At 47.2% G+C, this 57,671-nt stretch carries 61 protein-coding genes (1 of these 61 running past the window's edge); 14 read left to right on the top strand and 47 right to left on the bottom strand.

Features of this window, described 5'->3' with window-relative positions:
* Positions 1–119: 119 nt before the first annotated feature.
* Both ABIC15_RS00005 and ABIC15_RS00010 read right to left on the bottom strand, forming a co-directional pair.
* Complete coding sequence (locus ABIC15_RS00005; RefSeq protein ID WP_483298749.1) at positions 120–902, bottom strand: class I SAM-dependent methyltransferase; 783 nt, start codon at positions 900–902, stop codon at positions 120–122.
* A gap of 57 nt (positions 903–959) precedes the next feature.
* Positions 960–1,274 (bottom strand): hypothetical protein, encoded by a 315-nt coding sequence (locus ABIC15_RS00010; RefSeq protein WP_012370605.1) that lies wholly within the window; start codon positions 1,272–1,274, stop codon positions 960–962.
* A gap of 204 nt (positions 1,275–1,478) precedes the next feature.
* Here ABIC15_RS00010 and ABIC15_RS00015 point away from each other — a divergent pair, with 204 nt between their 5' ends.
* The 3 genes from ABIC15_RS00015 to ABIC15_RS00025 all read left to right on the top strand — a co-directional run bounded on the left by ABIC15_RS00015 (position 1,479) and on the right by ABIC15_RS00025 (position 3,189).
* Positions 1,479–1,958: a GNAT family N-acetyltransferase gene (locus ABIC15_RS00015; RefSeq protein ID WP_318928428.1), complete on the top strand. Its 480-nt coding sequence runs from the start codon at positions 1,479–1,481 to the stop codon at positions 1,956–1,958.
* A 94-nt stretch (positions 1,959–2,052) separates the two neighbouring features.
* Positions 2,053–2,751: a queuosine precursor transporter gene (locus tag ABIC15_RS00020; protein ID WP_290828612.1), complete on the top strand. Its 699-nt coding sequence runs from the start codon at positions 2,053–2,055 to the stop codon at positions 2,749–2,751.
* 81 nt (positions 2,752–2,832) lie between these two features.
* The gene (locus tag ABIC15_RS00025) at positions 2,833–3,189 is read left to right on the top strand and encodes a PilZ domain-containing protein (RefSeq protein WP_318928426.1); all 357 of its coding nucleotides are present in this window, start codon (positions 2,833–2,835) and stop codon (positions 3,187–3,189) included.
* 129 nt (positions 3,190–3,318) lie between these two features.
* Here the strand turns inward: ABIC15_RS00025 and ABIC15_RS00030 are convergent, their stop codons facing one another.
* Positions 3,319–4,992 (bottom strand): glycoside hydrolase family 13 protein, encoded by a 1,674-nt coding sequence (locus ABIC15_RS00030; RefSeq protein ID WP_354019482.1) that lies wholly within the window; start codon positions 4,990–4,992, stop codon positions 3,319–3,321.
* A 210-nt stretch (positions 4,993–5,202) separates the two neighbouring features.
* On the opposite strand from ABIC15_RS00030, the gene ABIC15_RS00035 reads away from it, so the two are divergent.
* Genes ABIC15_RS00035 through ABIC15_RS00045 form a run of 3 tightly spaced genes read left to right on the top strand, consistent with a single transcriptional unit; the run spans position 5,203 to position 7,155 of the window.
* Entirely contained in the window at positions 5,203–5,820 is a 618-nt protein-coding gene (locus ABIC15_RS00035; protein WP_354019483.1) for a hypothetical protein, read from the top strand.
* Positions 5,821–5,878: 58 nt separating this feature from the next.
* A complete protein-coding gene (locus tag ABIC15_RS00040) occupies positions 5,879–6,673 on the top strand; it encodes a thymidylate synthase (protein ID WP_290828620.1) in 795 nt (264 codons plus the stop codon).
* On the top strand, positions 6,670–7,155 hold the full coding sequence (locus ABIC15_RS00045) for a dihydrofolate reductase (RefSeq protein ID WP_290828622.1): 486 nt from the start codon (positions 6,670–6,672) through the stop codon (positions 7,153–7,155). Before ABIC15_RS00040 ends, ABIC15_RS00045 begins: the two co-directional genes overlap by 4 nt.
* Positions 7,156–7,231: 76 nt before the next feature.
* Here ABIC15_RS00045 and ABIC15_RS00050 read toward each other — a convergent pair whose 3' ends face one another.
* Positions 7,232–8,752, bottom strand: coding sequence for a GGDEF domain-containing protein (locus ABIC15_RS00050; protein ID WP_354019484.1), 1,521 nt, complete (start codon positions 8,750–8,752; stop codon positions 7,232–7,234).
* Between the two features lie 78 nt (positions 8,753–8,830).
* Positions 8,831–10,225, bottom strand: a complete 1,395-nt coding sequence (gene fumC / locus ABIC15_RS00055) for a class II fumarate hydratase (protein ID WP_290828626.1) — start codon at positions 10,223–10,225, stop codon at positions 8,831–8,833.
* Between the two features lie 116 nt (positions 10,226–10,341).
* On the opposite strand from fumC, the gene ABIC15_RS00060 reads away from it, so the two are divergent.
* A complete protein-coding gene (locus tag ABIC15_RS00060) occupies positions 10,342–11,649 on the top strand; it encodes a hemolysin family protein (RefSeq protein WP_318928417.1) in 1,308 nt (435 codons plus the stop codon).
* 37 nt (positions 11,650–11,686) lie between these two features.
* Here the strand turns inward: ABIC15_RS00060 and ABIC15_RS00065 are convergent, their stop codons facing one another.
* The 3 genes from ABIC15_RS00065 to ABIC15_RS00075 are packed head-to-tail and all read right to left on the bottom strand — an operon-like array spanning position 11,687 to position 14,239.
* Entirely contained in the window at positions 11,687–12,085 is a 399-nt protein-coding gene (locus ABIC15_RS00065) for a ribonuclease HI family protein (protein WP_354019485.1), read from the bottom strand.
* Positions 12,078–13,037 (bottom strand): CobW family GTP-binding protein, encoded by a 960-nt coding sequence (locus ABIC15_RS00070; protein WP_318928413.1) that lies wholly within the window; start codon positions 13,035–13,037, stop codon positions 12,078–12,080. Before ABIC15_RS00070 ends, ABIC15_RS00065 begins: the two co-directional genes overlap by 8 nt.
* An 11-nt stretch (positions 13,038–13,048) precedes the next feature.
* Positions 13,049–14,239: an HD domain-containing protein gene (locus ABIC15_RS00075; RefSeq protein WP_354019486.1), complete on the bottom strand. Its 1,191-nt coding sequence runs from the start codon at positions 14,237–14,239 to the stop codon at positions 13,049–13,051.
* A 147-nt stretch (positions 14,240–14,386) separates the two neighbouring features.
* Here ABIC15_RS00075 and ABIC15_RS00080 point away from each other — a divergent pair, with 147 nt between their 5' ends.
* Complete coding sequence (locus tag ABIC15_RS00080) at positions 14,387–14,869, top strand: hypothetical protein (RefSeq protein ID WP_318928409.1); 483 nt, start codon at positions 14,387–14,389, stop codon at positions 14,867–14,869.
* Between the two features lie 259 nt (positions 14,870–15,128).
* Here the strand turns inward: ABIC15_RS00080 and ABIC15_RS00085 are convergent, their stop codons facing one another.
* The 10 genes from ABIC15_RS00085 to yvfG form a co-directional block, all read right to left on the bottom strand.
* Positions 15,129–15,710 carry a deoxycytidylate deaminase gene (locus ABIC15_RS00085; RefSeq protein WP_413230423.1) on the bottom strand — a complete coding sequence of 194 codons (582 nt, stop codon included), beginning with the start codon at positions 15,708–15,710 and terminating at the stop codon, positions 15,129–15,131.
* Between the two features lie 64 nt (positions 15,711–15,774).
* Positions 15,775–16,995, bottom strand: coding sequence for a toxic anion resistance protein (locus ABIC15_RS00090; protein ID WP_290828640.1), 1,221 nt, complete (start codon positions 16,993–16,995; stop codon positions 15,775–15,777).
* Complete coding sequence (locus tag ABIC15_RS00095; protein ID WP_012370622.1) at positions 16,982–17,728, bottom strand: 5-bromo-4-chloroindolyl phosphate hydrolysis family protein; 747 nt, start codon at positions 17,726–17,728, stop codon at positions 16,982–16,984. The genes ABIC15_RS00090 and ABIC15_RS00095 overlap by 14 nt, the downstream gene beginning before the upstream one ends.
* Positions 17,729–18,006: 278 nt before the next feature.
* Positions 18,007–19,353: a sodium-dependent transporter gene (locus ABIC15_RS00100; protein WP_214764453.1), complete on the bottom strand. Its 1,347-nt coding sequence runs from the start codon at positions 19,351–19,353 to the stop codon at positions 18,007–18,009.
* Between the two features lie 201 nt (positions 19,354–19,554).
* Positions 19,555–20,439: a diacylglycerol/lipid kinase family protein gene (locus tag ABIC15_RS00105; RefSeq protein ID WP_012370624.1), complete on the bottom strand. Its 885-nt coding sequence runs from the start codon at positions 20,437–20,439 to the stop codon at positions 19,555–19,557.
* Positions 20,436–21,953: an ABC transporter permease/substrate-binding protein gene (locus tag ABIC15_RS00110; RefSeq protein ID WP_354019487.1), complete on the bottom strand. Its 1,518-nt coding sequence runs from the start codon at positions 21,951–21,953 to the stop codon at positions 20,436–20,438. Before ABIC15_RS00110 ends, ABIC15_RS00105 begins: the two co-directional genes overlap by 4 nt.
* Entirely contained in the window at positions 21,950–22,681 is a 732-nt protein-coding gene (locus ABIC15_RS00115; protein ID WP_012370626.1) for an ABC transporter ATP-binding protein, read from the bottom strand. Before ABIC15_RS00115 ends, ABIC15_RS00110 begins: the two co-directional genes overlap by 4 nt.
* 144 nt (positions 22,682–22,825) lie before the next feature.
* Positions 22,826–23,032: a hypothetical protein gene (locus ABIC15_RS00120; RefSeq protein WP_012370627.1), complete on the bottom strand. Its 207-nt coding sequence runs from the start codon at positions 23,030–23,032 to the stop codon at positions 22,826–22,828.
* A 60-nt stretch (positions 23,033–23,092) separates the two neighbouring features.
* On the bottom strand, positions 23,093–23,704 hold the full coding sequence (locus ABIC15_RS00125) for an NUDIX hydrolase (RefSeq protein WP_354019488.1): 612 nt from the start codon (positions 23,702–23,704) through the stop codon (positions 23,093–23,095).
* Complete coding sequence (gene yvfG / locus ABIC15_RS00130) at positions 23,701–23,922, bottom strand: protein YvfG (RefSeq protein WP_012370629.1); 222 nt, start codon at positions 23,920–23,922, stop codon at positions 23,701–23,703. Before yvfG ends, ABIC15_RS00125 begins: the two co-directional genes overlap by 4 nt.
* Before the next feature lie 89 nt (positions 23,923–24,011).
* Here yvfG and ABIC15_RS00135 point away from each other — a divergent pair, with 89 nt between their 5' ends.
* Positions 24,012–25,586, top strand: coding sequence for an FAD-dependent monooxygenase (locus tag ABIC15_RS00135; protein ID WP_354019489.1), 1,575 nt, complete (start codon positions 24,012–24,014; stop codon positions 25,584–25,586).
* A gap of 33 nt (positions 25,587–25,619) precedes the next feature.
* Entirely contained in the window at positions 25,620–25,928 is a 309-nt protein-coding gene (locus ABIC15_RS00140; RefSeq protein WP_354019490.1) for a hypothetical protein, read from the top strand.
* A 75-nt stretch (positions 25,929–26,003) separates the two neighbouring features.
* Here the strand turns inward: ABIC15_RS00140 and gpsB are convergent, their stop codons facing one another.
* From gpsB to recU, 6 genes are all read right to left on the bottom strand, one after another.
* Positions 26,004–26,327, bottom strand: coding sequence for a cell division regulator GpsB (gene gpsB / locus ABIC15_RS00145; protein ID WP_012370632.1), 324 nt, complete (start codon positions 26,325–26,327; stop codon positions 26,004–26,006).
* A gap of 5 nt (positions 26,328–26,332) precedes the next feature.
* Positions 26,333–26,893 carry an SLOG family protein gene (locus ABIC15_RS00150; RefSeq protein WP_290828657.1) on the bottom strand — a complete coding sequence of 187 codons (561 nt, stop codon included), beginning with the start codon at positions 26,891–26,893 and terminating at the stop codon, positions 26,333–26,335.
* On the bottom strand, positions 26,890–28,071 hold the full coding sequence (locus ABIC15_RS00155) for a ribonuclease H-like domain-containing protein (RefSeq protein WP_214764426.1): 1,182 nt from the start codon (positions 28,069–28,071) through the stop codon (positions 26,890–26,892). The genes ABIC15_RS00150 and ABIC15_RS00155 overlap by 4 nt, the downstream gene beginning before the upstream one ends.
* Complete coding sequence (locus tag ABIC15_RS00160) at positions 28,068–30,332, bottom strand: DEAD/DEAH box helicase (RefSeq protein WP_214764419.1); 2,265 nt, start codon at positions 30,330–30,332, stop codon at positions 28,068–28,070. Before ABIC15_RS00160 ends, ABIC15_RS00155 begins: the two co-directional genes overlap by 4 nt.
* Before the next feature lie 107 nt (positions 30,333–30,439).
* Positions 30,440–33,133: a transglycosylase domain-containing protein gene (locus ABIC15_RS00165; RefSeq protein WP_214764408.1), complete on the bottom strand. Its 2,694-nt coding sequence runs from the start codon at positions 33,131–33,133 to the stop codon at positions 30,440–30,442.
* Positions 33,134–33,166: 33 nt separating this feature from the next.
* On the bottom strand, positions 33,167–33,781 hold the full coding sequence (recU, locus tag ABIC15_RS00170) for a Holliday junction resolvase RecU (RefSeq protein WP_041261972.1): 615 nt from the start codon (positions 33,779–33,781) through the stop codon (positions 33,167–33,169).
* 74 nt (positions 33,782–33,855) lie between these two features.
* Here recU and ABIC15_RS00175 point away from each other — a divergent pair, with 74 nt between their 5' ends.
* The 3 genes from ABIC15_RS00175 (at position 33,856) to ABIC15_RS00185 (ending at position 35,850) form a co-directional block, all read left to right on the top strand.
* Positions 33,856–34,149 (top strand): DUF1798 family protein, encoded by a 294-nt coding sequence (locus ABIC15_RS00175; RefSeq protein ID WP_214764403.1) that lies wholly within the window; start codon positions 33,856–33,858, stop codon positions 34,147–34,149.
* 169 nt (positions 34,150–34,318) lie between these two features.
* Entirely contained in the window at positions 34,319–34,564 is a 246-nt protein-coding gene (locus ABIC15_RS00180; RefSeq protein WP_214764401.1) for a hypothetical protein, read from the top strand.
* A gap of 395 nt (positions 34,565–34,959) precedes the next feature.
* Entirely contained in the window at positions 34,960–35,850 is an 891-nt protein-coding gene (locus ABIC15_RS00185) for a DUF3800 domain-containing protein (protein ID WP_261966304.1), read from the top strand.
* Between the two features lie 45 nt (positions 35,851–35,895).
* Here the strand turns inward: ABIC15_RS00185 and nth are convergent, their stop codons facing one another.
* The 13 genes from nth to bshA form a co-directional block, all read right to left on the bottom strand.
* On the bottom strand, positions 35,896–36,564 hold the full coding sequence (nth, locus tag ABIC15_RS00190) for an endonuclease III (protein ID WP_354019491.1): 669 nt from the start codon (positions 36,562–36,564) through the stop codon (positions 35,896–35,898).
* A gap of 3 nt (positions 36,565–36,567) precedes the next feature.
* Positions 36,568–37,146, bottom strand: coding sequence for a DnaD domain-containing protein (locus tag ABIC15_RS00195; RefSeq protein WP_012370642.1), 579 nt, complete (start codon positions 37,144–37,146; stop codon positions 36,568–36,570).
* 71 nt (positions 37,147–37,217) lie between these two features.
* Entirely contained in the window at positions 37,218–38,507 is a 1,290-nt protein-coding gene (gene asnS / locus ABIC15_RS00200; RefSeq protein ID WP_285801119.1) for an asparagine--tRNA ligase, read from the bottom strand.
* Positions 38,508–38,536: 29 nt separating this feature from the next.
* Positions 38,537–39,718: a pyridoxal phosphate-dependent aminotransferase gene (locus ABIC15_RS00205; RefSeq protein ID WP_012370644.1), complete on the bottom strand. Its 1,182-nt coding sequence runs from the start codon at positions 39,716–39,718 to the stop codon at positions 38,537–38,539.
* Between the two features lie 15 nt (positions 39,719–39,733).
* Positions 39,734–40,201 (bottom strand): hypothetical protein, encoded by a 468-nt coding sequence (locus tag ABIC15_RS00210; RefSeq protein WP_214764380.1) that lies wholly within the window; start codon positions 40,199–40,201, stop codon positions 39,734–39,736.
* Positions 40,198–40,368 (bottom strand): YpmA family protein, encoded by a 171-nt coding sequence (locus ABIC15_RS00215; RefSeq protein ID WP_012370646.1) that lies wholly within the window; start codon positions 40,366–40,368, stop codon positions 40,198–40,200. The genes ABIC15_RS00210 and ABIC15_RS00215 overlap by 4 nt, the downstream gene beginning before the upstream one ends.
* A gap of 61 nt (positions 40,369–40,429) precedes the next feature.
* Positions 40,430–43,243 (bottom strand): ATP-dependent DNA helicase DinG, encoded by a 2,814-nt coding sequence (gene dinG / locus ABIC15_RS00220; RefSeq protein WP_354019492.1) that lies wholly within the window; start codon positions 43,241–43,243, stop codon positions 40,430–40,432.
* Positions 43,244–43,343: 100 nt separating this feature from the next.
* Positions 43,344–43,727 carry an aspartate 1-decarboxylase gene (gene panD, locus ABIC15_RS00225; RefSeq protein ID WP_012370648.1) on the bottom strand — a complete coding sequence of 128 codons (384 nt, stop codon included), beginning with the start codon at positions 43,725–43,727 and terminating at the stop codon, positions 43,344–43,346.
* A 2-nt stretch (positions 43,728–43,729) separates the two neighbouring features.
* Complete coding sequence (gene panC / locus ABIC15_RS00230; RefSeq protein ID WP_214764372.1) at positions 43,730–44,560, bottom strand: pantoate--beta-alanine ligase; 831 nt, start codon at positions 44,558–44,560, stop codon at positions 43,730–43,732.
* Entirely contained in the window at positions 44,557–45,396 is an 840-nt protein-coding gene (gene panB, locus ABIC15_RS00235) for a 3-methyl-2-oxobutanoate hydroxymethyltransferase (protein WP_012370650.1), read from the bottom strand. Before panB ends, panC begins: the two co-directional genes overlap by 4 nt.
* Before the next feature lie 238 nt (positions 45,397–45,634).
* Positions 45,635–46,606, bottom strand: coding sequence for a biotin--[acetyl-CoA-carboxylase] ligase (locus ABIC15_RS00240; protein ID WP_214848920.1), 972 nt, complete (start codon positions 46,604–46,606; stop codon positions 45,635–45,637).
* Complete coding sequence (locus tag ABIC15_RS00245; RefSeq protein WP_041261641.1) at positions 46,567–47,712, bottom strand: CCA tRNA nucleotidyltransferase; 1,146 nt, start codon at positions 47,710–47,712, stop codon at positions 46,567–46,569. Before ABIC15_RS00245 ends, ABIC15_RS00240 begins: the two co-directional genes overlap by 40 nt.
* A complete protein-coding gene (gene bshA / locus ABIC15_RS00250; protein ID WP_012370653.1) occupies positions 47,699–48,841 on the bottom strand; it encodes an N-acetyl-alpha-D-glucosaminyl L-malate synthase BshA in 1,143 nt (380 codons plus the stop codon). The genes ABIC15_RS00245 and bshA overlap by 14 nt, the downstream gene beginning before the upstream one ends.
* Before the next feature lie 185 nt (positions 48,842–49,026).
* Here bshA and ABIC15_RS00255 point away from each other — a divergent pair, with 185 nt between their 5' ends.
* Positions 49,027–49,914 carry a YitT family protein gene (locus ABIC15_RS00255; protein ID WP_354019493.1) on the top strand — a complete coding sequence of 296 codons (888 nt, stop codon included), beginning with the start codon at positions 49,027–49,029 and terminating at the stop codon, positions 49,912–49,914.
* A 67-nt stretch (positions 49,915–49,981) separates the two neighbouring features.
* Here ABIC15_RS00255 and ABIC15_RS00260 read toward each other — a convergent pair whose 3' ends face one another.
* The 10 genes from ABIC15_RS00260 to aroB form a co-directional block, all read right to left on the bottom strand.
* Positions 49,982–50,662 (bottom strand): zinc metallopeptidase, encoded by a 681-nt coding sequence (locus tag ABIC15_RS00260; protein WP_012370655.1) that lies wholly within the window; start codon positions 50,660–50,662, stop codon positions 49,982–49,984.
* A 46-nt stretch (positions 50,663–50,708) separates the two neighbouring features.
* On the bottom strand, positions 50,709–51,308 hold the full coding sequence (locus tag ABIC15_RS00265) for a DUF1405 domain-containing protein (protein WP_012370656.1): 600 nt from the start codon (positions 51,306–51,308) through the stop codon (positions 50,709–50,711).
* A 56-nt stretch (positions 51,309–51,364) separates the two neighbouring features.
* On the bottom strand, positions 51,365–52,156 hold the full coding sequence (locus ABIC15_RS00270) for a menaquinol-cytochrome c reductase cytochrome b/c subunit (protein ID WP_012370657.1): 792 nt from the start codon (positions 52,154–52,156) through the stop codon (positions 51,365–51,367).
* Positions 52,157–52,196: 40 nt separating this feature from the next.
* Complete coding sequence (gene qcrB / locus ABIC15_RS00275; protein ID WP_012370658.1) at positions 52,197–52,868, bottom strand: menaquinol-cytochrome c reductase cytochrome b subunit; 672 nt, start codon at positions 52,866–52,868, stop codon at positions 52,197–52,199.
* Positions 52,869–52,871: 3 nt separating this feature from the next.
* Positions 52,872–53,378 (bottom strand): ubiquinol-cytochrome c reductase iron-sulfur subunit, encoded by a 507-nt coding sequence (locus ABIC15_RS00280; protein WP_012370659.1) that lies wholly within the window; start codon positions 53,376–53,378, stop codon positions 52,872–52,874.
* 104 nt (positions 53,379–53,482) lie between these two features.
* Positions 53,483–53,923 (bottom strand): DUF2487 family protein, encoded by a 441-nt coding sequence (locus tag ABIC15_RS00285; protein ID WP_012370660.1) that lies wholly within the window; start codon positions 53,921–53,923, stop codon positions 53,483–53,485.
* Positions 53,924–54,119: 196 nt separating this feature from the next.
* The gene (locus ABIC15_RS00290) at positions 54,120–54,647 is read right to left on the bottom strand and encodes a ReoY family proteolytic degradation factor (protein ID WP_012370661.1); all 528 of its coding nucleotides are present in this window, start codon (positions 54,645–54,647) and stop codon (positions 54,120–54,122) included.
* Positions 54,648–54,675: 28 nt separating this feature from the next.
* Positions 54,676–55,938 carry a tetratricopeptide repeat protein gene (locus ABIC15_RS00295; RefSeq protein WP_012370662.1) on the bottom strand — a complete coding sequence of 421 codons (1,263 nt, stop codon included), beginning with the start codon at positions 55,936–55,938 and terminating at the stop codon, positions 54,676–54,678.
* Between the two features lie 43 nt (positions 55,939–55,981).
* Positions 55,982–57,235 carry a 3-phosphoshikimate 1-carboxyvinyltransferase gene (gene aroA / locus ABIC15_RS00300; RefSeq protein ID WP_354019494.1) on the bottom strand — a complete coding sequence of 418 codons (1,254 nt, stop codon included), beginning with the start codon at positions 57,233–57,235 and terminating at the stop codon, positions 55,982–55,984.
* A protein-coding gene (gene aroB, locus ABIC15_RS00305; RefSeq protein WP_354019495.1) for a 3-dehydroquinate synthase crosses the window boundary here: on the bottom strand, positions 57,226–57,671 show its 3' portion. 613 nt of this gene lie beyond the right edge of the window; the window shows 446 of its 1,059 coding nt (coding positions 614–1,059); its start codon lies off the right edge, out of view; its stop codon occupies positions 57,226–57,228. Before aroB ends, aroA begins: the two co-directional genes overlap by 10 nt.

Consider the following 57,671-nt stretch of genomic DNA (forward strand, 5'->3'; position numbering starts at 1 on the left):
CAGCGACCTGGACTTTAAACGCCTTCGTATATTTGACCATAAAAAACACCCCATAAAAGTTGGATTTTTATGTCCAACTTTTATGGGGCAGTTCACTGACTCAGAGGGGTTTCTTGCCGTCATAATTCAAGAACACCATAGTGCAGCTTGGATGACTTTCGTTTCGTACGCTCAAATCCGTACCGTTCAAAGAGATCACTCTCAAAATGAGCTTTTAAGACGATTCTTTGTCGCGCGACACGCTTCGCTTCAGCTAACACATGTTCTGTCAACGGTTCATAGTTTGCCAATTGCCGTAATCCGTCTAGATGTGTGGATTCCGAAATCGTTTTTTCAAACATCGGATCAAAATAAATCACATCCACCGAATTACTCGTGCATTGTTTGAGGTATGTGAAGTGTTCCGTCAGTTGAACGTTAATCCGACGCATCGCCTCAACGATTGGCGAATATCCTTCAATCCACTGCCGCAACCCTTCCCGGACGATCAGTGCCGTGACCGGATTACTCTCTATACCGGTGACCTGACCTGACCGGCCGACCGCATGACTCATGATGATTGCATCCGCTCCTAAACCTAACGTACAATCAAGGACTGTCATCCCCTCTTGCAATCGGGCAATCGCAATCAAGGGGTCATGACCGTCGCGGTCGAATTGTTTGATCCGAAAAACCGCACTGGACGGATGAAAGAAAAAGGAACTGTCCGTTCCTGACGGATAGTACTCCAACCGGTTTTTATCCACGACAAGAACGGGTAGCTGATGTTGCTTGTGAAGTGCCGGCAGACTCATTTTTTTTCGTTCTACGACAGCAAAGTCGATGTTTTGTTCTGTTTCAAAAAGTTGTTGTCTTCTGATCTTCACATCCTCTGTCGGTCTTAAGCATGTCGTCAAGATCACTTTTTGTTTATCCAATCCGTTTCACTCCTAGAAAAAAATAAGCTAGCCTGCGCCAGCTTATTTCTTTTTCTTCAATAACCCTTCGATGTCTTCGATGAGTGCTTTTTTAGAAATCAAATCTTCTTGTTTTTCTTGTTCGACTTTAGCATCGACAGTCGTCCGTTGTAATAACGCCTGCAACGTCTCGTCAATACTTGATTTCAAATGATCGCGATCTTCTTTATTTAAGGCAAGATCGTGACGGACTTCGTCCCCTTGTTCGTCAAGTTGGCGTAACCGCTCCGTCAATTGTTTCGCTTCCCGATTCAAATCAGAATATAAGCGTTCGATTTGTTCTAAGCGTAATTTGATTCCATCGCGTTCTGTGAACACATTTTCCAACCCCTTCCAGCATACAGATGTCTACATCATTACTTTACCATATTCATCATGAAATGAAACAATCACAATCCGTTTACAACTTGCTTTTTCGCTCTTCCGGGTGCGAGATTCCTTCCGGCTATCTTTTGCAATTTGTTTCCTCAAGTCGCTATAATAAATGAGCAGAGTGAAATGCGATCAGAGGAGGACACCGTCATGGATTTAAAACGTCGAACACTACGTCATGTAGATCAGACTGAATTCGAACATTTTTTAAAGTACGGCGAACAGGCTTACGGATTATCTCGTCAGGAAATTCAAGGGTACGACCATGAGCTAGGAACCGAACGTGCCTTCGATTCTGTCGAACACAGTTATGCCGAAGATTTCTACTATGATATTCTCGTCGACGAACAGTTGATCGGTCGCGTACTCTTATTAAAGATGGGGCATTATTTCCAACTTGATTTGATGGTATTTGATCCGTACAGTAGACAAGGTTTTGGAACAAAGGCGGTAAAACAGGCACTCGAGCAGTCAAACGTATTGGCTCTTTACGAAGTGCGTGCCCGTATCCTGCCGACCTCTCCCCATCAAGAGATCGCTTCTAAGATTTTAGAGACGAACGGATTCGTCAAACAGAATGATTACTTCAGCAAGGGTCGTCGTAAACGTTACTCCCTGCAACGCCCTTGAAATTCGACCGACGCAATCAGGCGTCGGTTTTTTTGACATCAAACTAAAAACAGCGTAAAATCTTGGTTTGTATGATTCAGAAAGGAGTTCTCACATGAACGAATGGTTATGGTTTCCTTCCATCTTAATTACGATGGGATTATTATTACTCAGTTATCGTCTATTTGGCAAAACCGGTCTGATGATGTGGATTGCCATCGCAACGATCATTGCCAATATCCAAGTCACACAACAAGTCGAACTTTATTCTTATATTTTCACATTAGGTAACGTCGTGTACGGAAGCTGTTACTTGGCGACCGACATCTTAAATGAAAAGTACGGGAAGAAAGTCGCGCGTCAAGGTGTCTATATGGGCTTTTTCTCATTGATTACGACAACGTTATTGATGCAATACAGTTTACTGTATACGCCGCTCAATGACACACTCGCAAAAGACATGTCAAACTCATTGAACCTTCTATTCGGGTTGCTTCCTTGGATTGCGCTCGGCAGCCTGTCCGCCTACCTTGTCTCACAATTGTTTGATGTCTTTATCTATTCAAAAATCCGTCAGAAGACGGGTGAAAAGAAACTTTGGTTACGTACCACTGGTTCGACTGTCCTCAGTCAATTGATTGATACATTAACGTTTTGTGCAATCGCCTTTCACAGCTTACCCTTTGATATCTGGTGGCAGATTTTCATCACCACTTATCTCGCTAAATTCGTCATTGCCTGGGTCGCGACTCCTTTCATGTATATTGCCAAACGGATTCATCCGACGGCTCCTTCGAAAGATTTGGCCGCATAATGCAATCACCTTCCTGATTTTCAACATTTCGCTAGAAGATTGTTCTCTTTTAACGGATAATGGAAGTCAGGAGGTGTTCATTTGAAAATCAAACGCAATGAATCGTTCCGGTATCAGTTTGATCAACCGGTTTCCGGTGAATTCTATCTTGTCAAAGAGGGACGGCGGACACCGGTCGGATCGATGAAAATTCATAATCTCTCCCCGAGTGGCATGGCGATTGCAACACCGCTGAAACTGCCGATTGATCGTTCGATGTCAATCGTCGTTGAATTTTCTCTTATATCCGGTCTCGAACCTTTGAAGCTGAACGGACGGATTTTACATGAAAAATGGATTGATGACCAGCGTTTGTACGGCATCCGGCTCGAAACGATGAAAGAGGAACAACAACAGATTATCGATACGATCAAACAATTCGTCAAAACGACGTCTTGAATGACTCGTGTTTTACTTAGAACAAGAAGGATACGTTCTCTTTTTTTAGAAGGAGCGGACTTCAACGATTAAAAATAAGGGTGACGGATATCATGTCCGCCACCCTTATTTTTAATCGTTTTTCTGATTTTATCGTGTCGTCCGGTAGACGATTGCTTCATACGGTCGAAGGACCAACTCTTCTTTTGATCCTGCCGGTGATTCATTGTAATTTCCAATGACCGGATCAGAAGTATCGTGAGACAGTGGAACAGTTACTTCTTCCTGACTGAATGAGCAGTAAATGTACCATGTTTCATTTTCATATGTTCTTGTGTACGCATAGATGTCCGTTTCCTCTTCTAAAATCAAGGCATATTCACCATATACGATTACATCGTGCTGATGACGTAACGCAATCAACTGTTTGTAGTAATAGAAGATGGAACCCGGATCCGCCAAGGCCAGTTCGACATTGATGGTCGGATAGTTCGGATTAACTTTTAACCAGGGTGTACCCGTCGTAAATCCGCCATGCTCCGTCGCATCCCATTGAATGGGTGTCCGGGCATTGTCCCGTCCTTTAACATGGACAGCACGCAATAACTCTGCTGGTGAAGCCCCTTGCTCGGTCCGTTCTTTCCACATATTACGGATTTCGATATCCTCATAGTCCTCAATCGATTCAAAGGCAACGTTCGTCATGCCGATTTCTTCCCCTTGATAAATGTAGGGAGTTCCTTTTAACAAGTGGAGTAAGGTCGCTAACATTTTAGCGGATTCGACGCGATACGTCGTATCATTTCCGAATCGGCTGACAACGCGTGGCTGGTCGTGATTATTCCAGTACAGCGAGTTCCACCCTTTTTCGTGTAAGGCGACTTGCCATTTCGTGAAGTTTTCTTTCAGTTTCTGAAGGTCAAAGGGTTTTACATCCCATTTTCCGCCCGGACCGGAATCCAAGTCCATATGTTCGAACGTAAAGACCATGTTGACTTCTTTGCGTTCCGGATCTGTATAAAGAATGGCGTCGTCAGTCGTCGCCCCCGGCATTTCACCAACCGTCAAGACATCGTAATTACCGAAAGAAGCGTCATTCATTTCTTTTAAAAACTCATGAATTCTTGGTCCGTTAATATAATGTTGTCCGCCGTCCCCGTATAGAGCACCGGGAGGAACCGTCGCATCCGGAAGACCGGGTGTCTTCGAAATTAAGTTGATGACGTCCATTCGGAAGCCGTCAATCCCGCGATCCAACCAGCGCGTAATCATCTGATAGACTTCTTGACGCAACTTTTCGTTTTCCCAGTTCAGATCAGGTTGCTTTTTAGAAAACAGGTGCAAGTAATATTCGTTTGTCGCCTCATCCAGTTCCCAAGCCGGTCCGGAAAAAATCGAGCCCCAGTTGTTCGGGAGCGTCCCGTCTTCATTGGCGCTTCTCCAAATGTAATAGTCCCGGTATGGATTGTCCTTACTCTTTCGTGACTCTGCAAACCAGGCGTGCTCGTCCGACGAATGGTTGATGACCAAATCCATTACGATTTTGATTCCCCGCTCATGCGCCTGATCGAGCAGAAGATCAAAGTCCGCCATCGTTCCGAATTCGCTCATGATGGCTTCATAATCCCTAATATCATATCCGTTATCATCATTTGGTGAGTCATAGACCGGACTCAGCCAAATAACATCAATTCCAAGTTTTTTTAAGTAATCCAGTTTTTCAATGATACCGACGAGATCCCCGATTCCGTCTCCGTTTGAATCATTGAAACTCCGCGGATAAATTTGATAGACCACACTGTCATGCCACCATTTACGTTCCATGTGATTGATCGACTCCTCTTGTGAACAATTTGCGCAATCGATTGCGCATTTAATAAAAGCGCTTCCATTTATTTCATCGTTAGCGTATCACGAATCTTGTAATCAGGACAAGAAGATTCCCTTGTACGCAATCAGGTATACTGGACCTATCGTTTCACGTTTGAATTTTTCCGTTTGAGGAAAATGATTTAAGAGAGGAGGCGTACCAACATGTATCGTCGTTATTTATTATTTCTTGTCTGGGCTGTCGCCATCATCTTTATACTGTTGTTCGGGAATAACAGAGTTTTCCCGTCCGGTTTTCTCCTGTCCTTTTTACGATTCGATCAAAGCCAATTTGATACGTCTGCGCTCAGTTTATTTTCATTACTCGGGATCTATCCTGCAGCCTTTTTCATGCTCTTCTTGGATGAAAAACGCTTCTTGAAACCTTCACCGATGTTGGCCAGTTTCGGCGCATTCGCATTAGGCTCTTTTATTCTGATGCCGTATCTCGCCCTGGCAATTCCCCGTCAAACGTTTTTACCGTTTCGGCGCCGGAAGTTCATCCCTTATGTTGTCGCCTTGTTAGCCGTTCTGTCGGCAATCATCATCTGGTTGGCTTTGGCACGTTCTGACTGGAGCATTTTTGGAGTTTATTTCATGACAAATCAATTCGTTCGGACGATGACCGTCGATGTGGTGATGTTTTATATTTTACAGTTGTTTATGTTACACCGTATTCGGGCACGCGAGAATACTCGGCTCGGTTGGCGAGACCTCGTGCCATTGTTCGGACTGTTCAGTTATTTGTTCCGCCGTCATCTTCCGACTTCCTCCAACGGTTGATTCGACCGAACGGATTCGGCTACAATAGGAAGATAGCTTTCATAGGGGGACATTATTCATGAAACAGTATCATCAACTTTGTCAGGAAATTTTAACGAACGGCGTAAAAAAAGAAGATCGGACGGGAACCGGAACCATCAGTATTTTTGGTCATCAAATGCGGTTCCCGTTACAGGATGGTTTTCCGATGGTAACGACAAAAAAGTTACATATGAAATCGATCATTCATGAATTGATCTGGTTTATCTCCGGTGAAACGAATATCTCTTATTTACAAGAGAACGGTGTCCGTATTTGGAACGAGTGGGCGGATGAAGACGGTAATCTCGGACCGGTTTACGGTGCTCAGTGGCGTTCTTTCCCGAAACCGGATGGAACGACCGTCGATCAATTAGCAGATGTGATTGAACAGATCAAAGTCAATCCGGACTCCCGTCGTTTGATTGTCAGTGCCTGGAATCCCGGACAACTGGAGGAGATGGCCTTACCGCCTTGCCATCTGTTGTTCCAGTTTTACGTAGCAGACGGAAAACTGTCTTGTCAACTCTATCAGCGGTCGGCGGACGTCTTCCTCGGAGTCCCGTTCAATATTGCTTCCTATGCTTTGTTGACGCACATGATTGCTCATGTCTGTAAACTTGAAGTCGGCGATTTTGTTCATACTTTAGGAGATGCCCATATTTATTCGAACCATCTGGATCAAGTGAATCTCCAGTTGAGTCGAAATCCGAAACCTTTGCCGACGATTCGATTTGCCCGTGAAGTCGAGCGCATTGAAGACTTTACGTTTGACGATATCATTATCGAAGGCTACGACCCTGATCCGCACATTAAAGGAGTCGTCGCCGTATGATTTCGCATATCGTTGCCTATACAAAAAACCGGGTCATTGGACGGGATAACGAAATGCCTTGGCACTTGCCGGCTGATTTAGCTCATTTCAAGAAAACGACTTACGGTAAACCGGTTATCATGGGTCGAAAAACCTTTCTGTCAATCGGACGGCCATTACCGGGACGCGAAAATATCGTCATCACACGTGATCCGGACTTTCATGCGGAAGGCATTACCATTTGGCATGACTTAGACAGACTGGCGAATTACGCGGAGTCGGACGAGGAGGTCTTTTTGATTGGCGGCGGCGAATTGTTCCAGCAGACTCTCCCTCTTATCGAGCGGATTTATGCGACGGAAATCGATGCCCACATCGAAGGGGATGTTTACTATCCCGTTCTTCCTGATCATTTCGTTTGCTCCTCCGAAACGTATCACCCTGTGGATACGCAACATGCAGAGGCTTTTACGATTAAGCAATTTGATCGTGTTCTTGAATAAACATCATTCGATTGACGTTTCAAGCAAAAGCATCCCGACTTCCAAGAAGTCAGGATGCTTTTTTAATTCGGTCTTTTTAAGGCAGACGAATCACCCATTGGCGAATTTGCTCTTCCAACTGATGGGAATCAAGCGGAGATAAACAATAATCCGTAACGCCGCGTTCCAGCGCCTGTCCCAGCAGTTGATTTTCTTCATCGGCAATCGCAATCACGTCAATGAGGGCCTCCCGTGCCTGCTTCCACTGCTTAACTAGCTTAAAATCTGACGTTGCCAGTCGTTCGAGCGGCATTACGTAAAGCTCAATCGCGCCAGTTGTTTTTTGATCGTCAGCTACGAGATTAAAATCGTATTTCGGATGAAACGGTAACTCCATCCGTGAAAGAGATGGCAGTAACGTCTTTTCGACCTTAATGACGACCTCTAGCTTCTCCTTGGCAGTTGCCATCGCGTACAGGATGACCTGGTTCCGTCCGTTTCGCTTGGCTTGATAGAGGGCTTCGTCTGCTTCAGACGTCATCTCTTCTAGATCCATCAGAGCATCATCAATAATCGTTAATCCGATTGAAACCGTTACTTTCAACCCGTTTGGAAAGGTATGACGTTCAATTCGTGCCCGAACCCTTTCCATCATCTCTGCGGCATGTTTCGAATTGTCTGCACTAAACAGCACCATAAATTCTTCACCCCCGAAGCGAATCAATTCGTCGTCTTGTCGGAGAGCTTGTTTCGTCAAAGCTGCCAGTTCAGTCAACACAAGATCACCTGTTGGATGTCCATGCAAATCATTGATTCGTTTGAAGTGGTCTAAATCGAAAATGGCCAGAGCAAACAGCTGATGATCACGTTCCAACCGCGATGTCCGTCTCCGGTAAGCATTTTGAAGATATTTTCGGTTGAAGGCACCTGTTAACTCATCAACTAACATCGATGAAGACACGGCACGTAATTTCCGCAGCAACCGCTGAAGGCGAATCTTACGTTCGTCGATCCCTACCGTCTCATCCCAGTAATCATCTGCTCCAAGTGCATAACACATCTGACGGACAGTCGGGTCATTCGGACCAATCAAAATCAGCGGAATGAACGCGGTTTCCAATTTTTTAATCAACTTCTTCAGCAATGCATCTTCTGTCATGCGAATGATTTCGTAATCAATCAGCATCGCATCGACATGCAAATCGTATCCGACTTCCAGTGTATCTTCGATTGAACCGAAAAAACGTGTCATGTATTTTTCGTGCTCCAGTGCTTTTTTCCATTGAATGTTATCCAAAAACCGTTTCGTGACCGAAAGAATCATTTCCTTGCGCACGACTTTCTTCCGTCCCCGTTCTGACAAATGATCGATGACCGGTGCGAGCAGCTTCACGATTTGTTCATGCGTGACTTCTTCCGCTGCCCCGTTCAATTCACTTCCCCAGCCTGCTGTCTGCCGCTCAAAGAAATTTGCTTGATCATATTCGCTGAATCGGTTCAGCCATTGTGCGAAAACAAGCAACTCCGATTTCGGAACCGTATCCATCCGGAGTAAACGTTCGACCATCAGAATCGTCTGATTGATTTGTTTTTCAATTTGTTGTTTGGTTGTTTCCACGTGTCTTCCCTCTCTTTCTATACAGCCGAAATCATCCGTTCGACTGAAAAGAAAACGAGGGAAGACCCTCGTTTTCGATTATGCTTTTAAGTTCGGATGAACCATGTCCGCCGGAACGATCCATTGATCGTATTGTTCTTCTGTCAATAAACCGGTGGCAAGTGCCGCCTCTTTTAAAGTTGTACCCTCTTTGTGCGCAGCTTTAGCAATCCGAGCTGCATTTTCATACCCGATATGCGGATTGAGTGCCGTGACAAGCATTAAGGAACGTTCGACGTTCTCGGCGATGACAGTCCGCTCCGGCTCGATTCCGATGGCACAGTGATCATTAAACGACTGCAGGGCATCCGTCAATAACCGAACCGACTGGATGTAGTTATACATAATCACCGGTTTAAAGACATTCAGTTCAAAGTTCCCTTGACTTGCAGCAAATCCGATTGTCGCATCATTTCCAAGAACTTGAGCAGCGACCATCGTCAACGCTTCGCTTTGTGTCGGATTGACTTTTCCGGGCATGATCGAACTTCCCGGTTCATTTTCCGGAATCGTAATCTCACCGATTCCGGCACGCGGACCGGATGCAAGCCAGCGGACGTCGTTGGCGATTTTCATCGCATCCATCGCAAGTGCCTTGATGGCTCCATGGGAAAAGACGAGTTGATCATGGCTCGTCAGGGCATGGAACTTATTTTCTGCGCTGACAAACGATTTCCCGGTTTCTTCACTCATTTTTTCAGCTGCCCGGTCCCCGAATTCCGGATGGGCATTGATGCCCGTACCGACAGCCGTTCCGCCGATTGCCAGTTCCGTCAACGGTTCCAGTGTCAATTCAATCATTTTTTTCGAAAGCTGTAACATACGGACCCAGCCGCTGATTTCCTGACCCAGTGTAATCGGTGTTGCGTCCTGTAAGTGGGTCCGGCCGATTTTGACGATGTCTGAGAAGGCTTTGGCTTTCTCGTCAAGCGTTGCGTGGATCGCATCGATTGCCGGCAACAGTTGATCGATGACAATCGTCTTCGCCGCAATATGCATCGCCGTCGGATATGTATCGTTTGAACTTTGTGATTTATTGACATCATCATTCGGATGGATGACCTTGTCACTTCCCCGCTCGGCAAGTTTCCGTGTTGCGACCCGGGCAACCACTTCGTTGACGTTCATGTTCGACTGTGTGCCGGAACCCGTCTGCCAAACGACCAGTGGAAATTCTGCGTCGAACTGTCCGGCGATGATTTCGTCACAGACTTCCGCAATCACTTCCGCTTTCTCTTGATCCAAAACCCCTAGATCACGATTGGCTAATGCTGCGCCCTTTTTCAGAACGGCGAATGCCCGAATGATTTCGATTGGCATCTTTTCCGTACCGATCTTAAAGTTTTCCAGACTGCGTTGTGTTTGTGCTCCCCATTCCTGTGCTTCCGGGACACGAATTTCCCCCATCGTGTCATGTTCTAAACGGTATTCCATAATCATTTCCCCCTTTATCTGCTGATACATTAATAGTTTAACGGAAACCGTCACGAATGGGAATGATAGAGGCCGGTTTGGGGAATAGTTTGTTATCGAAAAGGAGTGAATGCTTGATGTGGTTGATCAATTTAACAATTGTTTTACTTTTAATTTTGGCGAATGGGGTCTTTGCGATGACGGAACTGGCTTTACTGTCCTCCAAAAAATCCAAGCTGCAACAATATGCCGACGACGGAAAAAAATCCGCTCAAATCGCTCTCGACTTTTTGGAACGTCCGACGGATTTGCTGTCGACGGTTCAAGTCGGTATTACCTTAATCGGCATCATCAACGGAGCCTTTGGCGGTGCTGCTTTATCCGCTCCGTTGATTGACTGGCTCGCCGGTTTTGAGTGGCTGGCACCTTACGCCAGTACGATCGGCTATGTCGTCGTCGTCACGATCATCACTTATTTATCGCTTGTCGTCGGTGAACTGGTCCCAAAACGAATTGCCCTTGTCAGTCCGGAGCGTGTCACGATGCTTCTGGCACAACCGATGCGGATATTCTCAAGTGTCCTAAAGCCGTTCATCTTCATCTTGAGTAAGTCAACAAGCGTTATTTTCCGGATGATCGGACTCGACCGGCTGCAAATGGAAGACGAGACGGAAGATGAAGTCAAACAGTTGTTGATTCGCGGGACAAAAGAAGGGACGTTCGCAACGTCAGAGGCAGAACAAGTCTCGCGTGTATTCGCGTTTCACGATCAGTTGGCATATGAATTGATGGAACCGCGTACGGTGACGGAATGGATTGATTTGACGGATTCATCCGACGAGATCTTGGCTGATTTACGAAGTGCAAAACACCGGAATCTTCCTGTCGGTCACGGTGATTTGGATCACTTCGTCGGATACATCGATGCCAAGGAAATTCTCGCTGCCGAGCAACCGATTGCTGTCATCGAGTCCATGATTCACACTCCGCTTATCGTCCCGAAACAATTGCAAGCGACTGTCCTGCTCGAACGGATGCGCAAGGAAACGGTTTCCATTGCCTTTGTACTCGATGAATATGGCGGTTTTTTGGGAATGATTACATTATTTGATATCTTGGAAGCATTTGTCGGTGAAATCTCGACGGTCGAAGAGGAACCGGAACTTGTCCAGCGGACGGATGGATCTTATTTGGCAGACGGGTTACTGCATATCGATGATTTAAAACGGGTACTCGATATTAAAACAGAGTTACCTGGCGAAGCAAAAAATAGTTATCATACGGTCGCCGGGCTCGTCTTATATCTGCTCGGCGAGTTTCCGGTCCGCGGAAGTCACGTGACGAGCAATGGTTATCGTTTCGAGGTGGTTGACTTGGATGGTCGGCGGATTGATCAAATTTTAGTCGAACGACTGGAAGATCCGGTCGATGAGACGTCTCTATGAAAAAACTGACCGGATCTGTGCGATCCGGTCAGTTTTCTTATTCATATTCATTTAAAGCATCTTTTGCCACACGATCGGCTTTATTTTCCGACCGTGGAATCCATTTGACGAATGCAAGCGGTAAACGGGAAAACCGTTCAAATGCCGGATCAAAATAAATTTGAATCCGTTTGTTTTTGGCAAATTCGCGTTCGACTGCCAACGAAACAGCTTCTGAATCCGTCCGGAAGGAAAACACACTTTCTCCTTGTACGGCTAATTCTTCCGCTAATTCCACTGCTTTTAAAAATGCCTGAAATTCAGCTTCGTGATTATTTTCAGCCGTAATCCGAAACGTCCGTTCAATGACCTGACCTTCTGAATTTTTGCAGAAAATACCGACTGCCGCATCATCATTCGAGGGACGGACCGCTCCGTCAAAATACAACTCAACCATGTTCTCTCGCCGCCTTTACACCTTTTCGAATCGCTTGTTCATCCAGATTTTTTCCGATGAAGACCAGCGTTGTTTGTTTGGACCCTTCAAATTCACCGCGTGTTGCCGTTCCGTAAATCATGCCTGTTCCTTGTAAAATGGTTTTCCGATCCGTATCCGAAAAATGAAGAATACCTTTATAACGGTATAAATCTTCCGCATACGCCTCAAGAATTTCTCGCAGGACAGCACCGAAACGTTGCCGATGCAACGGGACTGGTTCTGTAATCGTTAACGCAGTAAAGGAATCGGCCGCCTTCTGCAAGCCGTCCGTTTGTTGAGCCAATCGTTCTTCTTCCTGTTTCGGAAAATGGAATGTTTCAAATAACTGTTCGATCGGTGTTTCGGACTCGACCGTCGGTAAAATTAACGCCGTTGGGTTCAATTCGGATAAACGTTTGAGAGCAACCGTCACATCATTCTCCGAAATTAAATCCGTTTTGTTCAGCAACAAAGTATCAGCAAACCCGATTTGGCGGACGTTTTCTTCAAATGTTAACTGCCGCTCCAGTTGATAAGCATCGACGACTGTAATGACACTTGATATTTGATACTGCTGTTCAACCGCCGGTTCAAAATAGAACGTCTGTAAAATTGGACCCGGATCGGCAATCCCTGTTGTTTCCACAATCAAACGATCAAATGTCATTTCACCATGCCGTCTTTTTTTCGCAATCCGAAGTAACGCATCCCGCAAGTCACCGCGAATGGAGCAACAGATGCAACCGTTCGTCAGTTCGATGACTTCTTCGTCACTTCGCTCGATCAAGGCTTCATCGATGTTGACGGCACCGACTTCGTTGACGAGTAATGCTACTTTTTCAATCGGATTCGAAACAATCCGGTTTAATAATGTCGTTTTCCCTGCCCCTAAAAAGCCGGTGACAAGGGTCGTTTGAATACGTTCAGACATAGGTTCACTCCTTATGTTAACTGCGACTGGCGCCATTTTTCTTTCCGCGCATCGAGTAAATCGATGGCATGCAAATACCAGGCGTCTGTTGTCTGCGGTGTGACGCTTGATCCCCACTCTTTTTTGCCGTGGTGGGATAGAATCATATGCATCAACCGGTGATATTGATTGACCGGGAGACGGACGGCTTCTGCTTGGAGTGCTTGTTCCAGGACAAAACATCCGTACGGCATATGACCGACCAACACACCGTTCGGATCTAAAGCGATTCCGGATAATTGTTCACTGGCTGGTTCTGTTTGGACCAAACGGGAAAAACGGTCACCGCTTGCTCCAAGGTGGGTATATTCAAAGATTTTTCCGATATCGTGCAATAAAATACCCAACAGTAACTCATCCTGGTGCGGTCGTTCGTCCAACAGGGCAATCGACCGGGCCGACTGGTACAAAGCATCAAAGCTGTCATCCCAGGCAAATTGGCGCATGTCCCGTTCACCCGCTTGGAATAAATCATTTTTATGATCCGCTTCGGCTTCCTGAATACATTGTAACAGCGTCAAATCAGGTCGTTCCGATTGACAAATCCCAAAACCGATCGTCATCATACACGCTGTATGCTTTAACAATCCACCGATATAGGCATGATGGTGATACAAGGCTGCCGGACGGGTCGAAAAATCGTCCCAATAGGCGGCTACCACCCGATGTGCCACTTGCCGGAGCGGTGCCTCCATTTTTTCAACCAGTCCGATCAATTGATCACGGTAGTCTTGTGCGGATTCACCTGCTGGCATTTGCGGTAAATAGGCGGTACCCGATTGATCGTGCACAGCTTTCACCCGCTGGACCGTTAAAGATTTGTTTCCGGAATCAACGGGATATTCATCTACCTTGGCCGAGACATGAACGATTCCGGTTTCAAGATACGGACGCATCGCCTCTTCTGCTGTTCCCTGGTTCAACCATTGTTTCCCTTTGCAGGAACCACTTGGAGAGTTGAAGGTGAACTGTAACCATTCACGACCTGTCTGACTTGTTTTAATTTCAGCCGATGCGACAAGCAAGGTTTCTTCCACCTGTTCTCCAGGAACATGGTTCGAGATCAGAAAGCCGGTCGTCTTCTCAGTTCCGTCGACCGGGTAGTCTTCTCCGCTGTAAACCGGCAATTCAAGCTCGGGAATCGCTTTAAATAATCGAATCATCGTCAACACTCCTCTCATTTACTCTGCCTCTCATGATAACAAATCTTCCTGATTCCTGCATATGCTAAAACATTCATTGTAAGCGCTTCATTTATGATTTAAAATGACAAGTGAAGACAAATTATCCATGATAAGGAGGATTACCGGATGATTTTTTCATTATCGACTTGTTATGACACTGTTCAAGCTTCAGAACTGGAGCCGGAACAAACTATTGTCACTCGTGAACAGCTTCGTCAAGCCGTTTCGGTTTATGATCCGCTTGCTCTGAAAAATCCTTGTTTATTACATCAACTCATTGATCAAGAAATGATCTTAGCATGCCGACAAGTGGAGGCACTTGGTTTATCACTTGAAGCAGCCCCTGTTAAGCTGTTGATTGTCTCGTCATTTAATCCGGGTGCCGGCTTTGATACGGTAGAAATCGATCGCATGTCCCATGAGACATTAAAACGGCAACTCGCAACGAACGATGTCGTTTTCTCACGGTTCATCCAGCAACTGTTTCTTCATCAAACACAACCCGACATTCTCTGTCAACGTTTGATGACCGTGTTAGCCGGCGCGACGGCGAAAAAAGTACGTGTTCGAGCCGAGCGCCTTCAAACTTCCTGGGCCATCCTGCATTAAGCATACAAAAAGTCCTGACTCAAATGAGTCAGGACTTTTTTTCAACGACCTGGCATTCCAGCTCCTTGATGGACATTTCTAATGAAAATGCGGCATTCCGCTTCGTCATATTCTATATACATCATTGCAGAATATTGGAAATATGTCAATTTATTTTTCAAAAAAAAGTGGGATAACTTCTTCTGAAGTTATCCCGAATGGAAGAGTGAATAATTACCATGGCAATGCTTAATTTCATAATACAATGCAATGGAAGCGTTTACAAGTCTTTATCGAAAATTCTTTCAAGAAAATATTCTTCTGTTAACGGACGATGAAGAACTTCGATCCCGCTTTGACGCATCAGTGTCAAACCATCCCCGTATTCGTAGCCTGTTGAATAGACGACACGATCGATCTTCGAGGCGATCAAGGCTAAGCTGCAGGCATGACAGGGACTGTGTGTCACATAGGCTGTCGCATGGCGGGCGCTCGTCGAGTCGGCCGCAAGTTTTCCGAGTGCATTGATTTCAGCATGAATCTCGTTCATCTTCGACCATTCATGGTGTTCTTCTTGGTTGTCACAGCGGTAAAATACTTGACCGTTATGTACGATTGACAAGGCATCTGTCTTTCGCTGTTGTCCTTCGGCTTCTGCTTTATACAGGATGTTGTCCTGCTTTAAATAGATTTCATTACAATTCACGTGCTGACTCGGTGTTCCATTGATTCCGATCGATATCGGTTTCTCATCTTTGACGATGACACAGGCAACTGACTTTGACGCACACTTTGAATGGCGATCCGCCATCATCCGTGCAAACAAAAGCCAGGTCGTATCCCATTGATGTTGTTTTTTCATCATAACGTTCTCCCCCTGAATAACTATTTTAAAAAAACCACTAAGGAACACATAAATGTGTTCCTTAGTAAGGGCGGTTTGGTAATTCGCGATTTTTTGAAGCCACTTCCATGACTTTTTGCTTCAATTCATTTTCCATTCGTTCAAGCTCGTGTTCCGCATCACGACGTTTTTGTTTTCCGTCCTGTTGAATGCGAAGCGTTTCATCCAACGTTTCGATCAGGTTTTGATGCGCCACTTTCAAGGACTCAACAGACACGATTCCTTTTTCGTTTTCTTCTGCAATTTCGATCGATGAATCTTTGAGCAGTCGTGAATTTTGTTCCAACAATTGATTCGTCGTATTCGTGACGTCTTTTTGCATCTGCAGGGCTGTTTTTTGCCGCGACAGACTGAGCGAGAGAACGACTTGGTTTTTCCAAAGTGGAATCGTATTGACGACCGCTGATTCAATCTTCTCCGCTAAAATTTGATTGTTTTGTTGAATGACACGAATTTGTGGAGCCATTTGTAAACTAATTGTCCGTGACAGTTTTAAGTCATGGATTTTCTTTTCAAATCGATCAGCGAGCTGAATCATGTCATTGAGTTCCTGTATCCGCGTCTGATCCTGTGACCGTTCGACTTCCATACGTAACGGTTCGATTTCATGTTCTCTGACATGTGCAATCTTTGTTTCCCCTGCAGCGATGTAGAGGTTCAGTTCTTCGAAGTACCGTTTATTTTTTTGATACATCTGATCAAGCAGCGTGATGTCCTTCATCAAACCGAATTTTGAACGATCCAGATTATGAACGACTTCTTCCAGGTAAGCACTCATTTTTTCGTACTGTAAAAAGTACGTCTCTGCTTTTTTCTTCGCCCGGCCGATGACCGGAACATTGGACCAGAAACTTTTCTTTTCCTGTAATGTGTCCGGATCCATCTGACGGACCCGTTGCATTAAATCCGACAAAAGTTTGCCGGCATCGCCGCCGTCTTTCATTTTCACTTCACTCAACACTTGATCTGAAAACTGTGACAATTCGCGTTGAACCGGTGCCCCGTACTGCATGACGGCATCTGATTTGTTTAAATCGATGACTTGGAGCAACCGTTCAATTTTTTGGCGTTGTTCTGCCGGAACGTCACTCGGGATCATGTCTTCGACCGGCCGGACCGGTGCAGCCGGACGGGATGTCGCTTCCGCAAGGTTCAAGTCAACGGACGGATCCGAAATTGTCGGTTGTGTCGTTGATTCTTCTTCCGGCCATTGTTGCCAACTGTTGTTATCAGAATGGGTCATGTTTATAACTCTCCTCCTGTTTTCGTTGTTCTGACTCTTGTGCCAAAACCTTTTCAATCGTTAACAATTCACGTTCTAAGTCTACTGTATCGCCTTCTAACAACAACGATTGCTGTTGTTTTAACTTCTCGGCGATCAGTTTCAGATTGGATTGCAACTGTTCCCGTGTGTCAAGTTGAACTTGCGCTCCTCGCCGTTCGAGATCCGCAAACTTTTCTGAAATCGAGAGTAGCGAATCCAAATAAAATGTAAAGAAATCACGGACTTTTTTGACTTCACGCGGCGCCGTGAACAATTCTTCAAACAGGACATGGGCTTCCCGGGAAACAATCCGCATTTCAGAGCGGACTTCACTATCCCGGATCGCCGGAATGATTTTATCGAAGGATTGAAGTTTAGCAAATCCTTCTTCGACCGTCCGCTGTAAGACCTGAAGCTCTAAATCATCCGTTTCATCGAACCTTCGCGTTGCTTGTTCCGGTTTTAAGATGACACTTCCGACAAACTCATCTTCATCATCAAGCAACAGTTTCTTTTTCACATTTTTTCGTTTTAATTCCGTTGATTTCCGTTCAGTCCGATACCGTTTTCCCGGTTTTGCACGATAACCGCTCCAAATGAACCAGAGACCCAGTGCAATAAAAATGCCGGAAAAATTCAAGGCATCCGCCACTTGAAGAAATACGAACATCAGACCGATGGAACCAAAGATCCACCATGTAGAAGACTTCACCTCATCACCACCCCTTTTGATTGTTTCTTCTATTCTGTCTTCACTGTCTGCACTTTAATTATTTGTTACTTATATCTTACCATTACGCATCATATAACAAAAAGTTTCCCGTTTTAGAGAAATGTTAGTCCTCTCTATTTCTTATTTCACCATAATCTATCGAGCGTGACATCCGTCTCAAGTTTGATTTCTGCCATCATACCGGCAACCAAAAAAAGTCCGTCCGCAAAACACTGCAGACGAACTTTTTACTATGATCTGTCACTATCCTTTTTTTTTTAAGAACCAAACAGCGGCCAAATCAAGATAATCAAAATGGCGAGCGGACTTAAATAACAAATACTGAAACGCCAAAACGGAAGAATCCGTTTCATCAGCGGACTTGTGACAAGTTCTTGTTCGACTAGAGCGCGATCCAATTTAAATCCGGCAAAAAATGAAATCAACAAGGCACCAATCGGCATCAGGAGATTGGAAACGGTAAAGTCCATCCAGTCAAAAACCGTTTTATCCATCCATGTGATGTCAGCTGCCATACCAAATGAAAGAGCGGATGGAATACCGATTACCCCGATTAATATCGTGGCAATGATCGTATTTCGTTTTTTATCCCGGAACGTCGCGGTTTCTTTCCGGTCCGTAATAGCGGACACCACCACTTCAAGCATCGCAATAGATGAAGTAATCGATGCGAATGCGAACAAGAGGAAAAACAGGACCAAGAACAACGATCCGAATTGGATTTGACTAAACACCGTCGGCAAGACGATGAACAATAACGAAGGGCCTTCCGCCGGATCGAGACCGGATGCGAAAACAGCCGGGAAAATGGCGAATCCTGCAAGCAAGGAGACGACCACATTCAACGACACGATCCAGATCGCGGAACGATTGATTTGTCCCCGTTCCTTCATGTACGAAGCATAAGTCAGCATCGCTGATACGCCTAACGATAAAGAAAAGAACGCTTGCCCTAACGCACTAAGGACCGATGTCCGGTTCAGGGCCGAGAAGTCAGGTTCGATGAAGAAGCGGACTCCCGCGCCTGCTCCTTCGAGTGTCAACGAACGAACGACAAGAACGATGAAACAGAGGAAAAGTAAAGGCATCATGATTTTACTCATTTTTTCAATACCGGCCTGCACTCCGCGTAAGACAATCACACACGTAATGATCAGAAAAATTAACTGTCCTGTAATGGCATAACCGGGCGAACCGGAGACTGTCGCAAATAATTCACCCAAGTCCGCCCCATTCATCGACGTTAAATTTCCGGAAAACCCTAGCACGATATAGATGAGAACCCAACCGCCGATGACACTGTAAAATGAGAGCAACAGAAAACACGCGATAACACCGAGCCAACCAATAAACGTATATTTTTTATGACCAAGCTCTGAAAAAGCTCGTAAGGCGGTTTTGCCACTCGTCCGCCCGATTAAGAATTCGGCAATCAATACCGGTAATCCGAGCAAAAGCGTAAAGGCCAAAAATAATAATAAAAATGCCCCGCCTCCGTTTGTTCCCGTTGTGTATGGGAACTTCCAAATTGCGCCCAGCCCGATCGCTGATCCAGCTGCCGCCAAAATAAATCCAATCTTTGAAGCCCATGCATTTCCCTTCATGTGCTCACCCTCCTTTTCAAAAATACTTTTCCATTGTACAAAAGTTCATCCAGGAAGTCATCCTTTATCAAACATTTTCTTTAAAGCGTCAAAGCATAACCGCATATTCGCGCTGAATTAACGATGTTTCATCCTAAAAAAAATCGAAGTCCGTATGAGGAACTTCGATCCGAAAACACTTTATTTAATTGATGATTCGTTTCATGTTAATGCATCAATCCGTCCACTGTACATCTTCAAAAACTCTGGTAATACTTTGACTTCGATCGGCGAATGCATCGCTTTTTCTCCATCCGTATCAATGACTTTCGGAGAGTCGGTTTTTAACGTGAAGCCGCTTGTCAAAATATGTGTAAACGACGGTTCTGTCGCCAGACCTATTTTTTGTAAGATGACATCGCGGATTGTCGTCAAGTTCACTTCATCAACGATGACAAGATCAAGTTTTCCGTCGTTATAAGCGCCTTCTGACAGATTGGTTCCGATGCCACCCAGTGATTCCCCGTTCGCAGCTAAAATCAGCACGGCTTCTCCCGTCATTTTTTGACCTTCCGCTAACTTGAGCTCGTAAGAAAACGGTTCTGCCTCCATACTGGATCGAATCGTTGAGAGATAATATCCCATCTTACCGAGACGGGCTTTTTCTTCTGTATCAATTCCGATGGAAGCTTCCGCAATCAGACCTAAACCAAGGAAGTTCAAGAAGTACGTATCATTGACCTGCCCGAGATCGACTTCGACGATTTGCTGGGTCGCAATCATTCCGGCAGCTAACCGTGGCACCATTGGTAATCCGAGCGTCCGGGCAAAGTCGTTACACGTACCACCCGGGATGATACCGAGAACCGGACGGGTCTCAAGTTTCGCGATTCCATTGATGACTTCAAAAACAGTCCCGTCCCCGCCGATGACGACGAGGGCATCAAAACCGTCCGCTTCTTCTGCAAAATGTAAGGCATCAAGGACTTTGGCAGTTTGCCGAATGACGATTTCGTCAAACATCGCTGCCAACGGATCAATCACATCCTGTAAAAGTCCGGCGCGGTTGGACCCGGCCGTCGGGTTACTGATCAATAGCAATCTCATTTCAGAATTCCTTCTTTCTGTAAATAGTCGCGTGCGACTTGATTGGCTGTTTTCCCGCCATAAGCGACCGCTTCATTCATTTTTGACATCTCGCTGTCGGAAATTTTTCCATCCAACTGCTTTAATGCCTGTTCGACTTCCGGATATTCGTCTAACGTCTCTTGTCGAAGAAGAGGAGCCCCCTCATAAGGCGGGAATAGTTGCTGATCATCCTCTAACACAACCATGTTAAATTTGGCGATTTCCGGATCGGTCGAATACGCATCGATGACTTGAATATCACCCGACTGGACGGCTTTATAACGTAGTTTCGGTTCCATCGTCACCACTTCTTTGAAATTGACACCGTATTTTTCTTGAATTCCTTTATAGCCGTCTTGCCGATCTTTAAACTCTAATGTAAATCCGGCTTTTAATTGATCCGCTACTTGCTGTAAATCGGAAATCGTCTTTAATTGATATTGGTCTGCCACCTTTTTCGGAACGGCGACAGCATAGGTGTTGTTATAGTTCATCGGAGGCAACAGTGCCAGCTTTTGTTTAGCAAGACCATCGCGTGCCTGCTCAAAAACAGCTTGTTTATCGTTCGAGACCGGCTTTTCGTTCGTCAGACTGGCAAGCACTGTGCCCGTGAATTCCGGATACAAATCAATATCACCGGACTGTAAGGCTTTATAGACGAATGTCGTCTTCCCGAAGTTCGGTTTGACTTGAACGTTCAAATCCGTCTGATCTTCAATGACCAGTTTATACATATTCATTAGAATTTCTGGTTCGACCCCTAATTTACCGGCAACGACCAGATCCGGTTGTTCCGTCCTTCCGAGGGCGAATGGTGTAATGATTAATGCTGCAATCAAGGCTAGAGCGACCACAAGTCGACCGGTTTGACGTTTTTTAGTCGCGACTTCTGTCTGTCTTAACAATCCGTCAAACAAAAGAGCGAGCAAGGCGGCAGGAATCGCACCGAGTAATAACAAATAATTGTCATTGCGGTCAATCCCAAGCAGGATGATCGAACCAAGTCCGCCGGCTCCAATCAAGGCGGCAATCGTAGCCGTCCCGATAATCAGAACCATCGCCGTCCGAATCCCGGCCATCATGACCGGCAAGGCAAGCGGAAGCTCAACTTTCATCAAACTCTGCATCGGTGTCATCCCGCAAGCCCGCGCTGCTTCCTTCAGTGAAGGGTCTACTTCCGCTAAGCCCGTATACGTATTTCGGACGATTGGAAGAAGGGCATATAAAACAAGAGCGATGACGGATGGGACTGTCCCGATGCCGACGAGCGGAATCATCAGACCGAGTAACGCGAGTGAAGGAATCGTTTGGATGACTGAAGTGACCCCGATCGACCATTCACTGAACTTTTTGTGGCGCGACAGATAGATACCGAGGGGAATGGCAATCACACAGGCAATCACCAGTGATAAAACAGACAGTTGAATATGTTCAATCAACGCCTGCAACAATTCCGTCTTTCGGTCTTGGTACGTCTCAAACAATCCTGTCATTGGACAGTCCCCCTGACTTGACCCATGAATTCTTGAACAAATTCATCTTTGCTGGCCAAAATCTCTTCTTTTGTCCCAATCAAAACAATCTCGCCGTCATTCATTAAACAGATCCGGCTGCCGAGCTTTAACGCTTCATTCATGTCATGGGTGACGAATAAAATGGTTTTCCCGAGTTCTGCGTTTAAGCGCAACAAATCGTTTTGTAATTGGTCTCTTGAAATCGGATCAAGGGCTGAGAACGGTTCATCCATTAAGATGACGTCTTGTTCTGCCGCCAAAGCCCGCATGACACCCACCCGCTGTTGCTGGCCGCCCGAAAGTTCCCCCGGATATTTTTTTCTTAAATTCTCATTTAAACCGGTTAACTGGAAGAGGTTATGGACACGTTCTTCGACCTTCTTTTTGTCCCACTTCAATAAATGCGGAACGACACTTACGTTTTCTTCAATCGTCATATGCGGAAATAAGGCGATTTGCTGAAGGACGTAACCAATTTGACGACGCAACTCGTGTTCATTGATTGACATGATCGGTTGACCGTTGATCCAAATTTGCCCTTCCGTATGATCAATCAATCGATTGACCATTTTCATCGTCGTCGTTTTCCCGCAACCGGACGGACCGATCAGACAAAAGATTTCCCCCTGATCGACTGTAAAGTTTAAATCGCGGACCGCTTTCGTTCCATCTGGATATGTTTTTCCAACTGCTTTAAATTCAATCACGTACGATCCCTCCAGCACCTTAATGTAGTCAAGTCTATTCTTTATTATCTTTGTAAAATTTCCCTGATTTAACCGTTCTGAAACCTGCTTTACACGATTGGAAGACACAAAAAAACCGGCAGAAGATTCTGTCCGGTTTACTGTTTATTTTGTCTTACGCTCTAATAATTCAATCTCTGATTTGATTAAAACTTGTTTCTCAAATTCAAACCCAAGAGATTCGAAGTTTTTTGTATGCGAGAGATCGCCTACTACCGTATTTGTTAATACAGCCGTGACTTCCGCCACCCAACCTTCTTTTGTTTTTACCATATCACCGACGATATAATCAAATAACTCTTCTTCTTCCATCTTCTTCATCTCCTGACACGTTCAGATAGTCTTAATCATATAAAAGAACCTGTGAAAAAGCTAGTATTGCGTCAAGGTACGTAACATCTGCCGTAAAATCTTCGCAGTCAGTCCCCAAATCAAATACTCTTCATGTTCGTAAAAATGTTCGACTGTTTTATATGTCCGGTCGACATATGCATCCCGGTTCGCCAGACGATCCGTTGGAACGGTTTTATCGGGACGAATCCGCCACTCCATTTCACCTTGAATCGGTTCTGCTGCAAGCAAGTCGGCAAGCGCCACATAAAAGATATGGTCGACTTCCATCGGCGACGGCTGAATATCCTCCGCTGTCAGGATGCCGAGATACGGATAGATGATGGAACGATTGGGCGTGACGAGCGGTTCCAATGTTCCGATGATTTCAATTTCAGTTTCGCGAATATTCAATTCTTCCGTTGTTTCCCGCACTGCCGCTGCTCTCGGCTGTTCTCCGGGATCAATCCGACCGCCGGGAAATGCAATTTCTCCCGGTTGCGAACGCAACGTCTTCGCCCGTACTTGGAATAAGAGATGCACTTCCCCGTCCCGCTCTACTAGTGGGACTAAAACGGCTGCGGCATTTTTAGGAAGCTGTTCCGTAGAAGACGCAAACACGCGTTTGACGTCATGTAATCGAATTTCTTTCATCGTGTTTCCTGCGCCACTTTCTGATACGCTTCTTCGAGATGACGCATCCGAACGATCAAATCGGCATTTTTGGCGATACGATCCGCCAGAATCGATCCGGCGACGACCTTGTAATAGGCGTTTAATGCTTGGATTTTTGTCATGTACGCTTCATTTTGTTGCATGTATTCTCTGAAGTTACTCATCAGACGTTCTGTCGTAAATAATTGCTCGTTCACTGCTCTCATCCTTTCAGACGGTTTGCCGTCCAGTCGATAGTTTAATGGTAGCGAGTTTCGGCTAAGAAGTAAAATAAGGGGGGCTATCCGTGAAGAAAAAAATAGATGTATTGATTATTGGTGCCGGACCGACCGGCTTGACATTAGCGCTTGCCTTATCGCGTTACGGACTGACGTTTCGGATCATTGAACGCGCAAGCGGTCCATCTGTCGTTTCAAAAGCCATCGGTATTCAGGCACGATCACTCGAGTTGTTCGCACGTCTTGGTGTAGCCGATGCCTTAATGGAGAACGCCATTAAAATCAATCAAGGTAACTTATATGTCAATGGTGCCTGGCAGGCAAAACTTGACTTTACGGATTTAAATACACCGTTTCCTTTCGTCACCTTGTTGCCGCAAAGTGAAACAGAACGAATTCTTGAGACACGTTTAAAAGAAGACGATCATACGGTCGAACGTGAAACTGAGTTGACCGGCTTCGCACAATTTCCGACATTCGTCACCGCATCGATTCGAAAACATGATGTCACGGAAACGGTCGATGCTTCCTTCATCATCGGGGCAGATGGGGCCAACAGCTTTGTCCGGCGTGAACTCGGACTCCCGTTCAGCGGGAAATCTTTTAAAGAATCCTGGGCACTGGCCGACATTGAAGTCGATTGGCCGTTGTCATCGGAAGAAGTGCATATTTTCTTCTCTGATCACGGTGTCATCGAATCCTTCCCGCTACAGTCGAATCTTTTCCGAATTACCGGTAATTTAACGAATGGTACCGTTCCGACCGACCATTCCGCTATCGAAGACTTCTTAAAAAATCGGGCGAAGGTGCCGTTCACTTTAAAGAAAGTCCATTGGTATTCCATGTTCCGCGTTCATAATCGAATCATCGAGAAGTTTGGACACCACCGGATCTATTTGATTGGTGACGCCGCGCATATCAATTCACCGGTTGGCGGACAAGGAATGAACACCGGCATTGCCGATGCGATGAATTTAGCCTGGAAACTGTGGTGCGTCCACCGGTTTAAAGCCAGTTTCCCGTTACTTGATTCGTACAGCGTCGAGCGACGCGAAGCAGCGCGCGGTATTTTACGTTCTACGAACCTCGCGACTGAGCTGTTACAGATCAATGTTCCCTTCTTATTGCCGCTTCAGGAAAAAGTCATTCGAAACAGTTTAAAGATTACACCGTTACACCATTACGTCACGAACCGGATTGCACAACTCAACAGTAATTATCAATCATCGCGGTTGTTTGTCACACAAGGTAATTTCCCGCTTTTGACGCCGCGTCCGGGAGAGCCGATGCCGTACAGTGAAGTTGTCAATCCGCGCACGAAAAAAAATGAACTGTTGTTGCGACGGGCAGATCGTAACTTCCTGCTCCTGCTGTTCCTGCCGCGTGAAGCCTGTGAACAGACACTGTTGCCGTTTAAAGAATTGGCCTATTCGTATCCGGACCTGTTCGAAACCGTTTCGATTCACCAGGAACTGAAAGATGACGGCGTCGTCGATCAGGGCGGCGAACTGGCCCGAAAGTTCGGGATTAAACAAGCCGGCCTGTATTTGATTCGGCCGGACGGATACATTGCCTACCGCCAGCAGGGTTTAAAGATTCAATCCTTCTCACGTTATCTTGAACGTTTACTTTATGCCCGTTAAGGACGTATGATAAAGATGAGGTGAGGTTTTTATATGGACTTTAACACGATTCGAATTCTATTGATTGTTGTACTTGTTTTATGTTTCCTCTTCATCGTTACACGACGTACAAAAGAATCCTTACGTTGGGTCTTGCTCGGCGAAGAGTTTGGTGAAAAAGGAGAACAGTTGGCACGTGATCACGATCGGCTTGAACAAGCAGGACTTCATGTCCGGATGGAACGAGGTGTCAAAACCTCATTTCTGTTCCGTCGCTTCAGTAAAGATTTAGACGATCGGGTGGCGCTGTATGTCTTAAAAGAAGAGTTGCCCGAAGCCGAAGTGATTTTGCATCGGACGTAACATAAAAACACGGAATCTCCGTCCGGAGATTCCGTGTTTTATTACGTCGTGACGTGTTCTTTAAGTAAGATAAGATTAATCTTCTTGATGAGGACGTCCGAAAACCGCTTTTTCAAGATTAGAAATCCGGCGCAACATATCGTAATTGGACGAATTCGAAGGTGGCGCTGTCACTTCTGGTTCTGCTCTCCGCTCATCCCGTTTGAAACCGATGGAAGATGATGAAGATTTCGCTTCTGCTAATTCTCGTGTCAACCGCTCGATTTCCCGTTCGAATCCTTCATAATCCTTGATGACTTGATCGAGATAACCATCGACGTCTTCAATCACATATCCACGTAATCCGGTTTTGAACTCTTTTTTGTAAATATCATCTGCTGTCAATAACGGCTTATACATATGCTTCACTCCCACTGTTCATTGTAGTTCTGCTCTTGCTCCATCATCGCTAAATCATCTTGCGTAATCAGAAACAATTGATAATCCGAACGTTCCATCTCTAGTTTAGCACGTTCCACTAAATACTTGGCAGATCCGCCGTGCTCTTCATCATAAACAGATAACAATCCTTGACTTTTTTGAATCATGAACTCCGTTTTATTTCGGAACTGGGATGGATTTTCATACGGTTTTTGACTGATGGCATCCACGAAATCCGCTTGATTCAGCACGGCCAGATACTGGGCTTGAACCGGCTCTTTCCATTTTGACTCTTGTTCCAAAAAAGGAAGCAGGATACCTAAACGGATTTCCGGATAGTCGTGTTTGAGTTCCAAAACGACTTCACACGCCCAAAGTTCACATCCCGGTGCAGCGCTGGTGATGAACCAGGTTGTTCCCATGTCTTCAATCAGGCGGATCATCCGTTCCCGGTAGGCGGCTTTCAGGATGTTGATTCCCGGGTGTTTTTGATCAAAGATCCCGAGTTCTGTCGGTTTATATCCGGTTACTGCAACGACGTTCATTCGCGACACTTCCTTTGCAGGCGTAAGCTCCGATGATTTAGCTCGGCAAATAATCGTTCTCGCCGCGAAGCTAACAACTGTCGATTTTCTAATAGACGTTTGGCTCGTTCAGTATAATCATAAGCAACGGATGGTTGTTTGGCAATGTGCTCGGCCCATTTTGCCAGTTCGATGAATCCTTCATAGGTATCACTTTTTTCAAAACAAGTATTGGCTTTTTCGTGTTGCTGCAGTTTTTTATACAACCGCCCTTGACGCAACCAACCTTCGGCCGTCAATTCGTCCGCCTGTCCGAAATGCTCCGCCGATTGTTCATGAATACCTAAATCGGCTAACCAGATGCCGATGTTCTCACGTACCCGTGACGGTGCTTCCTGACGATGGGTCACGAGCCGGTTGCATTCGTCATACAAACTCACCAAAGTCAGACAGTCATGCAGATGGTGTTCAAGCACCCCTTCCATGATTGCCGGATTCTGGTGTTCGACATATTGAAAATAATGCATCGGCGCAAGAAATCCGGGCAAATCATCGGTACGTTCAAATCCAATCCGTTCTTCCATCGCCGTCAAACGGAATGAATCGTACAATCCTTTGAACATCCGCCGGCAGACATGCAGTAAATCCAGGTGGCCGACTTTCGGCAAACGGGGAACACGTTCCCGGACGAAGACGTGCCGGGTCTTAATCTGCGGCCAATCAAAACTTTTTCCGTTATACGTGATGAAACGGACATCTTCTCCGATATCATGCAGGAAATGATGATAAAGTGCTGCTTCATAATGCGGGTGCGGTAAAAAATACTGCCGCATCAGCAGCTGACCTTTTTCAAAACGGGCGAATCCCAGTAAAAAAATCGTTGTTCCCGTTCCTTTTAAGCCGGTCGTCTCCGTATCAAAAAAAATGACTTGTTCGAGCGGGACATCAAGTGCAAGCGGCGGATGCGGCAACTGCAACGATTCAAATACTTCCGCATATGACCGGTGTCCATGTTTTTCCTCAAGAGCATACCGGTGGTCCAACCGGACAATCCATTCGTCTTCAAACGTAAGAATGTCTGCTCCTCGGTCCAGCCAGGCGGTTTGTTCCGCTGTTGTCTTTTGCGCCTCATTGGTTGACGGGCTTGCTGTCGGCTCATTCTCTGTCGTCTTCAACATCCGTCTCAACTTATTTTTCATGATAGTTCCTTCTCCATTTCAGCTAGCATTCTGACCGTCCGCTCTTTTTCATCTGCCAAGCCGATCATTCCGATACATGCCGGACAACCATCCTGGCAAGGGCAGGTCTCAATCGAATCCCGTGCGGCCCGGAGCATGATGCCGCGTTGTTTGTAGATGGATTCGGCAAGTCCGACCCCTCCCGGATAACGGTCATACAGGTAGATTGTCGGTTTTTGCGTGTGCGTCGCTTTGACTTGAGGTACGACGAAGACATCGCTTGCATCACACATCAAATACAATGGTGCGACCCTACGCAGACTGTTTGCCACGCCTTCGATGACTTGTTCCAGTTCCGTGCTTGAGGACGCTTCTTCCGGTAAAGAAAACCAGACGCCTGTCGTATGAATTTCTCTTTCCGGAAGATGAATCGGACCCGATCCGATATTTTCATGTGTTCCGAACTTGATTTTCTTGAACATCGTCGCCATCCCGCGGACACTGACATCCCCTCGGGCGACACTGAAGTCTCCATTCGTATAGCTGTCATCCTCATCGAGAACAGACAGTTCGACCGAAAAATTAGCATCCGTATAGTAATCGACGTCGACTGCACGCACGAATGCTTTTTTCTCTTCGAAATCCAGTACTTCGACTTGGTATTGGTCAGCCCCATGTAAATAGATGGCTTCGTCGTGTAATAGCGTCATCGCACTGAACGTATCCATTTCGCCGATGACCCGATTCGGAACCTCGGTTTGGTCGACGATGATGACATTTTCCTGATCACTCGAGCGCAAAGAAATACCGTGAGCCGGAAACGCATCATTCATCCAGTAATACCGTTCTCCACGTTGATGTAAGACACGTTCTTCGACGAGATACTCGAGAATGTCCTCCGTCTCCAGTGTTCCGAATGACTCCCCCTGACGAAACGGCAGTTCGAATGCCGCACATTTAATATGATCGACTGCAATGATCAGATTATCCGGATCGAGTCGCGCGGCTTCCGGTGACTGATTTAGAAACAATTCCGGACGTTCCGCAACATACTGATCGAGCATCCCGGATGAGGCAACCAAAATGATGAGCGCATCATCCTGACGGCGTCCGGCCCGGCCTGCTTGTTGCCACAGCGAAGCAATCGTTCCCGGGTATCCGTTCATGATACAGACCTGCAGTTGCCCGATATCCACTCCGAGCTCGAGCGCATTGGTCGAAACAATTCCCGTGATTTCTCCTTTACGCAATCGTCTTTCAATATCACGCCGTTCACTCGGCAGGTAACCGCCCCGGTAGCCTTCAATCGACTTCGGCCCTAATTCGAATCGGATGAGACTACGAAGATAGGTTAATAAGACTTCGACCCGGACACGCGACCTCGCAAAAACAATCGTCTGAAACTTCTTTTTAATAAAACGTGATGCCAATTGTTTCGTCTCAAGTGTTGCCGAACGGCGTATGCCGAGTTGTGCATTGACAATCGGCGGTTGGTAGACGATAAAATGTTTTCGGCCGGTCGGAGCCCCGTTGTCATCAATCAATTGGACTTTTTTTTCGGTCAACCGTTCCGCCAGTTCTTGTGGATTGGCAATCGTCGCACTTGTCATGATGAAAATCGGATCACTGCCGTAATACCGGCAAATCCGTCGTAACCGCCGGATAACATTGGCGACGTGGCTTCCAAATACCCCTCGATACGTATGCAGCTCGTCAATGACGATATGCGACAGATTTTCAAACAGTTCGATCCATTTCGTATGGTGCGGCAGGATTCCGGAATGAAGCATATCCGGATTCGTAATCACGATATTCCCGGCTTTTCGAACTTTTGTCCGAATCGTCGGTGATGTATCCCCGTCATAGGTAAAACAACGGATGGATGCTTCCATCTCATCAATCAGTTCCAACAATTCACTGTTTTGATCCTGGGCCAACGCTTTCGTCGGATACAGATACAGGGCCCTTGCATTCGGATTCGCTAAAAGATGCGATAAAATCGGTAAGTTAAAACAATAGGTTTTTCCTGACGCAGTCGGTGTTACAATCACCGTCGAAGCACCGCTTTGGACGGTTCGAAATGCTAACTCCTGATGGCGGTACAATGACGTAATGCCTCTGTTTTCGAGCGCTTGACGCAACCGTTCCGGCATTTCTTTTGGAAACGGTGCATACCGTCCGGCAGTCGCTTCCATCGTTTTCATATATGTGACACGTTCCATAAACGAACGATCGGCTTTTAGTTCTTCTAAATAGGTGACAAGTGATTGTTTGGATTCCATTGCCCCACTTCCTTCCTGACCTCCATTATACAAAAAAAGAGAAGCAAGACCGAAGAAACACACCCGTTTCTCCGGTCTTATCTTCTTCTCCTGATCCATTGACTCATTTATTGCTGTGTTTCCGATTCGGACTGTTGATCGGCAGGCGCATTATCTTGTCCTCGGCCTTGATTGCCGTTCGACGAATTCCCCCGGTTTGACTGAGTAGATGCTCCGTCACTTGCAGCCGGTTCATCTGTCGTTGGTTCATCCGTCGTCGGCTCGTCCGTTGTTGGTTCATCTGTCGTTGGTTCATCCGTCGTCGGCTCGTCCGTTGTTGGTTCATCCGTCGTTGGTTCATCCGTCGACGGTTCATCCGTCGTTGGTTCATCCGTCGTTGGTTCGTCCGTTGCCGGTTCGTCCGTCGTCGGTTCATCCGTCGTCGGTTCATCTGTTGTCGGCTCGTCTGTTGTCGGCTCGTCCGTTGTCGGCTCGTCCGTTGTCGGTTGATCTGCTTCAACGTCTGCCACAGTTACCGTCGTTGATACAGGACCGGACTTTTCTCCGGATGCTTTCGCAACGACTGTAAATGTTGTCCGTCCCGGATCAAGTCGATTGATTCCGATCCGGTTCGTTGAGCTGGTACCGAGTACCGATTGCTTTCCATCGGGATCGGTCATCGATACTTCGAACGATACACTGTCATAGCCGTTCGTCCGAAGTGCCGAATCGTTGTAACTCCATGTCAGTTCACCAGACTCCGAGTCTTCATTGTAGGATGCTTGTAAGCCAGTCGGAGCTGGTACTGCCTTTTTTTCGACAACCGGCTCTTTTGTCCCTTTTACGTAAAGTTCCTCACCGATACTGAGGACAGAACTCGGTTGTTCGAACGGAGCAGGTGTCCGGTCACGTGTTTTCGTGACAAAATCTTTCCAGATGTTTTGTGCCATCGTACTGTTGGTCGGTCCGCTTAAGCCGGCACCGTTGTTGTTGCCCGACTTCGTTGTTCCAGTCCAGACACTGATCGAGACGTCAGATGTGTAACCGGCAAACCAAACATCTTTATAAGCATTGGTTGTTCCGGTTTTACCCGCTGCGTCGAACGCAAGGGCAGCACTCGGGAACGTTCCGCCTGGTTTCAGAACATCACGTAACATATCGGTTAGCATGTAAGCCGTATAATCTTCCATGGCTTTTTTCGGTTTGACCGGTGATTTGATTTTTGAGCCGTCACTGTATTCAATCGTTTTGATGATGTGCGGTTTGATGTAGTCTCCGCCATTACCAAGCGTCGCATAGGCAGAGGCCATTTGCGTCGTGTTGAATCCGTGTTTCATCCCGCCAATCGCATACGCCGGTGAAATCGATTCATCTTTTTCTAAGCCCAATCCGGACTTAGCGGCAAAGCTTTCGACGGTATCGCCGCCAATTTGTTGGAACGTCTGGATAGCAGGCGTATTAGCAGAAATCTTCAGCCAGTAGCGAATCGTGTTGGTGCCCCGGTACCCGTCATAATAGTTACCGATCTTTTTACCGTTTACTTCTGTTTCCTGGTCCGTCAGCATTTTAGCTGTCGACCATTTCTCATTTTCAATGGCTGGTCCGTATGCGAAAAATGGTTTTGCCGATGAACCGGGTTGATGCGGTTCTTTAGCAAAGTTACGTCGCGCAGTACCCGTACCGGGCTTTTTCCCGTCGACGATTCCTAAAATCTCACCTGTTTGTGTATTGACCGCTGTCGCTGCTGCTTCCGCGTAATCCGGCAACTGGACGACTTGGTCTTTTTTGATTGCTTCGTTCATATAATCGTGCATCGGCTTATCGATCGACGTATACACTTTTAATCCTTGACCGTAAATATCTTTACCTTCTAGACCAAAAACATCTTCTAACTCTTGCGACACCATGTCAAAGATGACACTGTCGTAAGCCGCGTCGTCTTTCGATTTTGGTACCGGATTGATCAATTTCGAAATCGGTTGATCGACTGCTTTATCTCGTTGCTTTTCTGTGATGACGCCGGTCGTTAACATCGCGTTCAAGACTTGCGTCTGACGCCATTTCGTTAACTTCGGATCTCCTTGAATCGGATCGTATGCGGACGGACGTTGCGGAAGTCCTGCAAGCATCGCTGCTTCAGCATAGTTCAGCTTATCGACTGTCTTGTTGAAGTAGGCTTTTGATGCTGTCTGAATTCCGTAAGATTCTTGACCGTAATAGTTTTTATTCAAATACATCTCAAGAATCTGTTCTTTCGTATAGTCCCGCTCCAGACGAATTGCCAACCATTGTTCCTGAACTTTCCGAGTAATGGTCTTGTCTGAACTTAAAAATGATTGTTTGATGACCTGTTGCGTAATCGTTGAAGCTCCTTCAGAACCGAAACCATCGGTGATATTAGCAATGATGGCGCCGCCTAACCGTCGGAAATCGATTCCGTTATGCTGGTAGAAACGCCGGTCTTCAATCGAAATGAATGCGTCTTTAACGACATCCGGTACTTCTTTAATCGAGACATATTCCCGGCTCGTCCCGCCCTTTTTAATTTCTTCTTTGTTGCTCGCGTAAATTTTTAGCGGCAGGGCATCCCGTAACTTCGACTCATCAAGCTCCGGTGCGGTCGCAACAGCATAGGCCGCAAATCCGCCCCCTGCTATCAGCATCAGGATAAATAATCCTGTCGCGATTAATAGAAGTTTTTTCCAAAGCGGACCTTTACCACCGGACCCACCTGATTTTTTCTTTTTCGGACGCTTTGTCCGATTCGTTTGCTTGGCTGACGTCTTTGTTTCTTCACGACGTGCGACACGACTTCTTTCCATACGCTATCCTTCTCCTTCAATCTGTAAAGTTTCTCAAGTGAAATATAACTCGTCCACTGCCGGTAAATAATCAATCGCAGGAAACGCACCTGTCTCGAGTTTTTTTCCATGCCGTTCGATTTCGTCTAGCGGAATCGATTTTCTGCCCGTTTCCAGTTGCTCCCACCAGGGGAACAGATGCTCGGCAGACAACACATATTGCACATTATACATACTGAATCGAATGATGACAAAACAAATTCCTCCATGTGCAATACATTGGCGCATATGTTCGATTTGGTGGAGATGAAAGTTTTTCAGCGGGAACGACGTTTTATGGTTGGTTTCCTTCGCTTCGAAATCAATGTATTTTCCACGGTATACTCCATTGTAATCGGTCGTTGACGGTTGTTTGAAGTAGGCTTCCTTGACGACTGCAGCGGACCGTTTCGGATAATCGACTTGAACGATTTGAAGAGGAGTCGGTTTCTTGTGAATGATTGCCCGATTATGGGTCAGATAAAACATATTACTTTCATTAATCAATTTTTCAAGCTTCATCCCCCGGTTCGAAAAGGTCGAACCTGTCGTGCGGGCTTTCTGAATCGCCAGACCATGCGGCTCAGCAGGTTTCTGAAATTTCTTACCATTCGGGTAATTCAAAAGGATTCCCCTCCTAACGCGTTTATTGTACCATGATATGTGATTGTATCGTATCGGCCGAGAGGAGTAGTTAAAAACAAATGACAATAGAACCGTTACTTCAAGAGATAGAACGTATTTATCAGGCTGGCCGCAATGGGCAGGAATATGACTTTCAGGCAGAGGTTGTACCCTTCGTCGCAAAAGCCGACATTTTAATTGCCGACTGGCAACAGAACGCACAAAATAGCCCCTATTTACGTCCGGCAATGGTCGAGAGTGCCGTCGATCAGCTGAAGCAACTGTCCGTCCAAGCGTTCCAGCCAAAAACCAGTTTAAAACGCTTTAATGAAACGATCAAGTCTGTCCGTTATATCGATCAACTGATGCAATGAGTCTGAGGACGTCTGTTTTCAGATAGAAAATTTCGAACGTTTCATAATTCTATGTTTTGATAGGATCTTGAACTATCAGGATGATAATTTGACGGATTTCAATCAAACAAAGCATAATGAAAAACAGCAAAGCGTTACCTATGCCCTTTGCTATGAAAGGATGTTGTTTATGTCATCAAAAAAAGTCTGGTCAGTAGAAGGTTATGAAGACAATGGAGTAGAAACCCATCGTCAAGCAAGTAAGACGGAATCGTTTACGAACGAGGCCGATGCTCGTAAAGCAGCTAAAAAAATGGCGGATACATTTGATCATCTCGATGTCTATGTCATTTATACGAATACCGTAAACGGTAAAACAGAAGAACGTTTCTTCAATTCCAATGGATCTTACAGTGATGAAGGATTCGAATGGTAACACCCGGGCCGTCTAGATGACGGCTTTTTTGTATGATAAATCTCCCATAAATTTTTCTCTTTTCCATCGTCTATCCTGTAGAATCATTATCTCGTGTGAAATCCGCTGATTGAAATCAACAAGAAACGTGTTTCGTCATGCAGGAAGGACAGGCTCCATGACGAATATAAAATAACGAACCCTACTACCGGCCACATTGATTATCTGACCACCCGATCATCAAGAGTCGTCCTGGAAAGATTCAGGTATACAAGTTATGTAATAACCATGGATTTATATAGCCGTGTCAGTGTAAAGTTACATAAAGAGGTAATAAATGTGCTTTGTTTTAATAAAAGTGTGCAGTATGTGTGCAATTGGAGGAGATTCGCTTGAATAAAAGAGAACCAAGAAACGTGAAAAACGTTGATGTCAAAGGATTTCCTAGGGCTACAAATCCAACAGCTAAAAAATATGTCATGTTCGTCGATGAGACGGGCACGCCAAAAGGAAATACCCAGTTTAATCTGACCGGGGTCTTGATGGAGTATAAATACGCTATTGATTCCGACGAAACCGGCGAACCAAGTCCATTACGCAAGCGATTAATGGAATTCAAATCGTCTGTTTTCGAAGATCCGCATATTCCGTTGCACCTGAAAGAAATCTTAAAGGCGGAACACCCATATGGAAAAGAAGACGGGATTACGATTGATATGTTACGTCATTTTTGGGTCGCTTTGCCGGACTTCTTGGTCGATATCGACTGTACGATTGTCAGTGTCGAAGTCGATAAACAAAAATTGCAGGAATTCTATTCGACACCAAAAGATCCATACGTCGTTGCATTTGCCCATTTGATGAAATCGTTTTACGCGTTTCTCGAGGAGACGGAAGCGACAAGCGCCCGTGTTGTACTCGAAAGCCGGGACGATTATCAGAACCTATTGATTCAAAAAGCATTTTTTGATATTTTCAATTCCGGTACCGTTCATCTGGACGTGGAGAAAAGCCGTCAAAAAATCAAAGGATTTATTTTTGCTGAAAAAGATAGCGGCCTCTACCAATCCGGTCTTGAGATTGCTGATCTTGTCTGTCTCCCTCTCTCCCGCGTCCGCCGCGGCGTGATTGAGGTAAAACCGCGGTTTGTCCATTATGGGGACGAAAACCGAATTTTCAAAGCCATCAAAAATAAGATTTATATCCGCCGTGACAGTCCGGACCAAGATTTCCGAAACTGGGGTTTCAAAAAGGTTCCGATTACGAAAAAGCGCCGCGAGTGGTCCGATACACCGTGGAACGGATGATACAAATAAACAGCGTCCTGCCGAAAATGGCAGGACGCTGTTTTGTCATTTTCCCTCAAGAGGCGGCAGTAACCCTTTCGTCCGCTTTTTCCCTTCCCGACACATATCGAGCAATGGACACTCAAGACAGTTCGGTCGTTGTGCCTTACAGTGATACCGTCCGAAAAAGATGAACTGATGGTGCAACTTCGACCACCGTTCCCGCTTAAACCGTTTCATTAGTGTCTGTTCCACTTGCATAACGTTGTCTTTCCAGCGGCAAATCCCAAGACGCTTCGAGACCCGTTCGACATGTGTATCGACTGCAAAGGCCGGCACATCAAAGGCAACGGACAATACGACGTTCGCCGTTTTCCGGCCGACACCCGGTAACGCTTCAAGTCCCGCCCGATCGGTTGGGACTTCCCCACCATGAAGAACCAGCAATTGCTCCGCTAACGCTTTGATGTTTTTGGCTTTATTGCGATACAAACCAAGCCGCTTAATCTTTTCTTCAATCTCTTCCACCGGCGCTGCCGCCAAGCGGTCTGGCGTCGGATAAGCGGCAAACAGACCCGGCGTCACTTTGTTGACCAAAATGTCGGTCGCTTGCGCACTGAGGGCCACGGCAACGACCAGTTCAAACGGATTTTGATGAATCAGTTCGCAAAACGCTTCCGGAAACATCTCTTCAAGTGTCGATTCGATTCGATCAATATCTGCTTTTCGTAACATGTGTCAGCCCCCTCTCGTTGCCAAATCTTCGAGCGTCTTGATCCCTTCCCGTTCCCATGTCCGCAAAATCTGATTGATGTAGGTCATTTTCCGGACGTTATGATAAACGGCTTCCCGTAATGCGGCCAAGACAAGCTCTTCTGCAATGTTTTCAATCGTCAACCATTGAATGATCTGTTCCATCTGAAACGGGGACATCATCCCAAGTTCGCGCTCAAAATGTTGGAAGACCGATGGATTGATCGTATCGAAGTTCGGTGCTTCCTGTTCCGGGGGTGCCATCAATTTTTCATAGAGCGGCACCAACGAATAGCGTTCCGAACCGGCGACGTTTTCCATCGCGAGTAATCCTTTTTGAAGCAATCCAAGTGTCGTCTCGATCGTTTCCGTCTCCGAGAGTCCAAGCCGGTTGCTGAGTTCCTCTGGTGACGGCATCTCCATCCCTTCGGCACGGCAGGCAAACAATTGTCCGATCAGCGTAAACTCGACGAAACTGATGCCAAGACGTTTTGCTTCTGTGAACAATCGCTTAGGGAGGACAACCGTTCCTTCCTCAAAAAGCTGAATTAAATTATGATCCATGATACTTCCTCGATTCTTTAAAGTAAGCAAGAAATCGACCCGTCCGAGGGATGGGTCGATTTCGATCACTATTACGGATACAACCGGTTCAGCAGACGTGGGAATGGAATCGTCTCCCGGACGTGTTCGACTCCTGTGATCCAGGCGACTGTCCGTTCGAGTCCGAGTCCAAAACCACTATGCGGCACTGATCCATATTTACGTGTTTCCAAGTACCATTTATAAGCACCGGTTTCATCCAAATCATGTTCTTTCATGCCGGCAAGTAACTTCTCGAAGTCTTCTTCCCGTTGTGAACCACCAACGATTTCACCGTAGCCTTCCGGCGCAATCAAATCATCACATAACACGAAGCCCGGGTTTTCCGGATCTTCCTTCATGTAGAACGGTTTGATGGCTTTTGGCCAGTGTGTGATGAAAACAGGACGGGCAAATGTATTGGCGATTGCCGTTTCGTGTGGTGCTCCGAAATCATCTCCGAACTCGATGTCGTCAAATCCTTGTTCTTTCAACATATCAATCGCTTCCGTATACTTCACACGCGGAAACGGCGCTTGGATGTTTTCAAGAACGGTCAGGTCGCGCTCAAGCAATTCGAGTTCCGGACGGCAGTTTTTCAACGCCGACTGAACAAGATGCGATACATAGTTTTCCTGGACTTCGAGGTTCATGTCATGATCGTAAAACGCCATCTCCGGCTCCATCATCCAAAACTCGATCAAGTGACGGCGTGTTTTCGATTTTTCCGCCCGGAAAGTCGGACCAAACGAAAAGACTTTTCCAAGTGCCATTGCGGCCGCTTCCATGTACAGTTGTCCTGATTGCGACAAGTACGCATCTTCATCAAAATATTTCGTATGGAACAATTCCGTTGTTCCTTCCGGTGCACTTCCTGTCAAAATCGGAGGGTCGACTTTGATGAATCCTTCCTGGTTAAAGAATTCATATGTCGCCCGAATCAATTCGTTCCGAACGACCATGACGGCATGCTGACGTTTTGACCGTAACCAGAGGTGACGGTTATCCATGAGGAAGTCCGTTCCGTGAGCTTTTGGTGTAATCGGATAATCGACTGCTTCATGAATCACTTCAATCGTTGTGATTTCCATTTCATGGCCGATGGCAGTCCGTCCGCCGTCCGATTTGATTGTACCCGTTACCCACATCGATGTTTCCTGCGTCAATCCTTTAGCCGTCTTAAACAGTTCTTCACCGACTGTTTCTTTGACAACGACACCTTGCATGAACCCTGAACCATCCCGTAATTGAAGAAACGCGATTTTCCCGCTTGATCGTTTGTTCGCGAGCCAACAACCGATCGTGATTTCTTCACCTACGTGTTTTTCTACATCCCGAATCATTGCTTTCAAAAGTCAACATCCTCTCTCTATTAAACGGCAGTATGCGCCGTGATAAATCCTTCAATCCGGTCTAATGCCTCGAGTACCCGTTTCGGGTCTGTCGCATACGATAACCGGACATATTCTGGTGCTCCGAAGCCTGAGCCCGGAATCAAGGCGACTTTCGCCTCGGATAACACAGCCGTACACCAGTCATCGACATTTGAGAATCCGCACATTTTTGCTGCCTGTAAGGCGTGCGGGAACAGGTAAAAGGCACCTTCTGGCTTCAGGCAGGTCAAACCCGGAATCTGAATCAAGCGGTCATAAATCTGTTCCAACCGTTCTTCAAACACGACACGCATTGCCTCGACCGGTGCATCCCCTTCCGCATAGGCAGCGACAGATGCTGCTTGGGCGATCGATGTCGGATTCGACGTCGAATGACTGGCGAGATTTGTCATCGCGCTGATGATGTCTTTCGGTCCGATGGCATAACCAATCCGCCAGCCCGTCATCGCGTGCGATTTCGAAACGCCGTTAATGATGACTGTCCGCTCACGCATATCCGGTAACGTTGCAATTGATAAGTGCGTCACGCCGTTGTATAACAGTTTTTCATAAATTTCATCGCTGATGACCAACAGATTATGGGCAATCGCTACTTCTGCCACCATCTCAAGCTCTTCCTTCGTATAGACCATCCCTGTTGGATTTGAAGGAGAGTTTAAGACAAGCGCTTTTGTCTTCGGTGTGATGTGCTGTTCGAGTAGATCACGCGTCACTTTAAAGCGCGAGGCTTCCGTCGTCTCAAGAATGACCGGCACACCGTCACTCAGTTTGATTTGTTCCGGATAGCTGACCCAGTAAGGGGCCGGGACGATGACTTCGTCGCCCGGATCTAAAATCGCCTGGAACAACGTCGACAAGGCATGTTTCGCGCCTGACGCGACCATGACTTCCGAACGGTCATAGGATACCCACAAATCACGGCGTGTTTTTTCAATGATGGCATCTTTCAAGGCAACCGTTCCGCCGGACGGGGTATATTTCGTATCGCCCGCTTCCGCAGCTGCGAAGGCCGCTTGAATGATAAATTCTGGAGTGTTGAAGTCCGGTTCGCCTGCACCGAGTCCGATGATGTCTTGTCCTTCTTCACGCAATGCTTTCGCTTTTGCAGTAATCGCCAGTGTCGTTGACGGTGTCAGTTGTTGTACCCGTTTCGATAACATCCTGTCCACTCCTTTTTAATTGATCCGTAATCGTTTGATGAAGGATCCCTCTTGATAGGTATAGTACGAATAGTCGTAGCCGGTCGCCGTTTTGGTGACAATTTCAATCAGCGCCCGGTTTTCAAAACCGTATTTCGCTGAAACGATGTTTTCCGGATTACCCGCTTGTCGAATGACATCGGCAATCTTCATTCCATCTTTGACACGTCTCGTCTCGATTTTTCCTGTCTTCGGAACGAATGCCCGTAACGCTTGACCATCTTGTTCAATCGTAAAGACACTATACTGGGTTTTTCCGTTAAATACATGGTCAAATTGAATCTGTTTCGGCGCCAATTCTTTTTTCAAGCGTGCTTCCGCTTGAATGGCGACGGTTTGTTCACGTTCTTTCGCTTCAGCGACGGTGAATTGATACACGCCCGTCCCAATCAGCGTAATCAGAAGGATGAAGCCGATCAGACCGATGACGATCTTCCACTTCATGTGCGGTAGATGGTAAAGACCATCTGCTCCTTATCTTTTTCGTCCAGTGCCAGACCAAACATCAAATCTTCTGTTTTCAGCGTGCGATTCAATAAGTCTACAATCTTGTACGTATCGTCATGGCGGTTGACCTTGACGGTTGCTAGCGTCTCGATTTTCGAATCCATCTTATATCCTCCCTCATTTTTCTACATCTATTATAATGCGATAATGCTTATTTTAACAGACTCAATCCGTCTCATTTAAGAACAATTCCAACTCGGCCGTTAATTCGTCGAGCGGTTTAGCCAAAAGCGGCACGTTAGGCAGACTTGTGACAAATCGTTTTCCGTAACGGGTCGTCTCGATACGGCGGTCAAAGACGAAGACGACACCCCGGTCATTCGTCGTCCGGATCAAGCGGCCGAATCCCTGTTTGAAGCGAATGATGGCTTGCGGCAAACTGTATTCGAAGAACGACGATTTTCCTTGTTGTTCAATTTGTTCTGAACGCGCCTGCACAATCGGTTGATCGGGTGGTGCAAACGGCAGTCGCACGATGACGAGACAACTCAGGTCGTCACCCGGAACATCGACCCCTTCCCAAAAGCTCGCTGTACCGAACAGGATACAGGCATCAAGTTGTTTAAATTGTTTCATCAGACGCTGCCGTGATCCTTGGGTGATCCCTTGGGAAAGTAACGTAAACCGTTCCGGCAATGCCATTTTCGTTGCATCATGTGTTTGGCGTAACATTTCGTTTGATGTGAATAACACCAACATCCGGCCTTCCGTCACTTCGGCAATCCGGATGATGGCATCCGCAATGACTTCAGAATACGTGGCTTGCGGTACATCTTGTAATAACGGTAAGTCCGTCGGAATCATCAGCCGGACTTTTTCGGCGTATCCGAACGGCGACGGAACGATGAACCGCCGTGTCTCGAGCTCCGACAGCCCTAGCCGCTGTTCGATGAACTGAAATTTATTTGATACCGTCAAAGTCGCGGACGTTAAGATACAGGTCCGTTTCGAAAAAACTTCCCGATGCAGACGATCTGAAATATCAATCGGTTGCGTATAAATCCGCGTCAGTTTCCGATTTTTAGCCGTTGTTTCAATCCAGGAGACGGTCTCATCATGCGGGGCGAGCATCGTCTCAAAGATCGCTTGTTCGACTTCTTCCAACTGACCAATCACCGTCTTTAAATCCGCCACGACGGACCGTTCCCGGTAACTCATATGTTCCCGTTGATCATGGAACAATTTATGAATTGCCCGGATTGCCTGGCGGAGACGCCGTAAAACCAGTTCCACACGTTTCGCGCTCTCCTGCACCGCCCGCATCGACTGATCAAGTCGTTTGAAGCGAACGGTGACACGTCCTTCCCGCCGTTCTTTCCGGGAAGCCAGTTCCAAACCGTACGCTTGAATGATTGTCAACAGTCCGTCGGCTTCTTCGAGTAATTTTGTCAATGTCTCATCGATCGTTTCACTGTGCGCTTCGACCAGTTCCGTCAAGTCGTATTGATCCGATAGACTGATCAGCCGCGTCAACAGTTTTTTATCGGAAGAGAATCCGAGCTGTCTGAATATCCGGTCAAAGGAATGGCCGTCAAAAACCAGACCGAAATGATGACTGGCCACTTCTTCGATTTGGTGGGCCTCATCCAAAATCAACGGACATCCCTTTGGTAGGACACCGGCTTCATATTGAATATCACTGAACAACAAGGCATGATTCGTGACGATGATCGTCGCCTGTTTCGCCCACCGGACGGCATGATGGAAAAAGTCCCGGCTGTACCAGGGATCAAATCGTCCGAGTTGCGACTGACTGTCCGACTGGATCAGCTGCTTAATGGCGATATTTCCTTGCGCTGCCCCTCCGGGTAAACTGACTTCCTCCAGGTCGCCTGTTTCCGTCTGTGTCAACCAGACTAACAAGATGGCTTTCGCCAACGTAAAATTATACGGTTCTTCCGTTTCGCTGAGGAAAAACTCAAACTTGCGTAAATCCATGTAATTACTGCGCCCTTTTAATAAGGTAATGTCGACCGGTGCTTCAAACAGTTGGCGTAAAAGCGGCAAATCCCGGGCAAATAACTGTTCCTGTAATTGAATCGTGTGGGTACTGACGATAATCGGCGTCTCATGTTCAATCGCATAATGCGCCGCCGGTACAAGATAGCCGAGGGATTTCCCAGTTCCCGTCCCCGCTTCGACAAGTAGCGGTGTTTCTTGGTCAAGCGATTGATAAACATGACGCATCATTTCAAGCTGTCCCGTACGCGGTTCATACCCAGGGAACAGTTGCGGAAACATGGTTTCGTTCAATCGGTCAACGAACGGACTGAACGGTTCCAGTTCGGTCCGTGTGTCCCATTCTACCGGTTCGGTTCGCTTCTTTAAAGCCAGCTTACGAAAAGAATCAAATCGGTCATCCGGCTCCAGTCCGACCGTTTGAATCGCCTGATCAATCTCCTGTTCAATCGCACTAAACAGTTTTCCGGCCAGCCGACGTAAGTGGCGTAACGTATCGAGCGGTAAATCCTGTAGACGGGTAAGTAAATGAAGCAACAGTTCCGCCGTCGCTTCTGCATCGCTCCCGGCACGGTGCGCTTCGTGGTGCGTCAACTGTAACGCTTCCGTCAAATGCGACAACGAATGACTTTCAGCAGTCGGCAGCAAGATCCTCGCTAACTCGACTGTATCGATGACAGGACCGGTATACGGCAAATAGCCTTCTTCTTCCAAAGCTTCGTTCAAAAAGGTCAGATCAAACTGCACATTATGTGCGACGAACACACCACCATCGAGTAATTGAAGTACGCGCGGTGCAATGGTCGCGAATGATTCCGCCTGTGCCACATCCTCATCCGTAATGCCGGTCAATTGAGAAATAAACGGCGGAATCGGTTTTTGTGGACGGACAAATGCCGACAGACGATCTGTAATCTGACCGTCTTCAATTACTGCCACTCCGATTTCAATCATCTCATCGCCGGATTTAATCGAATGTCCGGTCGTCTCTAAATCCACTACAACAAACTTCTTTTCCACGACTCATCTCCACCTTTAACCATCCATATCTTAAGTATATGGCATCTCAAGTTCCATCTTAACAAAAAAGAGACCCGAATGTATCTCGGGTCCCTCAAAATCATAAGATCGTATGTGCGATTTCCTGTGATAACATCTGCTTAATCGAATTCTCTTGATCAAGAACCGCGACTTTCGGAACATGTGTCGCAATTTCTTCGTTCGTCAATTGCGCATAAGCCATGATGATGACTTCATCGCCGATTTGGAAATGGCGGGCTGCTGCTCCGTTCAGACAAATGACACCAGAACCACGGGCTCCCTTAATGGCGTATGTTTCAATCCGGGCCCCGTTTTGATTGTTCGTCACTTGGACCTTCTCGTTTTCAAGAATCCCGACCGCGTCCAGTAAATCTTCATCGATCGTAATCGAACCGACGTAATGCAGATTCGCTTCCGTGACACGGGCTTTGTGTAATTTTGCATGCATGAATGTACGTAACATGATCATGCTCCTCTCGTATATAGTAAGTTATCAATCAATCGGGCCGATTCAAATTGAACGGCAACCGCCAGTAAAATCGTGTCCGTAGTCGCATCGACCGGACCGAGTGTCGGATAGGCGACAGCTTCGACATAATCGATCGTCGTGCCTTCAAAGTGAAGCGACGCCCGTGTTTGCTCCAGAACCGTTTCGAGCGGCGTTCCGGCATCGAGCGCTTGTTTGGCTTGTTGGAGCGCCTGCTGGATACCCGGTGCCTGCTTCCGTTCCGTTTCCGACAGATAGACATTTCGCGACGATTTCGCCAGTCCATCCGCTTCACGAATGATCGGACACCGCTTGATTTCGACCGGGACGAAGTAATCTGTGACATACCCTTCAATTAATGCCAGTTGTTGTGCATCCTTTAATCCGAAATAGGCACGCGTCGGTTGGACAATATTAAACAATTTACTGACGACCGTCAAGACCCCGTCAAAATGTCCCGGTCGCGACGTGCCACATAAGACGTCATCACCCGAACGAACCGTCACCCGCGCCATATCAAGCGGATACATGACGTCGTTCGTCGGATAAAAGAGATAATCGACACCGGCAGCTTGGGCCAATTGCTGATCACGCTGTTCGTCCCGCGGATAACGGTCTAAATCTTCGTTTGGACCAAATTGTGTCGGATTGACAAAGATACTTAATACGACAATGTCATTCTCCTGCCGTGCCTGTTCGAGTAAGGAAGCATGCCCTTCATGCAGGAAGCCCATCGTCGGAACGAATCCGACCGATGTCTGTCCTGCCAATGCTTCGCGCAATTGTGTCACACTCTGCATGATTTTCATTCTTTAAATCCTCCATATAATGCCCCGATCAGTTCTTCATCCATCAGGAACGAGTGGGCGAGTTCAGGGAACGTCCCGTTTTTGACGTCTTCGACGTAACGGGCGATCGCTTCCGTACCGGATGTGTTCCAGTCGGCATATGCTTTAACGAATTTTGGCAACCGTCCGACACCGTACGTCAAGATATCATGGTAGACCAATACTTGTCCGGCAACATCGGCACCTGCCCCAATTCCGATTACCGGAATCGTTAAGAGTTCCTGAACACGTTTCGCCAGCGGATGCGGTACACACTCAAGAACAAGCATCTTCGCTCCCGCTTGTTCTGCGGCCAAACTGTCGGCAATCAACTGTTCCGCTGCTGCAAGCGATTTCCCCTGAACTTTAAATCCTTCGAGCACTCCGACCGATTGTGGTGTCAGCCCCAAGTGGGCAACACAAGGCATACCGGCCTCCGTCAGACGACGAATCGTTGTCAGGATGTCTCCGGCCCCTTCGAGTTTCAAGGCGTCTGCTCCGCTTTCCTGGAAGATACGGGCTGCCGCCTCAAGCGTCCGGTCAAACGAACCGTGATAGCTGGCAAACGGCATGTCAACGACCATAAAGGTTGCCGGTGCTCCGCGACGGACAGCTTTTGCGTGATGGACCATATCGTCTACTGTCACGGCAATCGTCGAATCATATCCGAGAATGACATTCCCGAGCGAATCCCCGACCAGCAGCAAATCGACGTGTCCGGCTTCCGCTAATTTTGCAGACGGATAATCGTACGCTGTGAGCATGACGAGTTTTTCGCCCGCCTGTTGTTTTTTTAGTAAAGGTGTCATCGTATGCATGTGTGTTCTCTCCTTCGTAGTTTAGAGAGGACAAAAGGAAATGCCTTCCTTCCTAAAAAATAGCATAGGAAAGAAGGCATGAATAAGTGCAAAATCATCCTTCTGTCCCTGTCCAAGTAGGATCAAGGCAGTCAAATAAACAATATGAATATAAGCCTCTAACCGGTATGACTCCAAGTGGCTATCATCCTCGCACTTATTATACATGATTCAAAAAGCAGACTGCAAACGTCCGAGCTTACATCTCCGTCCAGTAAACCAGTTCGGCGGAATGAAATGCTTTCAGTCCTGTCTCTGTTTCAATTTGTAAGGTACCGTCCGCCTGAATTCCGCGTAAGATTCCGGTCACGGTCTCTTGCCGGGTCCGCAACGTCACTAAATCGTTTAACCGGTCGGCGTATTTCTCCCATGCCGGGACAAACGATGCGAATCCTTCTGTCAACCATTTCTTGTACATCGGTTCAAACGTGTTTAAAAACAATCCGACGATTTCAGCGCGGGCGATTAATTTTCCGGTTGCTAAATGTAAAGAGGTCGCCCGATCCGATAAGAGTTCCGGAAATTGCGTGTGGTGGACATTGATACCGATTCCGATGATGACGGAATTGATGCGATCGGCTTCCGTCTGCATTTCCGTTAGGATTCCGGCAACTTTTCTTCCGGCAATCAACAAATCGTTTGGCCATTTAATCGTCGCCGGGACGTCTAGTGTCCGTAATGTCTCGGCTAAAGCGATTCCGGCAAGTAAGGTCAATTGCCCGGCCTGGTGAAGCGGTGCTTTGGGACGCAAAATTAAACTCATTGCAATACCTGCACTCCGCGTCTCGTGCCAGGTCCGTCCAAGTTGTCCCCGTCCGTCGGTTTGAAAGTCACAGACAATTAACGTCCCTTCACTTGCCGCTTGTTGCGCCTGCTCATGCGCAATCCGTTGGGTGGTTTCCGTCTGTTCGAGATGAATGATCTGTTGTCCCAAAGTGTCCGTTCGTACATACTGCTGAATCGCAAGCGGTGTCAACCGGTCACCCCGATCCGCCAAATGATACCCGGTTTTCTTATGGGCTTCGATGATATAGCCGTCCTCTTTCAATGCCGCAATTTGTTTCCAAATAGCGGTACGTGAAATATTAAATTGATCCGCCAACTCTTGACCGGATATCCAGTCAGCCTGCATCAATGCCTGGAGGACCCGGTCCCGTGTTGATTTTTCCAATTCATCACTTCCTTTAACAGAATCTCGCGTTCATTATCCAACTGACGGTGCACGACTTGCTGCTCCAAATGATGGAGTGCTTCTTTAATCTGATGTTTTCGTAAACCAAGGTCCATCATGTCCCGTCCGTTGACCGTCAAGTCTTGTAGGCGCCGAATCGGCAAGGACGCCCGGCCTTCGTGACGGTACCCCGTCATCTGATTCAAATGGTCCAACTCTTCATCCGACAGCCGGTAACGTTGCCAATCGGATAACGTCTGTTCATGAACGAGCGGAGCGAATGTCTTCGCCCGTCCCTCTTGTTTTTTAGACCGTTTCCATGCCCGTAAAGATTCGGGATGGAGTCCGGCCACCAAAACGAGCGTCCATACGTCGTCCGGCGACACCCCATTAAACGGCAACAGCATCAACTGATGCAGTATCACATCGTTCATGTGCGGCATATAGTGTCCGATTCCCGTCCGACGCATCGCCGCTAAAGCAGCTTTGCGTCCGGGACCTAACAGCAGTTTTTCAAATTCAATGGCAATCCGTTCGACGGCAACGGATGAAAGGTGCTGTTTTTTATTTTCGATGGCCCGTTCTGTCTCCGGATCGAGTGTAAACTCCAACTGACTCATAAAACGGAACGCCCGGATCATCCGCAGGGCATCTTCATCAAACCGGTCTTCCGCCCGACCGACTGTCCGGACGACTTTCGTCGCCAGATCAGCTTGACCGCCGAACAGATCGACGAGACCGGTCGGCTTCAGCGCCATCGCATTGATGGTGAAATCACGGCGCGTCAGATCTTCCTCCAGGCTGACACCTAGCGTCACTTCGTCCGGACGCCGCCGGTCACTGTACGTACTTTCCGAACGAAAGGTCGTCACTTCAAACGGTACATGATCAAGGACAACCGTGACGGTTCCGTGATCCAGTCCGGTCGGAATCACGACCGGAAACAGGTGCATGACCGCTTCCGGAAGCAGCGACGTTGCCAAGTCATAATCTCCGGGTTCGCGTTTAAGCAACATATCCCGAACCGCTCCCCCGACGATATAGGCTTCGCCGCCTGCCGCTTCAATCGTTTGGATGATCTGATTCGCAGACTCAAGCATTTTCATATTGCGCACACACCCGTTCATATAACAGTTCATAAGCACGAACGACCTGATTGGAATCAAACCGTCTCCGGGTATCTCGGATTCCTTCCTCCGCCAATTCTTCCCGCAAGGCCGCGTCATCAGCCAACTTCCCGATTCGGTCCGCTGCCGTCTTGACATCATACGTCGGAACGATGAATCCTGTTTTTCCGTCCTGAATCACTTCCGGTAATCCTCCGGCGCTCGAGACGACACTCGGGACACCAACGGCCATCGCCTCAAGAACAACCAGTCCGAAGGCTTCTTTTTCCGACAACAGTAAATGAATATCGCTGATCGCCAGCAACTGAGCGACATGCTCCTGCTTCCCGGCGAAAATGATTTTGTCGTAAATTCCAAGTTCCTTTGCCCGGCGTCTCGTCTGTCCCATTTCCGGACCGTCCCCGACCAACAATAACCGCATCGCCCGGTCTTTTGAAGCGATTGCAAACGCGGCAATCGTATCGTCGATTCGTTTGACCGGTCGGAAATTCGAAATATGAATGACGACGATTTCATCCGGCTCGATACCGTAATGCCGCTTCAACCGTTCATCCCGCATCGGATAATACATACTTTCGTCAATCGAGTTTGGGATGACTTCGATCGCATACTGTCCGTTTAATGTTATGTTCGTTTCGAGGGCCAGGCTTTCTGAAACCGCCGTGACGGCATCTGAACTTTCGATTCCGTACCGGATGGCCGGTTGCATTTCCAAGTCCTGACCGATGACGGTAATGTCTGTCCCGTGTAAGGTCGTCACGACACCAACCCCTTTTTTCTTCGCCATATTCCGTCCAAGTTCCGCGCATACCGCATGCGGGACCGCGTAATGCGCATGAATGATGTCAAGATCAAACAGATCGATCACTTCCGCGACTTTTGACGCCAAGGTAATGTCATACGGGGGATATTTAAAGACCGAATATTGATTCACCTCAACCAAATGAACGGTAATGTTCGGACGATATTCCGTCAAGCGGAACGGAATGCTCGAGGTGATGAAATGAACATCATGCCCCCGGTCCGCTAACTTCATTCCGAGTTCCGTCGCCACGACACCACTGCCGCCGACCGATGGATAACAGAGAATCCCAATCGCTTTTTTCATATCTAGTCACTCTCTCCTCATTAAATAATGTCCTGTAAGTAATGTCTTGTCCCTGCTCATTGTAATCAAATTGCCGACTAAAAACTACATCCGCCACTTTTCGAACGATTTTCGTCAGAAAAGCTAGTCTTTTTTGACGTCTGCCGTTACCCTAGAGAAAGAGTCATGTAGAGAGGAGCAATCAGATGGCACCCCCATTTCAGTTTCCGATTCGTATTCAAAACATCATCTGGATTTTGATCGGATCCTTTATTTTCGCTTTTGGTATTTATCATTTTAACGTGCAAAATGAGTTGGCAGAAGGAGGATTTACAGGAATCACCTTGATCTTAAAAGGACTGTTCGGTTTTTCCCCGTCCGTTACGAACTTGTTGCTCAACATTCCGTTATTTCTCGTCAGTTATAAACTGCTCGGACGGACGACGTTCGTCTATACATTGATCGGAACGTTCAGTTTCTCGATTTGGTATGGATTGATTGCAAAATATTCTCCGCTTGAAATTTTCTTGAAAGACGATATGGTTCTCGGAGCCTTGTTTGCCGGGGTTTTCATCGGTGTCGGGCTCGGTATCATTTTCAATAATGGCGGGACGACCGGCGGGGTCGATATCATCGCCCGCTTGACCAAACGGTATTTTGGTTGGTCGATCGGCAGAACGTTTATGGTCTTCGACTTTTTTGTCATCGTCGCTTCACTGAGCTATCTCGACTATAAACAGGCGATGTATACATTACTTGCCGTCTACGTCGGAGCCCGGGTCATTGACTGGATGCAAGAAGGCACCTATGCCGGAAAAGCCGCGATGATCATCAGCGATCAACGGACGGAAATTGCAGACGGTATCCATGCGACGATGAACCGCGGGACGACCCGCCTGATCGCCAAAGGTGGCTATTCGGGACGCGACTTGGAAGTCTTGTACGTCGTCGTCGCCCGCAATGAAATCACACGGTTGAAGACACTTGTCAAATCAATCGATCAGCACGCGTTCATCACTCTGCACGATGTCTATGAAGTGACCGGTGAAGGGTTTACCTTTGATGAAAACCGGGTCCCGATTAAAGAAACGTAATCAATGACAATAAAAATGACGAGAAATCCATTGCGGACTTCTCGTCATTTTTTTTCGATTCGATTAGTTAGTCATCACTTGACGGTGCAAAGACAATCAAAGCCAAACGGACGAACTCAGCAATCGCGACGAGTGTCGCAGCAACGTATGTCCAAGCTGCAGCATTCAAGACACGGCGTGAGCCGCGCTCTTCTTCCGCATCGATGATTCCGTGTTCCGTCAACTGGGCCATCGCCCGGTTCGACGCATCAAACTCGACCGGTAACGTGACGAGTTGGAAGATGACGGCTCCGAGCATCAGGATGACCCCAAGCATGGCAAGTCCGCTCATTCCGGCGAGGAAACCGATCAGTAACAACGGGAACGATAAGTTGGACGTGATCGAAGCCACTGGCGCAATCCGGTGACGAACCCGCATCATGCCATAGTCGGTTGCATCTTGAATGACGTGCCCGATTTCGTGGGCAGCAATCGAGACGGCTGAGACGGTCGAACCGTAGTAAACATCTTCTGACAAACGGACGACTTTATTCGTTGGATCGTAATGATCGGACATCGTTCCGCCGATTGGTTCTAGACGCACATTCGTGATTCCGTTTTGCTTCATGATGAAATCTGCGACCTGTGCTCCGGTCACGCCGCTGTGAATCGGAACTTCCTGATATTTCTTGTACGTTTTTCTGACACGCATCTGCGCCCAAATCGGCACGATGATGATGATGGCCAGATAAATCAAATAGTTCGCCATGTCGTCGCTTCCTTTCAAAAAAAAAGATTATAGTCTTATTTTATGTTCAAGCGACCTTATTGTCAATCGAATCGCGTGCCACAAACCAATATCCCATCAAAAGACATAATCCAGTCAGCCAGAACGAGCCGTACCCGATCCACTGGATATGTTCGGCGAGTGCCGGATACCGCGGCCACTGTCCGAGAACGTAATCGACGACATCGTTATGGACGACCCAAATTGCGACAAGGAGCAGCTCTTTGACCCGAAACGTCATGACCGGCGCGTAAAGCAATGCCTGAAACGCCATCGCCCCGTGCGAGACCATCAGCATCAACGCCATGGCCGTCAAATAAGAATTCTCCGTCCCGAGTTCCCGTAACATCAAGGCATTCATGACGACCGCCCACACCCCGTATTTGATTAACGTCACAAAGGCAAGGGCTTCAAATAAACGGGAACGGCGGTTGAAAATCCATAAAAAGACAATAATCGTAAAAAAGAGCGAGGCTGTCGGACTGTCCGGAATGAACGGATAATAGTACCACTTCGACTGCGCCAGTTGGGGTTGATACCAGTAATAGCCGTATAATGTTCCGCCCAAATTAATCAAAGCGAGCGGCCAAAGCACAGCTTTATGTTTTAACAGATGAATGAACGGCATGTATTGTCACCTCATGATAGACAAAAACCGGAGGAAAATTCCCCCGGCCGGTTGTCTTATTTATTGTTTTCTCCGCCTTCACCGTATGAAGCGATGAATTTAGCAAGTTCTTTATGTTCGGCATCTGAACCTTTGAACTGTCCAGCAGGCATCGAACCGACACCTTTGACTGCGATATCATAAATTTCTTTTTCTGTCTTTTTCGTCCCGACGAGGGCTGGAGCTGCTGCACCACCTTCGAGGTTCTTACCATGACAGTTGACACATGACTGATTCGAATAGATCTCGAACCCTTTAGCTGCCGTATCGATTTCAGGACCTTCGTTCATCGTCAACTCACCTTGTTTATGGATCGTATCCCAGTGTGTTGTCTGAACTGATTCCCATGTCAAGAAGACAATCGAGACGACTGCAAGAAGCATCATGCTGACAGCAATCGGACGTTTTGCCGGGCGACGTTCCAGTCCTTGGTCAAGCCATGGCGCAACAAGCAGTGCTGTAAACGCTAGACCTGGAAGGATGACTGTCCCCATTAAAATGTACGGACCCGCTGCAAATTGATATTTCAAGAGCTGATAGAGGAATAGGAAGTACCAGTCCGGAAGTGGAATGTACGACGTATTCGTCGGGTCAGCAATATTTTGAAGTGGTGCTGCTTCAACGATTGTCAGAGTCATGAAGCCGATCAGGAAGACCGCTCCTACCATCCATTCGCGAAGTAAGAAGTTTGGCCAAAACGCTTCCGTCCGACCTGGATATTCCGAATAGTCTTTTGACTTGTTCGGCATCCGGTTGTTGATCGACACCCGTGAATCGGTGACGAATTTCATTCCTTTACCACGATGCATCGTGTTCTCCCCCTTTTAGTTGTCTAAAGTAATTGTCGGTTTAAAGTGGTCCAGAGATCCCTTGTTTGCGGATCATCATGAAGTGGGCCCCGAGCAAGACGAACAATGCTGCAGGAAGGAAGAAGACGTGAATCGCAAAGAATCGAGCGATCGTACTTGCACCGACGATTTCTCCACCCGCCAGGAGTGTTTTTGCGATACCACCGATGACAGGAATACTTTCGGCAATTTGGATCGTAACTTTCGTTGCGAACAATGCTTTCATATCCCATGGCAACAGATATCCTGTCAGACCAAGTGCTAAGACGACGAAGAATAACAGTACGCCGACAACCCAGTTCAATTCACGTGGTTTTTTGTATGAACCTGTGAAGAAGACACGTAATGTATGTAAGAACAACATTACGATGACGACCGATGCACCCCAGTGATGCATACCACGGACGATTTGACCGTGTGCCACTTCATTTTGAAGATAGTACACGGACGCATGCGCATTGATGATATCTGGTACGTAATACATCGTCAAGAACATTCCTGAAAGAATCTGGATGACAATCGTGAAGAATGTCAACCCGCCAAAACAATAAACGAATGCGGAGAAGTTATGGGCCGGGTTAACGTGTTCTGGAACTTCATGATCAGCGATATCTCGCCAAAGCGGTGTAATGTCTACCCGCTCATCAATCCAATCATAAATTTTTTGCATCATCGCTTACGCACCTCTTTCGACTGGTTTACCTAAGTAGAGGAAACCATCTTTCTCTTGCATTTCATAGCCATCGAGCGGTTTCGTCGGAGGCGTACCTGGTACGTTGACGCCATCTTTCGTATAACGACCGAAGTGGCATGGGCAATAGAATTGTTCCGGGTGCGTCGGATCAGATCCGAAACTGACTTGGCAACCTAAGTGTTTACAAATCGGTGATAATGCTAAAATCTCACCTTTATCGTTTTTAAACACCCATGCAGACAATGTTTCTTCAAACTCATACCATGCATCCTGTGTTTGTTTCTTGAAGTCAACCCGTTTTGGTTCTGTCGTGATATCCGACAACTTCATTACTTTTACTTTATCGCCTGCTCCTGATTTCTTCAGGACTGGATCAACTGCGAAGTTGACCATCGGCATGACCATCGTCGCCGCCATAAAGCCGCCGACTCCAGTCAATGTATACGTCAAGAATTGACGACGTGTTACGTTAGACCCGTTTTGAGCCATCTCGATCCCCCCTCGTGATGTACACTGTGCCCCAAGACCACGGTACTTCACACAAATTTCTCACATGGTAATAGTATCTTAATAAAATCATTGCGTCAACCGCTTCATAGCGCGGTCCAGCGGTTTCCTAACTGCTCTAAGACTTGCCCGACAAAATTCCCGACCATCTGACCTTGTTGATCTCGGCTCATCGTCTCAAGCGATAAACGCGGGACATAAATAATGTCCGTGACCGATGTCTCTTTCCACCGTAAATCGGCAGTAATGAACGTCACAAATCGAAACTGTTCTGAAGATGCCGCCTGTTGCCAACTCGTAAGCTGGTCGATGGACGGTTCACCGATATACGTCATCGCCGGTACAAGCATCGCCCGTCCCGACAATTGCCGTTCGACTTCCGTCGCGACGGTCATCGTCATATCTGCACATTCCGAGAAAGCATGCATCGCTTCGTCGAATCCGACGGGAATCAATGGGACAATCAACGTATCGATATACGCTTGTTCGTTTCTTGTCCTTTGAACATCGGATGGTTTGAAACGCAAGTCATTCCCCCCTTTCCTGTTCACTTACATTTCGTCACATTTAATGTATCATATCCGCTTTTGTTACTGCTTCTTTAATGTGAACGTTTTATGAAATTAGCTACAATTTTTCTTCATATTTTCCCCTTAGTTTCGATTTCGAAAAAAAGCCTCCCTTCAGTACAGTCGAAGGAAGGCAAACGACTCGATTTTTCGATCAGAGTTGGCTGCGGATGATTCGCAATTCGTCCGAAAGCGATTGGAAACGATGTTTATCCCGGGCGTCAAGCGCCTCGTCGATCAACCGGACCAAACGTTCTTCTTCTTGACGGTTGACCGTCGCCGCAATGAAATTCATCGCAGCATCGGCCAGTTTCGGTTCAACGGCTACTTCCGGTCGGAACGGATTTTCCTCCAACAGCGAGAGGTACTCGTCATCCATCATCATCCCTTGAAAGTTCAACTCGATATAAAGCGGCTCATCCGTCAATCGAATATCATGGTAGGCTTTTTCCGGATCGGTCGTTTTGACCTCTCCTTTTTTAAAGAGAAACGGGTCTGCATCAAATCCATAGGTCGTAATGATCATTGCTTTTGGCGCAAACATGGCATTTTGAACAAAGTGAACCTGTTCGAGCTTCGAATCGTTTCGAAGCCAATAATCGATGATCCACTTTGATTCCCGACGTTTCAACGTATAATAGGTCAAGATGCGGCGCAAGAAACGCTGCTTTCTCTCTGTCATCTTAATCCTACTCCCTTCTCCAGTGAAGTCATCCATCCATTCGTTCGACATAGTCGACTAAATCGGCATCTTCCGGTGTCAGTGCAGCCGCCCGGCGTAATAAGATCAGCCCTTCGTCCCGGCGTCCTTCTTCCACGAGCGCATATCCATACTCTTTTAAGAATAACGCATCATCCGCAAAAGCAGCCTCTACTTGCGCATATTTCTCCATCGCTTGCGTATACTCTTCTAATGCATATAAGGAGCGTGCCCGGTACCAGGTCAGAATCGGTGCCGTCACATGTTCTTCGATGGCGGAAATCGTCTCAAGCGTCGCATCGTGATCTTCATCTTCCGCGAGCAGTGCAAGCAGTCTTTCGGCCGCGACGAGCGATTCCGGATTGAGGGCCAGGGCTTCACGCAATGCTTTCACACTGCCTTCCCGGTCTCCAAGTTTCAAGAGGAACAATGCTTCCATCGTTCGCAACTCATCGTTGTAATCGTCGCGCTCGATTCCCTGTTTGATGACATTAAGCGCTTCTTTCGTCAGTCCGAGTTCAGCCTGACTTTCCGCGTACGGGACATACGCCGACGTATAATCAGGATCCTGAGCAATCAATTGCTGGAATGTCTCGACCGCTTTTTGATGTTGTCCGACCCGGTGAGCCGTCATCGCGAGTCCGAACAATGTATGCAGATCCGACCGTTCCGCCACGGCGCGTTCATACAGTGGAATCGCTTCTTCGAACTCCCCGATCATGGCCAATGCTTCCGCATAGAGGGCATCCAGCGGCAATTCTTCCCGCAAGACCGGATCAGCCGCAATTTCAGCAAACAAAGGAACCGCTTGATCAAATGCACCGAGTGTCATATACAGTTCAGCCAGTCCATAAGCAAGCAACGGTTCATTTGGTGCTAATTCCCGGGCCTCCTTTAATTTGGCCAATGCTACTTCATCAAGTCCTTGCGACTGATACAAGTCGGCGAGCAGGACCAACGTCCGGGGACCATTTTCGATATCCGTCACGTCCACCTGTTCCAGGACGGTGATGGCCTCTTCTTCCCGGTCGAGATCGATGTAACATTCGGCAAGCAATAAGGCCACACCGGCATTCCCTGAGTAATCGACGTACAACGGAGCCAACAGATCGACGGCACGGTCGGATAATCCTAATTCGATGTACAAATCAGCCACCGCCAGACGATCTTCGTCCGTTCCTGTTTTTTCGAGTTGTTCGAGTGCGACTAACGCTTCAGACGTATGACCGTGTTCGAGACTCTCGACTATTTCTTTTAATACGTGTTCGTTCAAGGCAAACGCCTCACTTTCCTCTATTTCACTGTTCGAGATCTTTTCAGGGATTCGTTTGTTGCAGTGTCTTTAAATCATCATAAAACGTCGGGTAGCTGACTTCAACTACTTCATTCCCAAGGACCTCGATTTCCGGCTGTAATGTCGCAGCAATCGTCAGCATCATCGCCAGACGATGGTCTCCTGCACTGTCGACCGTCGCTCCGACAAGTGGTGTCGGTCCGTCAATAATCATGCCGTCTTCCGTCGCTTCAATCTGCGCACCAATCTTTCGCAGCGTCGAAACGACCGTCTCGATCCGGTCCGTCTCTTTAACACGCAGTTCCGCTGCATCCCGGATGACGGTCCGTCCTTCGGCTTGTGTCGCAAGCAGGGCAAGCAACGGAATTTCGTCGATCAACGAAGGAATTTGCTCCCCTTCAATCGCTACAGCTTGCAGGGAAGTCGTCATCAGCGTCACGTCAGCCGTCTCTTCCCCCGCCGTTTCCCGACGGTTCGTGATTTCGACACTGGCTCCCATCTGCCGTAAGACTTGTAAAAATCCTGTCCGTGTCGGATTCATCAAGACATGTTCCGTCGTAATCCGACTGTCGGCTCCTAAGATAGCTGCCGCCCACCAAAAAGCAGCAGAAGAAGGATCACCCGGAATGTCGATTTCTGTGGCTTGCAGGCGGACCGGTCCTTGCAGACGGATTTTCCGTCCCTGCTCCTGTTCTTGAATAGTCAGGTCGGCTCCGAATTTCGGCAACATCCGTTCTGTATGATCCCGTGACAGAATCGGTTCGACAACTGTCGTCTCGCCGGTCGCAAACAATCCGGCCAGTAAAACCGCACTTTTGACTTGAGCGCTCGCAACAGGCAACGTATAGGTTGTCCCGACAAGCGGTTGACCATGGATCGTCAGCGGCGCGTATGTCCCTTCAATGTCCGCTCCGAGTGTCGCAAGCGGGACGGTCACCCGGTCCATCGGCCGTCGTTGTAATGACTCGTCTCCTGTCAAGGTGTACGTTTCCTGACTACCTGCCAAAATACCGCTCAGTAAACGAATCGTCGTTCCTGAATTACCGCAGTCAATCGTCGCTGCCTTTAGAGCAGTGGTCCCGGTAATCCGAATTTCTTGTTCCGTCTGCTGAACGTGTGCGCCAAGTGCCTCGACTGCTGCGAGTGACGCCAGACAATCTGCCCCTAACAAGGCATTCGAAATCACTGTTGTTCCTTCTGCGATTCCACCCATCAAAAAAGCACGATGGGTCATCGATTTATCGCCCGGTACACGTACCGTCCCTCTTAAGCCCAATGTAAACACCTCACTGTTTGATCATATGCATTCTTTAGACGTTTCTGATCGATTGCTTCCAAAGAAAATCCATCTTGACCTTTTACTACAAATCGAATCGATACATCATTTTTTTTGTCGCGTTTCATCAATTCCAAGTATCTTTCAAACGGTTGACGTTCCGGTAACACAACACCAAACCGGTGAATCAGCTCGACCAATCGGTTGGTTTGGTATTCGTTGCCTTCAAGGATTGATACAAAAACCAGTCCGATCCCGACTGCTTCTCCGTGGGACAGATCCTCACTCGCATATTCGACGGCATGGCCGAAAGTATGCCCGTAGTTTAAAAAGGCACGGATGCCGGTTTCCCGTTCATCCTGTTCTACGATATGCTGTTTCACCTGTATGCCGGCTGAAATCCAGTCAGCGAGCGGTAATTGTTTGATATCTGAAA

The organism is Exiguobacterium sp. PvP048, from assembly GCF_040549175.1.
Classification (GTDB): Bacteria; Bacillota; Bacilli; order Exiguobacteriales; family Exiguobacteriaceae; genus Exiguobacterium_A; species Exiguobacterium_A artemiae.

Coding starts and splice junctions, on each gene's coding strand:
- ABIC15_RS00205 (WP_012370644.1), bottom strand. CDS start 39,718: ATGTTATCGAAACGGGTACAACAACTGACACCGTCAACGACACTGGCG.
- ABIC15_RS00035 (WP_354019483.1), top strand. CDS start 5,203: ATGTATCGTCGTTATTTATTATTTCTTGTCTGGGCTGTCGCCATCATC.
- ABIC15_RS00255 (WP_354019493.1), top strand. CDS start 49,027: ATGGCACCCCCATTTCAGTTTCCGATTCGTATTCAAAACATCATCTGG.
- ABIC15_RS00040 (WP_290828620.1), top strand. CDS start 5,879: ATGAAACAGTATCATCAACTTTGTCAGGAAATTTTAACGAACGGCGTA.
- ABIC15_RS00090 (WP_290828640.1), bottom strand. CDS start 16,995: ATGACCCATTCTGATAACAACAGTTGGCAACAATGGCCGGAAGAAGAA.
- ABIC15_RS00210 (WP_214764380.1), bottom strand. CDS start 40,201: ATGAAGTGGAAGATCGTCATCGGTCTGATCGGCTTCATCCTTCTGATT.
- ABIC15_RS00120 (WP_012370627.1), bottom strand. CDS start 23,032: ATGGAAGAAGAAGAGTTATTTGATTATATCGTCGGTGATATGGTAAAA.
- ABIC15_RS00155 (WP_214764426.1), bottom strand. CDS start 28,071: ATGAAAAATAAGTTGAGACGGATGTTGAAGACGACAGAGAATGAGCCG.
- ABIC15_RS00075 (WP_354019486.1), bottom strand. CDS start 14,239: ATGATTCGATTATTTAAAGCGATTCCCGAGCTTGAATTGCCGGTTTAC.
- ABIC15_RS00165 (WP_214764408.1), bottom strand. CDS start 33,133: ATGGAAAGAAGTCGTGTCGCACGTCGTGAAGAAACAAAGACGTCAGCC.
- qcrB (WP_012370658.1), bottom strand. CDS start 52,868: ATGATGCAAAAAATTTATGATTGGATTGATGAGCGGGTAGACATTACA.
- ABIC15_RS00290 (WP_012370661.1), bottom strand. CDS start 54,647: ATGACAGAGAGAAAGCAGCGTTTCTTGCGCCGCATCTTGACCTATTAT.
- ABIC15_RS00175 (WP_214764403.1), top strand. CDS start 33,856: ATGACAATAGAACCGTTACTTCAAGAGATAGAACGTATTTATCAGGCT.
- gpsB (WP_012370632.1), bottom strand. CDS start 26,327: ATGTATAAGCCGTTATTGACAGCAGATGATATTTACAAAAAAGAGTTC.
- ABIC15_RS00100 (WP_214764453.1), bottom strand. CDS start 19,353: ATGAAGGGAAATGCATGGGCTTCAAAGATTGGATTTATTTTGGCGGCA.
- nth (WP_354019491.1), bottom strand. CDS start 36,564: ATGTTACGAAAAGCAGATATTGATCGAATCGAATCGACACTTGAAGAG.
- ABIC15_RS00080 (WP_318928409.1), top strand. CDS start 14,387: ATGATTTTTTCATTATCGACTTGTTATGACACTGTTCAAGCTTCAGAA.
- ABIC15_RS00070 (WP_318928413.1), bottom strand. CDS start 13,037: ATGTCTGAACGTATTCAAACGACCCTTGTCACCGGCTTTTTAGGGGCA.
- ABIC15_RS00195 (WP_012370642.1), bottom strand. CDS start 37,146: ATGGATCATAATTTAATTCAGCTTTTTGAGGAAGGAACGGTTGTCCTC.
- ABIC15_RS00270 (WP_012370657.1), bottom strand. CDS start 52,156: ATGCATCGTGGTAAAGGAATGAAATTCGTCACCGATTCACGGGTGTCG.
- ABIC15_RS00215 (WP_012370646.1), bottom strand. CDS start 40,368: ATGGATTCGAAAATCGAGACGCTAGCAACCGTCAAGGTCAACCGCCAT.
- ABIC15_RS00140 (WP_354019490.1), top strand. CDS start 25,620: ATGGACTTTAACACGATTCGAATTCTATTGATTGTTGTACTTGTTTTA.
- asnS (WP_285801119.1), bottom strand. CDS start 38,507: ATGATTCGGGATGTAGAAAAACACGTAGGTGAAGAAATCACGATCGGT.
- ABIC15_RS00280 (WP_012370659.1), bottom strand. CDS start 53,378: ATGGCTCAAAACGGGTCTAACGTAACACGTCGTCAATTCTTGACGTAT.
- ABIC15_RS00030 (WP_354019482.1), bottom strand. CDS start 4,992: ATGGAACGTAAATGGTGGCATGACAGTGTGGTCTATCAAATTTATCCG.
- ABIC15_RS00125 (WP_354019488.1), bottom strand. CDS start 23,704: ATGAAAGAAATTCGATTACATGACGTCAAACGCGTGTTTGCGTCTTCT.
- ABIC15_RS00110 (WP_354019487.1), bottom strand. CDS start 21,953: ATGACAGGATTGTTTGAGACGTACCAAGACCGAAAGACGGAATTGTTG.
- ABIC15_RS00150 (WP_290828657.1), bottom strand. CDS start 26,893: ATGAACGTCGTTGCAGTAACCGGATATAAACCGACAGAACTCGGGATC.
- panB (WP_012370650.1), bottom strand. CDS start 45,396: ATGCATACGATGACACCTTTACTAAAAAAACAACAGGCGGGCGAAAAA.
- ABIC15_RS00180 (WP_214764401.1), top strand. CDS start 34,319: ATGTCATCAAAAAAAGTCTGGTCAGTAGAAGGTTATGAAGACAATGGA.
- fumC (WP_290828626.1), bottom strand. CDS start 10,225: ATGGAATACCGTTTAGAACATGACACGATGGGGGAAATTCGTGTCCCG.
- ABIC15_RS00060 (WP_318928417.1), top strand. CDS start 10,342: ATGTGGTTGATCAATTTAACAATTGTTTTACTTTTAATTTTGGCGAAT.
- ABIC15_RS00045 (WP_290828622.1), top strand. CDS start 6,670: ATGATTTCGCATATCGTTGCCTATACAAAAAACCGGGTCATTGGACGG.
- bshA (WP_012370653.1), bottom strand. CDS start 48,841: ATGAAAAAAGCGATTGGGATTCTCTGTTATCCATCGGTCGGCGGCAGT.
- ABIC15_RS00245 (WP_041261641.1), bottom strand. CDS start 47,712: ATGAAAATGCTTGAGTCTGCGAATCAGATCATCCAAACGATTGAAGCG.
- ABIC15_RS00015 (WP_318928428.1), top strand. CDS start 1,479: ATGGATTTAAAACGTCGAACACTACGTCATGTAGATCAGACTGAATTC.
- ABIC15_RS00160 (WP_214764419.1), bottom strand. CDS start 30,332: ATGGAATCCAAACAATCACTTGTCACCTATTTAGAAGAACTAAAAGCC.
- panD (WP_012370648.1), bottom strand. CDS start 43,727: ATGTTACGTACATTCATGCATGCAAAATTACACAAAGCCCGTGTCACG.
- ABIC15_RS00065 (WP_354019485.1), bottom strand. CDS start 12,085: ATGGTTGAGTTGTATTTTGACGGAGCGGTCCGTCCCTCGAATGATGAT.
- panC (WP_214764372.1), bottom strand. CDS start 44,560: ATGAAAATCATGCAGAGTGTGACACAATTGCGCGAAGCATTGGCAGGA.
- ABIC15_RS00265 (WP_012370656.1), bottom strand. CDS start 51,308: ATGCCGTTCATTCATCTGTTAAAACATAAAGCTGTGCTTTGGCCGCTC.
- ABIC15_RS00020 (WP_290828612.1), top strand. CDS start 2,053: ATGAACGAATGGTTATGGTTTCCTTCCATCTTAATTACGATGGGATTA.
- ABIC15_RS00260 (WP_012370655.1), bottom strand. CDS start 50,662: ATGGCGAACTATTTGATTTATCTGGCCATCATCATCATCGTGCCGATT.
- ABIC15_RS00085 (WP_413230423.1), bottom strand. CDS start 15,710: ATGAAAAAACAACATCAATGGGATACGACCTGGCTTTTGTTTGCACGG.
- ABIC15_RS00105 (WP_012370624.1), bottom strand. CDS start 20,439: ATGAGATTGCTATTGATCAGTAACCCGACGGCCGGGTCCAACCGCGCC.